We start from the raw sequence: 56338 nt of genomic DNA on the forward strand, positions 1-56338 counted from the left end.
TACCTGCGCTCCGCCTCCATGCCGGGCGCTGCGCGCTTGCCGGACGGGAGGCGCGGGTCAGGACCCGAAGGACGAGCCCACGAACGCGAACAGGAGCGCGAGCAGCGGGAACGCGCCCTGCATGGACGCGGAGCGCAGGTACTTGCGGCCGGTGCCCGCGAGGACGACGGCGGCACCGAGCATGCTCGCGCACGAGAAGACGACGAGCGTCCAGCCGGTCGCACCGTTGCCGGCGAGCACCAGCACGACACCGAGGACCGCGCCGATCGCCAGGAACAGGTTGTAGAAGCCCTGGTTGAAGGCGAGGGAGCGGGTCGCCTGCGCCTCGGCGTCGCTCGAGATGCTGAAGATGCGTCGGACCCGAGGGCTCGTCCACGCGAGGGACTCGAGGAAGAAGATGTACGCGTGCACCAGGCCCGCCAGGACCGCGAAGACACCGGAGATCGCCAGCAGAACCGTCATGAGGACCATCCTCCCAGCAACGGGACGGCCCCGCGGTCACATCTCGTCGGGAACGACCTCGATCAGTAGGCTCTGACCATGAACGAGGCCCGAGGGACGACCGACGACGACGCCGTGGCCGAGCTGCAGAGCATCCGGCAGAGCATCGACAACATCGACGCTGCCGTGATCCACATGCTCGCGGAGCGGTTCAAGTACACGCAGCGGGTCGGGTACCTCAAGGCCGCAGCGGGCATGCCGGCGGCCGACCCCTCGCGCGAGCAGATCCAGGTCGCACGGCTGCGGGCCCTCGCCGCCGAGTCCCACCTCGACCCGGCCTTCGCCGAGAAGTTCCTCAACTTCATCGTGGCGGAGGTCATCCACCACCACGAGCGCATCGCCGTCGGTGAACTGTGAGCCTGCCGCCACTGCACCTGCTGATCGGTTCGTACACGGCGACCGGAGGCGGGAACGCGACCGGCATCTCCATCGTCGACGGTGACGTCGTGTCGACGGTCGCGGTGCTCGACGATCCGTCGTTCCTCGCCGTCGACGATCACCGGGTGTACGCCGTCTCCGAGACGGTCGACGGCGGCGTCCACGCGTTCCGCCGCACGGGCTCCGCTCTCGAGCACCTGTGGGACGCCCCCGCGGGCGGGGATGCACCCTGCCACGTGCGGGTCGACCCCTCGGGAGCGCTCGTCGTCACGAACTACGTCTCCGGGACGGTGACCGCGGTCTCGCTCGAGGCGGCAGAGGCCTACGCCGTCCCCGGCGGGGTCGGGTCCGGCGGAGCTGCTGCTGGCGGCCTCGTGCACGGTGTCGGCGGGCAGGGCGCCGGAGTGTCCGCCGCCTTGCCCGACGCGGCACTCGCGACCGAGGTACTGCCCGACGCGACCGGCCCGGACGAGGAGCGCCAGGAGGGCCCGCACGCCCACCAGTCCATCGCCACACCGGACGGCACCGTGCTGGTCGCCGACCTGGGCGGCGACGCCCTGCACGAGTTCCGGATCAGCGCCGATGCCGGCTCGGTGTCGATCGAGCCGCTCCGCGTGCACCACGTCACCCCGGGTGCCGGACCGCGGCACATGGCCTGGGTCTCCGGCTCGGTCTCCGGTTCGGTCGGCGGCGACCTGGTCGTCGCCGGGGAGCTCGACGGACGGGTGTACCGCCTCCGCCGTGACGAGTCCGGGGCGTTCCGGGAGGTCTGCGCCACCCCGGTGTTCGACGGACCCGGTGTCCCGTCGCTCCTCAGTCACATCGAGGTCGACGAGCGCGGCCTGGTCACCGTCGCCGTCCGCGGCCGCGACCAGATCGTGGTGCTCGACACGGCCGACGACGGGCTCCGGGTCGTCGGGGCAGCGTCGGCCGGGGGAGCCTGGCCCCGCCACTTCGCCCGGGTGCCCGGGTACCTGCTCGTCGCGAACCAGAACTCGGACGCGATCGCGGTGCTGCCGCTCGGGGACGACGGCGTGCCGGGGGAGGCCGTCGGGCAGATCGCCGTCGGCAGCCCGACGTGCGTCATCCCGTTGGGGTAGCGCGTCCGGGGGCTGTCGGCGCTGTGGTTGCCAGTGCTGCAGTTGTGAGCCCTGCAGCTGTCAGCCCTGGGGCCGTCAGCCCTGGGGGACCGGCAGGTCGATGACGTTCTCGAACGGCCGCCCCTCGGCCAGCGCCGCGACCTGGCGTCGGATCAGATCGAGCGACCGCGGGACACTGAGGTCCGTGTTGCCGCCGACGTGCGGCGTGAGCACGGTGTTCGGCGTCGTCCAGAGGGCGTGGTCGGCGGGCAGGGGTTCCGGGTCGGTGACGTCGAGCGCCGCCGAGATCCGGCCCGAGCGGAGTTCCGCGACCAGTGCGTCGGTGTCGACGACCTTGCCACGCGCGACGTTCACCACGAGGGCGCGGTCCGGCAGCGCCGCGAGGAGGTCCGCGTCCACCAGCCCCTCGGTCTCGTCGGTGAGCGGCGCGATGAGCACGAGCACGTCCGTGGTGCGCGCGAGCTCCGGCAGCTCGCCGAACGCGTGCACTTGCCGGCCGTCCTGCTGCCGCGCGGTCCGGGCGACGACGGTGACCCGGGTGCGGAACGCCTCGAACCGGCTCGCGATCGCGGACCCGATGGCGCCGTAGCCGACGACGGTGACGCGGCGATCGGCGAGCGAACGGGTCTCCCTCGAGTCCCACCGCTGCTCGGCGCGGTCGAACTGGAACTCGGCGATCTCACGGAGCGAGGTCAGCGCCAACCCGACGGCGAGCTCGGCCGTCTCGTCGTCGTGGATCCCGCGCCCGTTCGCCAGATGAGCGTGACCAGGCACGTGCGGGGTCGCCCACTCGTACCCGGCGCTCGGCAGCTGCAGCAGCTCGAGGTTCGGCAGGTCGTGCACGAACTGCCACCGGTGCCGCCCGCCGAAGTAGAACGGCAGGAAGGCGATGGCGACCTCGTCGGCCCGGTCGTACGGAGCCTCGACGTCCCAGACGTCCAACTCGATGCCGTCCGGGACCGGGCCGAAGCCGTCGACCAGTTCCTGGAAGGGCAGCGTGACGATCGGCACCGGGTCAGGAGTCCGTGCGCGGCGAGAAGGACCCGTGGTCGTCGAGCGGCCCGCGACCGACGTAGCCCTCGGTGACGTTCTCCTGGATGACGGCACCGAAGTGCGTCGGCAGGGTCGCGCCGTGGGCGCCACGGAGCTCGTCGATCGTCGCCTCGAACGCACCCTGGACCTCGAGCGAGCCCGACGCGGCGTCGGTCACACCGATGCGCAGCACCGGGTAGCCCCGGCCCGTGCAGAGGCCCTGGAAGCGGACGTCGTCCTCGCGTCGGACGGTCACGATGACGCGGCCGGTCGACTCGGAGAACAGCGCGGTCGCGGTGTCGACGCCGTCGCGGGACTCGAGCTCGTCCAGCACGACACGGGCACCGAGGCCGAAGCGGAGCACCGACTCGGCGAGGGTCTGGCCGAGGCCGCCGTCCGCCAGGTCGTGTGCGCTCGTCAGCAGCTGCTCGTCGGCCGCGGCGGCGATGAGCTCCGCCAGGGCCTTCTCGCGCGCCAGGTCGACCCGCGGCGGACGTCCACCGAGGTGGTCGTGCACGGTGCCGGCCCAGGCCGAACCGTCGAGCTCGAGGCTCGTGGTGCCGAGCAGGTAGATGTTGTGGCCGTCGTCCTGCCACCCCGAGGGGATGCGCTTGGCGACGTCGTCGATCACGCCGAGCACACCGACGACGGGCGTCGGGTGGATCGGGGTGTCACCGGTCTGGTTGTAGAACGAGACGTTGCCGCCGGTCACCGGGATGCCGAGCTCCATGCAGCCGTCCGCCAGGCCCTCGACGGCCTCGGAGAACTGCCACATGACCTCGGGGTTCTCCGGCGAGCCGAAGTTCAGGCAGTCGGTGACCGCCGCGGGGACGGCGCCGGTGACGGCGACGTTCCGGTACGCCTCGGCCAGCGCCAGGCGGGCGCCCTGCTTCGGGTCGAGCTGGCAGTAGCGGCCGTTGGCGTCCGTGGCGATCGCGACACCGAGGCCGGTCTCCTCGTCGACGCGGATCATGCCGCCGTCGTCGGGGAAGGACAGCGCGGTGTTGCCGAGGACGTACGTGTCGTACTGGTTCGTGACCCAGCGCTTGTCGGAGAGGTTCGGCGACCCGAGCAGCTGCAGGAACTGCGCCTTGAGGGCGGGGCCGGTCTCTGGACGGTCGAGCGACTCGGCGCCGTCGGCCTGGAGCGCGTCGATCCAGGTCGGGTACTTGACCGGACGGTCGTACACCGGGCCGTCGACCGCGACCGTGCGCGGGTCGACGTTGACGATCTCCTGGCCCTGCCAGTCGATGACGAGACGACCGGTGCCGGTGACCTCGCCCAGCACGCTGGTCTCGACCTCCCACTTGCCGACGACCTCGAGGAAGGCGTCGAGCTTGTCGGGGCGGACGACCGCCATCATCCGCTCCTGACTCTCCGACATGAGGATCTCCTCTGCCGTGAGCGACGGGTCGCGCAGCAGGACGTCGTCGAGGGAGATGTGCATCCCGCCGTCACCGTTGCTCGCGAGCTCGCTCGTCGCGCAGGAGATGCCCGCGGCGCCGAGGTCCTGGATGCCCTCGACGAGCTCCTTCTGGAAGAGCTCGAGGCAGCACTCGATGAGGACCTTCTCGGCGAACGGGTCGCCCACCTGGACCGCCGGACGCTTGGTCGGGCCGCCCTCGGTGAAGGTGTCGGACGCCAGGATCGATGCGCCGCCGATGCCGTCGCCACCGGTGCGGGCACCGAAGAGCACGACCTTGTTGCCCGCGCCGGACGCGTTCGCCAGGTGCAGGTCCTCGTGCCGCAGCACACCGACCGCCAGGGCGTTGACCAGCGGGTTGCCCTGGTACACCGGGTCGAAGTAGGTCTCGCCGCCGATGTTCGGCAGGCCAAGGCAGTTGCCGTAGAACGAGATGCCGCCGACGACCCCGTGCACCACGCGTGCGGTGTCCTCGTGGTCGATCGCGCCGAAGCGGAGCTGGTCCATCACCGCGACCGGACGGGCACCCATCGAGATGATGTCGCGCACGATGCCGCCGACACCCGTGGCCGCGCCCTGGTACGGCTCGACGTAGGAGGGGTGGTTGTGCGACTCGACCTTGAAGGTCACCGCCCAGCCGTCACCGACGTCGACGACACCGGCGTTCTCGCCCATGCCGACCATCAGGTTCTTGGTCATCTCCGGCGTGACCTTCTTGCCGAACTGCCGGAGGTAGTTCTTGCTCGACTTGTAGGAGCAGTGCTCGGACCACATGACGGAGTACATGGCGAGCTCGCCCGAGGTGGGGCGGCGACCGAGGATCTCGCGGATCTTCGCGTACTCGTCGGCCTTCAGCCCGAGTGCCGCGTAGGGCTGTTCCTTGTCGGGCGTCTCGGCGGCGTCCTGGACGGTGTCGGGCTTCGGGCGGACGGGCGTGGTCACGGTGTTGTCGTTCCCTGTCACTGGAGTCGCGGGCGCTGGAGTCGCGGTCACTTGACGAGCGCGCGCTCGATCACGGAGGTGAAGAAGGTCAGGCCGTCCGTGCCGGAGGCCATGGCCGCGCGGGTGTCCGGGCCGAACCCGGGCTCCGTCGCGTGCTCGGGGTGCGGCATCAGGCCGACGACGTTGCCGCGCTCGTTCGAGACACCGGCGATGTCGTCGATCGACCCGTTCGGGTTGACGCCGACGTAGCGGAACACGACCTGGCCGTTGTCCTCGATGCGTTTGATCTCGTCCGCGTCGGCGACGAACCGGCCGTCGGCGTTCTTCAGCGGGATGGTGATCTCCTGCTGCGCGTCGAACCCGGAGGTCCAGGCGGTGTCGGCGTTCTCGACGCGGAGCACCTGGTCGCGGCGGATGAACTGCTGGTGGGCGTTCCGGGTGTGCGCACCGGGGACCAGTCGGGCCTCGGCGAGCATCTGGAAGCCGTTGCAGATGCCGAGCACGGGCATGCCCTTGCCGGCGACGTCGATGACCTCGGCCATGATCGGGGCCTTCGCCGCGATCGCGCCCGCACGGAGGTAGTCGCCGTACGAGAACCCGCCCGGCAGGACGATCGCGTCGACACCCTGGAGGTCGTGGTCACCGTGCCAGAGCGCGACCGGCTCGGCTCCGGCGAGGCGCACGGCGCGCTGGGCGTCGCGGTCGTCGAGCGAGCCGGGGAAGGTGATGACCCCGATGCGCATCGCGGTCACTCGACGACACTCACGGAGACGACGTCCTCGATGACTGCGTTCGAGAAGACGTCGACCGCGATCTCACGGACTTCGGCGAGCTTCGCGTCGTCGACGGGGCCGTCGACCGACACCTCGAATCGCTTGCCGATGCGGACGTTGGTCAGGTCGTTCTTGCCGAGGCGGGCGAGGGCGTTGCCCACCGCCTTGCCCTGGGGGTCGAGGATCTCGGCCTTCGGCATGACCTCGACGACGATCGTTGGCACGTGTTCACTCCAGCACAGGGGTCGGGTGGGGATGTCACCAGTCTAGGTGGCCCGCGGGGGCAGCCGGAGCGGTTGTGGACGGACGATCGGAGACGTACTATTCGATGTCGAACAATCGGGATCGAACACCCGTCGCTCTCGAACACCCCCGCTCTCGAACACCGGAGACCACGTGACCGACCTGACGCCACTGGCGTTCGCGGCACTCGGCCTGCTCGCCGAGGCGCCGATGCACCCCTACGAGATGTTCCAGACGATGCTGCAGCGTCGCGAGGACCGGAACGTCAAGGTGCGTCCCGGGACGCTGTACCACCAGGTCGGCCGCCTCGCGGACCTCGGGTACGCCGAGGTCGTCGGCACCGACCGCGCGGGCAACCGGCCCGAACGGACCACCTACTCGATCACCGACGCCGGGCGCGCGGCGCTCGAGGAGGGCCTCCGACGCATGGTCGCCGAACCGGCCGACGAGTACCCGCAGTTCGGACTGGCGGTGTCCCACATGGACAACCTGCCCGTCGAGGACGTGGTCAGTGCGCTCCGCGCTCGCATCCACGCGCTGGACGCCCGACGCGACGGGTACGACGAGACCGCCACGGGCCTCCAGGCCAAGGGCCTCGCCGAGCGCTACTGGCTCGACGTGTCGTACGTCCGTGCGATGCTCACCGCGCAACTCGAGTGGCTCACCGCCATCGCTGACCGCGTGGAGCGCGGCGACATCCCCTGGGACGGTCCGGCCGTCCCCGCAGAACCCACACAGAACAGCAAGGACACCACTCGATGACATCCGCATCAACCGCCGCCGACCTGGAGCACGGCAAGAAGCCGTGGCCAGCGCTCTGGGCGCTCGTCGTCGGCTTCTTCATGATCCTCGTCGACTCGACGATCGTCTCGGTCGCGACGCCGACCATCGCGAAGGCGCTCGACGCCGACATCAACGCCGTCATCTGGGTGACCAGCGCCTACCTGCTGGCGTACGCCGTGCCGCTGCTCATCACCGGCCGTCTCGGTGACCGCTTCGGGCCGAAGGTGCTCTACCAGGTCGGGCTCGTCGTATTCACGCTCGCCAGCCTCTGGTGCGGTCTCGCCGGCTCGATCGAGATGCTGATCCTCGCCCGCGTGGTGCAGGGCCTCGGCGCCGCGATGATGACCCCGCAGACGATGTCCGTCATCACCCGCATCTTCCCGCCGCAGAACCGTGGCGCAGCCATGGGCCTCTGGGGTGCGGTCGCCGGTGTGGCCTCGCTCGTCGGCCCGATCGTCGGCGGGCTGCTCGTCGACGGCTTCGGCTGGGAGTGGATCTTCTTCGTCAACGTCCCCGTCGGCATCGTCGCGTTCGTCCTCGCACAGAAGTTCGTCCCGTCCTTCGAGCGCCACGGACACCGCTTCGACTACCTGGGCATCGTGCTGTCCGCAGTCGGGCTGTTCCTGCTCGTCTTCGGCATCCAGGAGGGCGAGACCTACGACTGGGGCACCATCACCGGCCCGATCTCGGTCTGGTCGCTGATCATCGCCGGCATCGTCGTGCTCGCCGCGTTCGTCGTCTGGCAGGGCGTGCAGAAGGGCGAGCCGCTGTTGCCGCTCGGCCTGTTCAAGGACCGCAACTTCACCCTGGCGAACATCGCGATCACCGCGGTCGGCGTCGCGATCTCGTCCTTCGCGCTGCCGATCATGCTGTGGGCGCAGGACGTCCTGCGCTTCTCGCCGACGCAGGCGGCGCTGCTCCTCGTGCCGCAGGCGGTCATCTCGGCCGGCCTCGCGCCGGTCGTCGGCAAGAAGCTCAACGTCTGGAACCCGCGCTGGGTGGCGTCCTTCGGGCTCGCCTGCTTCTCCGGCGGGCTGTTCTGGTTCGGCGCGTTGATCGCCGCGAACGCCGACTGGGGCTGGGTGCTCCTGCCGAGCGCGCTGCTCGGCCTGGCCAACGCCTGCATGTGGGGACCGCTGTCGGTCTCCGCCACGCGCAACCTGCCGCCGCGTCTGGCCGGTGCCGGCTCGGGCGTCTACAACACCACCCGTCAGATCGGTGCCGTGCTCGGTTCCGCCGGCATCGCCGCCCTGATGGAGGCCCGGATCACCGCCGAGTTCCCGCAGCAGTCCGGTGGTTCCGGCGCTGGTGTCGCGCAGACCGGGTCGCTGCCCGGGTTCCTGCTCGAGCCGTTCTCGCGAGCCATGGGGCAGTCGCTCGTCCTGCCGGCCGTCGTGCTCATCGCGGCGATCGTCGCGGCCCTGTTCCTGGCGAAGCCGAAGCAGACCGTCGCCTGGAAGCAGACCGGCTCGGTCGCCACGCAGCCCGACGGGTCCGCCGACGCGGCGCAGCCCGGCGCGGCGCAGGCCGGCGGCGAGCGGGAGCACGTCGGTGCCCACGCCTCGGCCGCCGCACCCGCGACCGCCGCTGACGAGCTCGCCGCCGGGCAGCACCCGGGCAAGCACGTCGGGGCGTAGCCCGGCGTCCCGCACCACCGGAGCCCCGGTCCCTCCCACGAGGGGCCGGGGCTCCTTCGTTTCCGGGTGTCCCGGTCGGTCGGCCAGCGTGGTCGCCGAGCGGGCGGAAGTGCACCGCTGGCGTCCGCCGCACCAGGGTCTTCCGCCCGCTCGCGGGGTGCGCGGCCCGTGAGCCGGCGCCGAGGCGGGCGCAGGGCGGCGAGCGGGCGGAAACGCGCCTCCCGGGTCGCCCGCGCCGGAGGATTCCGCCCGTTCGCCGCGTCGCGCGCACTTCCCGGTCAGCCGAGAGGCCCGCCCCGCGTCGAGCGGGCGGTTCCGCGCACTTGTGCTCGCGACACTCGGAGATTCCGCCCGCTCGCGGGTCGGGGCGGCGACGGGACGGGCGGACGTCGGTGAGCGGGCGGAAGCGCGTCTCCGGACCGGGCGGGGCCGAGGCATTCCGCCCGCTCGCGGGTCGGGGCGGCGGCGGGACGGACGCACGTCGGTGAGTGGGCGGAAGCGCGTCTCCGGACCGCGCAGGGCGCTGGTGTTCCGCCCGCTCGCCGGCGGGGGCGGCAGCCGAGCGGGCGCGCTTCGGCGAGCGGGCGGATCCGCGCTCCGCGCGGTCGTCGGGCCGGGGGATTCCGCCCGCTCGCGCGCAGCGGACGCCCGGCGCGGATCGAACGGTCAGATCTGCGCGGCTCGGAGCGCTCAGACCCTGGTGTTCCGCCCGCTCGCGCCAGGCGGCCGAACCTCGCCGACCCAACCGACCCGACCCGACCTCCCGCCGACCCGACCCGCCGACCCGACCAGACCCGCGCCCCGCGCCCCTCAGGCCCGGCCGCGAGCCGCGCGCCCTCAGGACCGTCGCTGCAGGTGCTCCCGTGTCAGCGCGTCCATCTGCTCGTCCGTCAAGTCGTCGACCTCGCGGGCCTCGCGGCGGTCGGAGCGTTGCCACCGGATGAAGAGGGCGATGAGCACGGGGACGTCCGCCACCTCGGCGATGAACCACAGCAGGTCGCCCGCCAGGTGCTGGTCCCGCAGCGGCGACGGCGCCCAGGGCACGTGCAACGCCACGCTCCCGGCTCCGTCCAGCACGTGGTCGCTGACCCGCATCACGACCGCCGGCACCGCGTCGAGCACGAGCTCCACGAACGCCAGCAGGAACTCTGCGGTGGCGAAGGCGGAGGAGCGGAGCACCCCGACCTCGGACAGCGGCGCGAGCAACCCGAAGCCGAGGACGGGTACGAGGACGGTGATCCCCTCGCTGCTGACCAGGGACTGGCGGAGCACGGCCGCCAGCGGAGTGAGCATCACGCAGAACAGCGCGAGGGCCACCAGTGGCGAGACGATCGCGTTGCCGAGGAGCCGCGCCGGACGTGAGCGCAGGACGGCGTCGGCGGTCTCGGCGAGGCGGGTCGGGCCTCCCGTCCGCAGCAACGCGAATGGGCCGGACAGCGCGGCGAACGTGGGGACCGCGAAGAAGAGGACGGCGATCCGCAGGACGAAGGCCCACCGCAGCTGCCGGTCGTACTCGCCGACGATCCCGAACTGCACGACCGCGAACAGGGCCAGCGCGGCGACGAACGCCAGGGTCCGCCACCAGGGCCAACGGACGCCCCGTCGCCGGGCCACGACGAGTCCGGCGCCGTACGCGACGGCGGCGACGACGAGGAGCACCACCGCCAGGGGGTCGACGTGCCAGGTGTTCCAGAACTCGGAGGGTGACGGCGTGGTGTGCCTCCCGGTGGTCGCGCTGCGGGAGTCATCTTCCTCCGGCCGGGAGGCCCGACCCGGCTCCGCCAGATGAGGATCCCTACATGGTCCGCACGCCTCGCGCCGCGACGGTCTTGCTCAGCAGCCACGTCCCGACCGGGATCGCGACCGCGCCGAGGAGCGCGAGTGGGAACGAGAGGTGCAGCTGCATGACGGCGAACGCCGGGCCGATCGTGCAGAGTGCCGCGACCGCGAGGACCGGCCAGGCGGGGCGGTCGGCGCCGGGCACGAGGCGGGGGAGTGGACGGTCGAAGCGCCGCACGGCCCGGGCGATGCCGAGAGTGGCGGCGAGCAGGACGACCACCGCGATCACCCGCGTGGCCCACCAGGTGCGCGAACCCGGGTCCGGGAACGGCAGCCCGACGAGCAGCCCGACGCCGTTGAGCAGGATGAAGAGCGGCAGGTGCCACAGGTAGATCGTCATGCCGTCGCGGCCGAGCAGGAACACGACGGCCTGTGCGGGTCGGCTGTGCATCAGCCGCGTCAGGGGAGCGTGCACGAGCTGCACCAGGCAGGCCTGACCGACGGCGAGCAGGGCCAGCGGCAGCATCGGCGGGTTGAGGTCCTGCAGCATGTCCGGAGACCAGAGCCCGACCGAGGTGATCGGCACGAGGACCGCGTAGGCGGCGACCGCGACACCCGCCAGAAGGAGCTTCGAGCGCCGGGCGAACCAGCCGTCCGCCCAGAGGAACCCGAGCTGCTGGGCGAAGAGCCACACCGGGCCGAGGTTGAGCAGGCCGATCTCGGCGACTCCGCTGGCGAGCCGGACCGCGTCGACCACCGTGGCCAGCAGGAGCAGGACCGCCAGCGTGCGCCACGGGGCGGTGGCATGCAGCCGAGCCATCAGCGGCACGCAGCACTGCGTGATGCCGTACGCGGCGAGGAACCAGAGCGGCGACCCGATCCCGAACGCCAACTCACTCAGCAGGTCCGCGGGCGTGCCGAGGACGGTCGCGATGCCGAGCCCGACCGCGAGCACCGCGAACAGCGGCACCGCCGGACGGTAGAGCCGCACGAGCCGGGTCGCGACCCAGTCCCGGGCGCCGCCACCCCGGGCAACGGTGCTGCGCCAGCCGACGGCGCTCGCGAAGCCGCCGACGACGAAGAAGAGGGGCATGACCTGGCCGATCCAGGTCGCCGCCACGTACCAGGGCAGTTCCTGCAGCGGGCTCGTCACCCGGAGGCCCGAGGAGTCGGAGCCGACGCCGACCATCGTGACGTGCACGATGACGACCAGGACGACACAGGCCGTCCGGATGAGGTCGACGACCAGGTCTCGCTGCGCGATGGTCCCCCGGGCGTCCTGAGCGGTGTTCGCCGACGCGTCGGCCTGCTGCATGGACATGGCTGGACGCTACCGGTCGTTCCACCCCTCCCAGGTCGGGTCCAGCCGATCGCGACAGGATCGTGACACATTGCATTCCGGGAGGGGCATGTGTCGCCCGGTGGACCGCTCCCGCCGTGTACAGTAAGCGTTGTCTTGAATCCTGCAAGAGAAGGGCTCCGCATGGTCGACGACACCGAACTCCTCCGTGGAGCCGGCCTCCGCGTCACCGCGCCGCGCCTCGCCGCCCTCCGGGCGATCGAGACGCACCCGCACACCACCGCTGACGACCTGGTCACGGCGCTCGCCGCCGAACTCCCGACGACCAGTCACCAGGCGGTCTACGGCGTCCTCGCCGCACTGACCGGCGCCGGACTCGTCCGTCGCATCGAGCCGGCCGGCAGCCCCGCCCGCTACGAACGGCGGACCGGCGACAACCACCACCACATCGTCTGCACCATGTGCGGCGCGATCGGTGACGTGGACTGCGCGGTCGGCCACGCGCCGTGCCTGACGCCGTCCGAGACCCACGGCTTCGCCGTCACCACCGCAGAGGTCACCTACTGGGGCATCTGCGCGCAGTGTGCGGCAGCCGAGCAGAGCGGTGTCGAGACCGACGCCGTCGCTGCGAACCGACCCGAGCCATCCTGACCGAACCTACGTTCCACCTGAGGAGGAACCGTGTCCGACCAGAACACGCCCACCACCACGACCAACAGCGGGGCCCCGGTCTCCAGCGATCAGCACTCCATGGGAGTGGGGGCCGACGGCCCCATCGCGCTGCACGACCATTACCTGGTCGAGAAGCTCGCCCAGTTCAACCGGGAGCGCGTCCCGGAGCGCGTCGTGCACGCCAAGGGCGGCGGGGCGTTCGGTACCTTCACCGTCACCAACGACGTCTCGCAGTACACGCGGGCCGCGTTCCTCCAGCCCGGCCAGACGACCGAGATGCTCGCCCGCTTCTCGAGCGTCGCCGGTGAGCAGGGCTCGCCCGACACCTGGCGTGACCCCCGCGGCTTCGCGCTGAAGTTCTACACGAGCGAGGGCAACTACGACCTCGTCGGCAACAACACCCCCGTGTTCTTCATCCGCGACGGCATCAAGTTCCCCGACTTCATCCGCTCGCAGAAGCGCCTGCCGGGCAGCCACCTCCGGAACCACGACATGCAGTGGGACTTCTGGACCCTCTCGCCTGAGTCGGCCCACCAGGTCACGTGGCTCATGGGTGACCGCGGCCTGCCGTCGTCGTGGCGCCACATGGACGGCTTCGGGTCGCACACCTACCAGTGGATCAACGCCGAGGGCGAGCGCTTCTGGGTGAAGTACCACTTCCTGACCGAGCAGGGCCACGCGACCCTGACGCAGGAGGACGCCGACCGCATCGCCGGCGAGGACGCGGACTTCCACATCCGCGACCTGTACGAGGCCATCGAGCGTGGGGACAACCCGCGCTGGACCCTCAAGGTGCAGGTCATGCCGTACGAGGACGCCGCGAGCTACCGCTTCAACCCGTTCGACCTGACGAAGGTGTGGCCGCACGCGGACTACCCGCTCATCGAGGTCGGCACGATGGAGCTCAACCGCAACCCGGAGAACTACTTCGCACAGATCGAGCAGGCGACCTTCGCCCCCTCGAACTTCGTGCCCGGCATCGCGGCGAGCCCCGACAAGATGCTCCTCGCGCGCATCTTCAGCTACGCGGATGCCCACCGCTACCGCGTCGGCACGAACCACGCGCAGCTGCCCGTCAACGCCCCGAAGAACGAGGTGCACTCGTACTCGAAGGACGGCGCCATGCGCTTCGACTTCCAGAAGTCCGAAGTCCCGGTGTACGCACCGAACTCGCTCGGCGGTGCCCACGCCGACCCGAACGCGACCGACGACGCCCCGGGCTGGGAGTCCGACGGAGCGCTACAGCGTTCCGCGGCGACCCTGCACCCCGAGGACGACGACTTCGGCCAGGCGGGCACGCTCTACCGTGAGGTCCTCGACGACGCCGCACGTGCGCGTCTCGTCGGCAACATCGCGGGGCACGTCTCCAAGGTGACGCGTGACGACCTCCGTGAGCGGGTCTTCGCCTACTGGACGAGCGTCGACCCCGATCTCGGTGCGCGCGTGCGCGCAGCCGTGGTGCCGAGCGCGCCCGGCTCGAACGAGGACCCGGAGAAGGTCGCCGTCGAGGCGTAGCAGCCAGGACACAGACGGGAGGCGCGGTGCGAGTCGAACTCGCACCGCGCCTCCCGTCTGTGTTCGGCGGTTCGCCTGGTGCGCGTGCGCGGCGCGCCGACCGGTCGAGACGCCCCGCTCAGTTCCGCCGAGTGGTCAGGAATCGTCGATCCGGGAGGCCCGGTGCGACCGTTCCTGGCCGCTCGGCGACCGCGGTCGGGTGCGTCGGCCCGACTGTGTTCAGACCTGCTGGCCGTTGAGGAGGATCGGACCCTCCGGCCAGTCCTCGAGGCGGGCGGTCACCGGACGGACCATCCAGCCGCCCTGCTCGGTCTCGACGACCCCGGCACCGTCTGCGGTGAAGGCGCTGAAGGTGCCCACCGCCTCGGGGAACTCGTGCCAGCCCATGTGGTCGTAGAAGGGGATCCGGTCCTCGCCCGCACCGAGGAACCCGTACGGCACGCGGAGCCCGTCGAGCACGTCGTGGACACGTTCCATCAATTCGCGACCCACCCCGGAGCCCTGCAGGCGTGGTGAGACACCGACCAGGCCGGTGTCCCCGACCAGAACGTCCTCGCCGCCGACCGTGACGAACATCCGGCGGATGCCGACGTGGGCCAGGACGACGCCGTCCTCGGTCCGACCGAGCACCCGGCGCTCGGGCTGCATGCCCGCCCAGCTCCGACCGCCGACGTACCAGTGCGACCAGCTCGGGAAGGCCTGCGCCAGCATCGCCGCGATCGCCTCGTGGTCGGTGAGCGACAGCGCGCTCTCCTCGACCACCTCCCACCGGATGTCTTCGCTCATCCGACCATCCTGCCCGGGAACCGCCGAGCGTGCCGACGAAGTCGGTATTCCGGATACCGACAACTGGCATTCCGGAGTCGGGTAGTCCTACCGTGGCGCCGTCCACGAGAGAGCTCGTGGCGAGGGAAGGAACTTGGATGATCACGAAGTTGGTCCTCGGCGCAGCAGTCGTCGGCACGCTCCTCAGCGGCACCCTGGCGCTCGACGCCGCGACCGCACCCCGGGCAGAGGCGGCGACGTGCTACGGCTCGGTGAGCATCTGGAAGGGCAAGAACAACACCTGTTCGTCGGCCCGGCATTGGGATGCGATCAAGAATGCCAAGTCGAAGTACGGAGCGTGGGTGACGCGGGGCAGGTACTCCACCCAGAACGCCTGCTGGGCGAACGTCGTCTCGTACGGGATGACGGCGAAGTAGATGCGTCGTCGAGAGCACGGCCGCGTTGCGACGGCCATCGCGTGCGCGGCCGTGGTCTCGCTCGGCCTCCCGGGTTGTGCCCGGACCGAGGATCCGCGCGTGACCACTGCTTCCGCCGTTGCCTCGCTGACTGCTGGTGGGCCGTGGGCGGACGAGTTCCGCGAAGCACTTCGGCAGGGGGTCTCGCCGTACGAAGCGGCGATCCTCAGTGACGGCGAGGTCACGGCGGCGGAGCTCGAGGACGCGCATCACCACGTTCGGCAGTGCCTGCGCGAGTCCGGCCTGGACATCGAGTACGACCCGGACGGCGGCTTCGAGCTCTCGTCCCGTGACGGCAAGTACCCGGATGACTTCTTCAAGCGGTCGGATCCGGTCCTCCGCGCGTGCGAGGAGCGGTACGACGAACACGTGACGATGCTCTTCGAGGAGACTCGTCGGAACCCGGAGAAGCAGGACGAGGCAGAGATCGCCGTTGCGTGTCTGCGAAGAGTCGGCCTGGTCGGGAAGGACTACACCGAGCGGAAGTGGCGAGCCGAGGGCGACACCGGAGTCTTCTCGTTCGACGAGTACGACAAGCGTGCGCAGCAGTGCCAGCTCGATCCGCTCGGGCTCTGGCGGGAACCGTGACGCCGCGGTCGTGCGCCCTGGTGGCGATGTGCGCCCTGATTCTGAGCGGCTGTGCCCAGGCTCCTCTGGACTGCGGCGAGCCGACTCCGGGGCGGATGGATCCCTCGAGGTTCGCGGCCGCAGGGCCGTGGGCGGAGGAGTTCGCTGATGCTGCGGTGAGCCCGTACCAGATCGGCATGCTCGCCGACGGTGTGATCACAGCCGATGAACGCGCAGACGCCCGAGCGCGGACGAAGGTGTGCATGCGGGAGCACGGATACCGGTATGAGGAACACCGCGACGGCGCGGCGGACATCGATCCGTTGCACGGTCAGAGGGAGGGCATCGAACAGGTGATGTCGTACCTGCGGGGCTGCTCGCGGAGGTTCGACCACGACATCTCGAGGCTGTTCGACGCGATCCGACGGAACCCGGAGCACCGGGGTGAGGCTGCGCTCCAGGTGGCGTGTCTGCGACGCGCAGGAGTCGTCGGCCGGGACTACACCGAGCAGCGCTGGCGGACCGAGCGCGAGGACGACGACTACTCCTTCGTGGAGTGGTCACCGGAGGCGACGCAGTGTCGGCTCGACCCGCTCGGCCTGTTGCAGGAGGGGTGAGCGGGCGGCGCAGTAGCGCCGCGTGCGGGTGGCGTGACCGCCGCAGAGCTCACCGACTTGTAGCAGCCCATTGACATTGACAATGTCACATTTCAGTTGACCTGACGACAAGAGTCTAATACGTTGCACTCTACCGCGAGGTGCTTGCGGAGTGGAGGGAGAAACAAATGCTCACGAAGTTGATGGTCGCAGTTGCGATCACCGGGACCATTCTCGGTATCGGCGTCGCAATCGAGACAGCGACGGCAACTGAAGCCGAAGCAGCTGCGTGCTGGGGGCAGAACACCCAGACGAGGGGGAAGAACTACACGGGTTGCGGAATGGCCCATCACTTCAATCGCATCAACAACAAAGACCTCAAGTACGGTAACAACGCCAAAGCAAACACCTGGTCGTACGAACCGGTTTGCTATGCGCACGTGACGCAGTACGGGATGGTCCGGGTCTGAGGTGGTACTCAGGAGGCCCGGTCGCGGCATTGCGATCATGGTGTTGTCGATGCTCCTCATGAGTGGATGTGCCCATGACCCAGCGTCGGCACCGTCAACTCCGCAGCGCCTTCCGGCCGCCGGTCCCTGGGCGCAGGAATTCGGAGAATCTCTTGCACTCGCCAGCGACTACGAGACTCAGATTCTGCGAGACGGTGAGATCTCCGCAGCAGAGCTCGCGGACGCGCAGGCCCGAGACCGCGCCTGCATGCGTGATGCTGGCTACGACCTGCAGGTGGCCGATGACGGAACTTCGAGCCTCAGTAGGATCGACGGAGCCGATCTTCCTGAGATGGACGTCGTCGAAGCCGTGAGGCGGCGATGCTCTCACCAATTCGACAGGAGCATCACCTATCTGTTCAACGAGGTGCGGCGGAACCCGGAGAAGCAGGACGAAGCGAAGATCACCGTCGCGTGTCTGCAGAAGTCCGGGCTCGTCGGGAAGGACTACACCGAGCGGAAGTGGCGGTCGGAGAACGACACCGGCATGTTCTCGTTCGACGACTACGACCCTGCTGCCGTGCAGTGTCGGCTCGACCCGCTCAGCCTCTGGCGGCAGGGATGAGCGGGCGACGCAGCGCAGCCGTGTCCGGCTCACTCATCGGCCTCGGCAGCCTGCTCGTCGCGGCCGCCGCCGCGGTCGGTGCGGTCGTGGCGCTCCCGACCGACCCACCCGCGGCACTGCGGACGGCGTCTCCGGTCCAGACCGTGGCGGTCACCGAGCGGACGGACGCCGACGAGCACCAGGTGCAACTCGCGCTCGACCCCGGTGCGCCCCGATCGGTGGTGACGAGCCGGACCGGCATCGTCACGTCCTCGTCGTGTTCGACGGGCGGGGTTCTTCGCAGCGGCACGGAGATCGCCCGGGTCGACGACGTGCCGGTCATCGCGTTCGCGAGCAGGACGCCGCTGTTCCGGGACCTCACGCGCGACGACCGGGGAGAGGACGTCCGCGGTCTCCAACAGGAACTCGCCCGACTCGGCTCGACGATCGCGGTCGACGGCATCGTCGGACCGGGGACGCTCCGGGCGACGAGGTCGTTCCTCCTGTCCCACGACGTCCCCCGGGCGGCGGTACCGGACGACACGATCGAGCGCTCGGCGTTCGCCTGGATCCCGGCGGCCGAGGCGACGGTCCGGACGTGCACCGCCGTGGTCGGGGCGCCGGTCGACGCCGACGGCACACTCGTCGAACTGCCCGCGGAGCTGCGGAGTGCCCGGATCGAGCAGCTCCCGTCGGAGGCCGTGGCTGGCGCACGCGAGATCGCCGTCGGGCAGTTGCGCACGGCCGTCGACGACAACGGTGTGGTGACGGACCCGGACGCACTGACGCAGATCGGTGCCCTGCCGGAGTACGCCGCCACCGTTGCTTCTGCGGACGGCGTGCCGACGCTGCCGGCGTCGTGGGTGCTCGCCGAGCCGCTCGAGGTCCGCGTCGTGCCCCCGAGTGCGCTCTGGGACGTTCGGGACCACCATGCGTGCGTCCAGCCGGTGCCCGGCGATCCGGTCCGGGTCGAGGTGGTCGGCTCGGAGCTCGGGCAGTCGTTCATCCGCGTCGACCCGGGCGGGACCGCCGACCCCGGGACCGCCGACCCCACGACGGCCGAACCCGCGACCGCCGAACCCGCGACCGCCGGCCCCGCGACGGCCGTCCCGACACCGCTCGATCGCGTCCGCGTTGTCCCGGACACCGGTCGGTCATGCCGGTGAGCCTCCGCGGAGTCGGGCACCGGTGGCCGAACGGGACCGGGCTGTTCCACGACGTCGACCGGACCTTCGACGACGGCACGGTGACGGCGCTCATCGGCCCGAGCGGCTCCGGCAAGTCGACCCTGCTCGCGATCCTCGCGCGGATGACCACCCCGACGTCCGGACGCGTGGAGCTACCCGACGACGCGGCCGTGCTCTGGGTGTTCCAGAACCCCCACGGTGTTGCTCGGCGCACGGCCCTCGACCACGTGACCCTGCCGCTGCTCGCTCACGGGATGCGCCGGCGGGCAGCGGAGCAGCGGGCACGGACGATCCTCGAGCGCTTCGGCCTGGCGCCCCGAGCGACAGCGCGTTTCCGTGAGCTGTCCGGCGGCGAGGCGCAACGGCTGATGCTCGCCCGGGGTGTGGCCGCGGCGCCGACCCTGATGCTCGTCGACGAACCGACCGCCCAGCTCGACCGGACGACCGCGGCAGAGGTCAACGGCGTGATCGCCGAACTCGCAGCCGCCGGCACGACCGTCGTCGTCGCGACGCACGACGACGCCACACGGTCTGCATGCGGCGAGGTCCTGGACCTCGGTGCGTTCCGGTGAGTCCTCGCACCGTCCCCGCGAGGACCCGGCACCCCATGCGCGTGACCGAGGTACTGCGCGAGGCCTGGCGCGACCTGGCGACCGGCGCGGGCTCCGCGGTGGCGTGCGCGGTCGTGCTCGCGGTGTTGATCGGCGGTGTCGTCGGCCTCCGGACCCAGACCGTCGCCGGGGACGTCCGTGCTGCCGCCCAGTGGGTGGTGTCCGGGGCGGCGACGCAGGTGTTCACTGCGGCGGGACGGATCGACGGTCGCGCGTGCGCGGCGCTCGCGGACGAGCCGGACGTCCTGGCGGCCGGGGCGCTCCGCCGGCTCGACGACGGCATGGTGGTCGCAGCGCTCCCGGGGACCTCGATCCCGACCTACGAGGTGACGAGCGGGGCGACCTCGCTCTTCAGCGTCACCGGGACGACCGGCGGTCCGGGTGTCGTCGTCGCGCCCGAGGTGGCCGACGAGCTGGGCGTCCATCCGGGCGAGCAGATCATGACGCCGGACGGGCCGGTCCCCGTCGCGGGCGTCTACTCGTACCCGGACGACGGCCGGGACCCCGACCTGGCGTACGCGGTCCTGGCGCCGACCGCTGTCGACGACGCACCCTTCGACGCCTGCTGGGCGACGATCTGGCCGGAGGACGAGACAGCCCTCGCGAGCGTGCGGCGGACGCTGCTGCCGGCGACCGGTTCCGAGGAGGGCGAGCGGTCGACCCTCGGCCAGCTCAACCCGCGGTCCGGAACGGCGTTCGCCCCGAGCGAGCTCCCGACGCCGGGCGTACTCGAGGGAGCCGCACTCGGACTCGGACTGGTCGTCGGGGGCGCGGCGGTCCTCCGTCGGCGCCTGTCGATCGCCTCCGACCGGCACGTCGGCGTCAGCACGGCAGCGCAGGCACTCGGCATCGCGGTCCAGCACCTCGCGTGGGGTGTGGTCGGAACCGCCCTGGCGCTCGCCGTGTCCGTCGTACTGGTGCGGGGCCTCCCGGTCGCTGACAGGCTGCCGATCGTCGCGGGTGGCGTGGTCCTCTGCGGGCTCGGGCTCGTCGGTGCGGTCGCGGGCGGCGCGGCCGCGGTCCCCCTCATCCGGGAGCGAGCGTTGCACCGCTACTTCCGCACCCGCTGATGCGAGCACCCCGCAGACGGCGGCACTGCACCGCACCGCAGCTCACCTCAGCTCGCCGCAGCAAGGCTGCACGGCCGGGAGGCGCGGCGCACGCCCGCCACGTCACCCGCGCCCGGCTGTGGTCACCTCGATGCGGTTGGCCCACGGGTCCTCGAACGCGACCGTCCGCCCGTCGTCCGCGGTCTGCACCCCGGCGTCCCGCATCCGCGCGGTCAGTGCGCCCAGGTCGTCGGCGGCGGGGACCTCGATCCGGACGAGCCCGAGTCCGAGCGCCTGCTGCCGCCGGCCCGCCCCTCGGGAGTTCCACGTGTTCATCGCCATGTGGTGGTGGTACCCGCCGGCGCTGACGAACAGCGCCTGGCTGCCCATCGCCGCGGTGGTCGCGAAACCGAGGGTGTCGACGTAGAACGCCTTCGCCGAGGCCACGTCGCCGACCGACAGGTGCACGTGGCCGACGCGGCCGGGCCGGGTGTCGGCGTGCTCGAGCGCCTCGGCGGTGAGGTGCTCCTGCAGGAACGCGTTCGGGTCGATGTACACGGTGTCCATGTCGATCGAGCCGTGCGTCCACGACCACTCGGTGCGGTCGCGGTCCCAGTACAGCTCGACGCCGTTGCCCTCGGGGTCCGTGAAGTAGAAGGCGTTGCTGACGAGGTGGTCGGCGCTGCCGGTGAATGACTGCGGGTACCGCGTGGCGACGGAGTACAGGGCGGCGGCGAGGTCCGCTCGGTCGTCGAACACCACGGCCGTGTGGAACAGTCCGGCCTGCCCGGGACTCGCCTGCCGGAGTGCGGGCTCGTGCTCGAGCACGACGACCGGCACGGCGAGCGCGCCGCCAGCTGGCACACTGCCGCCACCCGGTACGGGCCGCCCGAGCACGACCCGCGCCCCCTCCTGCACGAGCACCGTCAGCCGCACGCCGTCCCGGTAGAAGGCCGTCATGGCGTCGAGGTCGGCGACCCGGAGCGTCACGGCGCCCATCCCGGTGTCCGCGGCGAGGAGGTCCTGCGAGTTCATCCCTCCAGTCTGCGCCCCGTTCGGTGACACGTCAACGACTCCGGGTCGGTGCCCCCGGCACAGCGCCTGTCACTTCGCGCTGAACCCACCGTCCGTCTTGAGCAGCTGCCCGTTCACCCATCCGCCGTCCGGCCCACACAGGAACCCGACGAGCGCCGCGGTGTCGGTGGGCATCGACGGCCGTCCGAGCGGAGTCTGGTCGACCGCGGCCTGCCGGATCTCGTCCGTCATCCACCCCGTGTCGTTCGGCCCCGGGTTGATGGTGTTCGCACTCACCCGCACGTCCCCGAGCTCGATCGCAGCCCCCACGATCAACCGGTCGAGCGCGCCCTTGCTCGTGCCGTAGGGCAGGTTGAACCCGACGTGGTCACTCGTCAGCGCGATCACCCGACGCCGATCGAGCGGCGCGTCGGCCCCCTCGCGGAGTCGCCGCGCGTACGCCTGCACGATGAGGAACGGCGCGCGGACGTTCACGGCCAGGTGCTTGTCGAACGACTCGACGGTGGTCGTCGCGAAGTCCGAGTCCACCGACTCGCAGTGCGACATCACGACGGCCGTCACCGGCACGCCCGCTTCGGCCTCGGCGCGGCCGACGAGTGCGGCCGCCTGCTCCGGGTCGGCCAGGTCGACCGGGAGGCGCGTCACGGCAGCTCCCGTCGCCACACACTCCGCGACGACCGCGTCCACGCCGTCCGGGTCGGCGCCCCCGTGCACCCGCTCGTCGTACGGCCCCCACCAGCTGATCGCGAGGTCCCACCCGTCGGAGGCCAGACGCGTCGCGATCGCGGCTCCGATCCCGGCTCGTCGGCCGACCCCGGTCACCAGGGCGAGTGGTCTGCGGTTCGTCATCCGGGCCTCCATCCCGACCGTGCGGCGGTGCGCGGTCCTGACCACCTTGGCATCGCATCCGGTTGCTCGTCAGCCGGACCGGGCCGGGACGGGCCAAGATGGACCGATGCCCCCTGAACGCCGAGGTCGCCGCCCGCGACCCCAGGACCTGCCGGTCGAGCACGTCCGCGACCGCATGTCGTCGTACATCTACGGCAACATCACCGTCCTCGCCGTCGCGATCGCCGTCTCGCCGGAGCAGATCCAGCACGGCTCCGCGGTCCTGACGGTGCTCGCGACCGCGGTCCTGACGTACCTGGCGCACGTGCTCGCGCACCTGGTGGCGCATTCCATCGGCGCCACCGGTGACGAGGACGCCCGTCGCGAGACCGTCGCCGTCATCACGCGGAACGCGAACCCGATCGCGACCTCCGGTCTGATCCCGGCCGTGCTCTACGCGGCCGCGTGGCTCGGGTGGCCACCGGCGGAGTGGGCGCAGATCGCGGCGGTCGTCATCCTGGTCGCGCGCATCGGCCTGGTCGGGGTGTTCCTCCAGCGGTTCAGCGGCAAGCAGCCGTCGTTCCTGGGCCTGTGGGGCGGGATCGTGCTCGCCGCGGTCGCGCTCGCGATCTCACTCGTGAAGGTCGTGGCGACACATTGAGCAGTGACACACCGATCGAAGGCGCAGCCGACGAGCGTCGCAGGTCGACCAGGCGGTTCCTCCGCGACCTGGTGATCATCGTGGTGGCGGCCCTGCTCGCGTCGTTCCTGGTGAAGGCGTACCTGGTCCGCTCGTTCTACATCCCGTCGGAGTCGATGGAGAACACGCTCCTGGTCGGCGACCGGGTGCTGGTGAACGAACTCGTGCCCGGGGTGATGCCACTGGAGCGCGGTGACGTCGTGGTCTTCCGCGACCCGAACGCGTGGCTCAGCCCGGGACAGGGTGAGGACCTCATCAAGCGGGTGATCGGCCTGCCGGGGGACCGGGTGGAGTGCTGTGACGCACAGGGCCGGCTGTCCGTGAACGGGCACGCCGTCGACGAGCCGTACGTGCGGCTGCCGGAGGACGTGAAACGGGTGTCGGGCGAGGACTTCTCGATCACAGTGCCGGAGGGGCGGATCTGGGTGATGGGCGACAACCGCTACAACTCGGCGGACTCACGGATCCACGGCAACGTCCCGATGGACGACGTGGTCGGACGCGCCTTCGTCATCACCTGGCCGGCGGACCGGTGGTCGGTGCTGTCGCGCTACGGCGCGGAGTGGGACGCGGTCCCCGACCCGCACTGACCGTCGGGGCGCGAGCGGCGGGGCGAGACGCCCCGGAAGGCGCGAGACGCCGCCAGATCCGGCGGCGTCTCAGCACTTCGGCGGCGTCTCAGCAGTTGAGGGGGCCGTCTGGCGGAGACGCCGGCGTCCGGACGGGAGGCTCAGCAACCGACGGTCGTCAGCGTCACCTTCGCGACCCGGTCGGCTCGGACCTCTGCGCGCTGCGGGCAGAGGTCGCCCGCCCGGACGGTGACCTCGCCGAGGGGCACGCCCGCGAAGTCCGCGGTGTCGCCCGGGTAGACCTGCTGGTGCGACGAGGGCTCGCCGTTCGGCAGGAACACCTTCACCTGGTACGGGTGGTCGGCGGCGTTCTTCGACACCGTGACGGACACCTGCCCGGTGGGGTTCTCCGCGCCGCAGCCGGTGAGGGCCAGGGTCGCGCCACAGACCAGGGCGAGGGCGGGGGCGACACGGCGGAACACGGATCCAGGCTACGCGGGACGCCCGGGTGGCCCGTCCACTGGGGGCATGCGTTCTGGGAACAGCACGCGGGCGGTGTCCGGTATCCGCGTTACCGTGGAGGCATGAGCATCGAGCACGTGGAGCAGCAGGCGGATCAGGCCCTCGCTCCCGAGACCGCTCGTCGTGCTGCCCTCCTGGCTGCCCTGGACGTCGTGCAGGGCGGGCCCGAGGAGCGCTTCGAACGCATCACCCGGATCGCCCGAGAGGCCTTCGGCGTCGCCGGGTCCTTCCTCAACCTGGCGGGCGACGACCTGCTCTTCCACAAGTCGCAGCAGTCGGACGCCGTGTTCCCCGGGTCGACGCCGCTCCAGGACACCTTCTGCGGTCGGACCCTGCACCAGGACGGTCCCGTCGTCGTGGCGGACGCCCGCGACGACCTGCGGTTCTCGGACCTGCCGATGGTGAACGACGACCCGAACGTCCGCTTCTACGCCGGGGTGCCGCTGCACGTCGGTGCCGACGCCACCAAGGTCGGCACCCTCTGCCTCATCGACCCGGAGCCGCGGACACTCACCGCCGACGACGTCGTCCTGCTGCAGGAACTCGCCGTCTGGGCGGAGCGGGAACTCGCGACCGGCCTGGACGACGACCGGCTCCGTACCGTGCTGTCCGGCCTGCAGCCGCGGACCGTCGACCTGCCCGGGTGGACCATCGGGGGCACGTCCATCCCGCACGGCATCGTGTCCGGTGACTTCCACGAGTGGCGCGTCGCCGGGGACACCGTCGACGTGACGGTCGCGGACGTGATGGGCAAGGGCATGGCGGCCGGACTCCTCGCCGCCGGCATGCGCGGGGCGCTGCTCGCCCGGACCAACGAGGTCCCCGCGACCGCGGTCGCAGCGCTCGAGGAGCAGGTGTCGCCCGACCTCAGCGCGGCCGAGGCGTTCGCCACGCTGTTCCACGGCCGACTCGACACCACCACCGGCAGGCTCGACTTCGTCGACGCCGGGCACGGCCTCGTGCTGCACCTGCACGCCGACGGCACCGAGACCGTCCTGCGCTCCGTCGACCTGCCGATCGGCCTGCACCCCGTCGGGATCGACCGTGCCGTCGGGGAACTCGTCCTGGAACCCGGTGACTCCCTCTTGCTGGTCAGCGACGGGGCACTCGAACTGTGGGACTCGACCCTGGCCTCGCTGTCCCGACTCGGGGCGCTCTACCGGAAGTCGCCGGACCTCGGCACGTTCCTGGCCGGCGTCCGTGGGCGCGCGATCGAGCACGACCCGGGTGACGACCTGACCGTCGTCGTGGTCTCCCGCGACGCCTGACCCGCGCCAGACGCCGGGCAGGCGGCCCCGAGGTCCCGCGGCCCCGATGTCTCGCGGTGCCGAGGCCCCGCGGCCGTCAGGCCCCGAGGCGCTCGATCAGCTCCCGGTAGCGCGCAGCCGTCCGCTGGACGACCTCGTCCGGCAGCACCGGCGGCGTGCCCGTGCGGTCCCAGTGCGCGCTGAGCCAGTCGCGCACGATCTGCTTGTCGAAGGAGTCGGTGCGGTTGCCGGACTCGTACGCGGCGGCGTCCCAGTAGCGGCTGGAGTCGCTGGTCAGGACCTCGTCCGCGATGCGGATGAGGCCGTCGGCATCGCGGCCGAACTCGAACTTCGTGTCCGCGATGACGACCCCGCGCTGCAGGGCGATCGCCGCCGCGTCGGAGTACACCGCGAGCGACAGGTCCCGGAGGGCGGCGGCGTCGGCCGGCCCGACCAGTTCCTCAGTGCGCTCGAAGGAGATGTTCTCGTCGTGCTCGCCCTGCGGCGCCTTGTACGCCGGGGTGTAGATCGGTTCGGGCAGGCGGTCCCCGTTCGACAGGCCGGCGGGCAGTTCGACACCGCAGACGCTGCCGGACTCCTGGTACTCGGCCCAGCCGCTGCCCACCAGGTACCCGCGGACCACGCACTCGATCGGGAACATCCGGAGGGGCATGACGTGCATGGAGCGGGCTTCGACGTCGGCGGGCACCGGGGTCGTGGTCCCGCTCGGCGTGAGCAGGTGGTTCGGGACGTCGCGCAGCTGGCCGAACCAGAAGCGGGACAGCCGCGTCAGCAGTTCGCCCTTGCCGGGGATCGGCGGTTCGAGTGCGAAGTCGTACGCGCTGACCCGGTCCGAGGCCAGCAGCAGCAGCTCGGTGGCTCCGGCGACGTCGGCGGTGTCGGCCGGGACGTAGAGTTCGCGGACCTTGCCGGACGAGACGTGACGCCAGCCCTCGACGACGGGTGCGGTGCTCATCGGACGACCTTCGTGGCGATGTCAGTGCGGAACTGGCCGCCGGGCAGGGTGATGTCGTGCAGCCCCGCGTACGCGCGGTCGCGGGCCTGCGCGAAGTCTGACCCGGTCGCGACGACGCTCAGGACGCGTCCGCCGGTGGCGACGAGGTCCCCGTCGAGGGTTCCGGTCGCCGCGTGCAGGACCGCGACACCGTCGCGGGCGTTCGCGTCGTCGACCCCGGTGATGACCCGACCGGTGACCGGGTTCTCCGGGTAGCCCTCGCTCGCCAGGACGACGGTGACCGCTACCTGGTCGCGGAACTCCGGCCGCGGGGTGCTGTCGAGCTGCCCGGTCGCCGCTGCCAGCAGCAGGCCGCTCAGCGGGGTCGCCAGGCGGGGGAGGACGACCTGGGTCTCCGGGTCGCCGAACCGGGCGTTGAACTCGATGACGCGGACACCCTGCTCGGTCACGATGAGCCCGCAGTAGAGCAGCCCGACGAACGGCGTGCCCTCGTGCTCGAGCCGGCGGACGGTCGGCAGTGCGACGAGCTCGGAGACCTCGTCCACGAAGGCCTGCTCGGAGCCCCAGCGCTCGTCGAGCCACGGCAGCGGCGAGTACGCGCCCATGCCACCGGTGTTCGGTCCCAGGTCGCCGTCGCCCAGGCGCTTGTAGTCCTGTGCAGGAGAGAGCGGCCGGACGTCGTGCCCGTCGCTGAGGAAGAACAGCGACACCTCTTCGCCGTCGAGGAACTCCTCCACCACGACGTGACCGTGCTGCAACCAGTAGGTCGCGTGGTCGAGCGCCGCCTGCCGGTCCTCGGTCACCAGGACGCCCTTGCCGGCTGCCAGCCCGTCGGCCTTCACGACGTACGGGGCTCCGAGGTCGTCGAGCGCCGCCGCGGCTTCGGCCACCGTGCCGGCGTACACGGGGCGCCCGGTCGGGACCCCGGCCTCGGCCATGATCCGCTTGGCGAACGCCTTCGAGCCCTCGAGCTGCGCGGCGGCCTTGCCCGGACCGAAGACCGGGATGCCACGGGTGCGCAGCGGGTCGGCGACACCGGCGATGAGCGGGGCCTCGGGGCCCACGACGACCAGGTCGACGTCGTTCTCGAACGCGTACTCCGCGACGAGGGCGCCGTTCGACGGGTCGAGCGACACCGTCTCGACGTCGGCGGTGATGCCGGCGTTGCCGGGTGCGGCGGTGATGACGTGGCCGCCGTCCGGGGACGCGGCGTTCTCCGCCAGGAGGGCCGTGATGATCGCGTGCTCGCGGGCACCGGAACCGAGGACGAGGATTCGCACCCGATCACCCTACCGAGCCCGACTCGCCGCCCGCAGTGCACCGGCTAGCCTGTGGAGATGCCGCCGAGGACGATCGAAGACGCCGTCGGCCGGGCTGCCCTGGACGCCGTGACCGCCGGTGCGACGGACCGCACCTCGGTCGCGACCGCCGTCCGCTGGACCCTGCAGCGCCTGGCCGAGGACGTGCCCGGCAACAGCGTCGAGGTCCGGGTCCCGCCGTTCGCCGCCGTGCAGGCCGTGCCCGGCCCCCGACACACCCGTGGCACGCCGCCGAACGTCGTCGAGACCGACCCGACGACCTGGCTCGCGCTCGCCACCGGTCGGCTGCGCTGGGACGACCCGGACACCGCGCGCCGCGTCAGTGCCTCCGGGTCACGGGCGGACCTCGCCGCGTTCCTCCCGGTCCGCCTGCCCTGACGGTTCCGCCGCCCGCGCCCTCCGGACCAGCAGCAGCACGAGCGCCCCGGCGGCCAGCGTCACCGCGACCGTCGGCGGCAGGACGAACGCCTCGCGGACGACGACCGTCCCGACGCCACCGCCGCGGCCGAGGCCCGACCCCGCGGTGACCAGCGCGACCAGCAGGACGGCGGCGAGGGCGACGACGGGGGTGATGCGGGCCTCCCGTCCGGTGTGGTCCGGTGCGACCACCGCGGGGTCCGGCCGGGAGGCCCGCCACACCCCCGCCACGTCGCCGGCGGTCCGCGCGTGGCGCGTCCACTGCCGCAGCAGCACGAGGACCAGGAGCAGGCCGCCCGCACTCGAGGCGTCCTGGACGAGGGAGTACACCGGGTGGCCGCCGACCTCCGACCGGAGCGCCGACACGTGCAGGACGACCCAGCCGTGCGGGTGCGAGAGGGCGTCCCAGACGATGTGCGTCACGCTCCCGAGCACGCAGGCGACCACGACGAGCGGGACCCGCGACGGCGGGACCCGCTCGGGCCGGTCCCAGCCGGGTAGCTGCGCGCAGTACCGGGACGGCAGGACCGGGGTCCACGCGGGCCGGACGAGGTACCACCACGCGGCGAGCACGACCAGCGACACCACGAGGTCGATCGTGACGACACCGAGCCACGAGTGCGTGAAGCCGTACGGCGGCAGCGCGGGCACGAAGAGCACGGCGTCGGGGGCCATCGAGCCGACCGCGACCGCCGCGACGGGCAGGGCGGAGCGGCGGAACGGCAGCGCGACGACCGCGTGGCTGATGGTGAACGGCACCCGTCGAGCCTGGCGGGCAGCGGGACGCGAGCACATCAGCCGGAAGGCGGAGACACGGGCCGCGTCTGGCCGGTACCGGCGAGAATTAGGTAGGTCCTACCGATGTGGACCGTGCACCTGCTTCTCTAGCCTTGCTGAAGCCGCCGGGATTCGGACCCGACCCGAACGGGTCCGAACCCGGCGACGTACGCAACGCTACGCGAAACCAGGCGCACTGTGTCAACGAGGACGGCGAGTCGTGCTGCAACCCGCAACTTCTTGCGGTCGATCCGTCGCGCCCGGACGCGGGCGGCATCCTCCGGACGGTGACGGTGACGGTGACGGCGACCGCGTCGGGGCCTGTCGCCCCGGTACGCCGCCGACCGGGCGAAACGCCGCCGACCGCGCGAGACCCCGCAGGATCAGGAGGCGTCTCACGCACACCGGGGTGTCTCGCGAACACGGGGGCGTCTCGCGCACACGCGCACGTCCCGTGGCGGACAGCCGTCGGCTCAGACCATCTCGGCGAGCTCGGACCGCGCACGCAGGTCCCACTTCGAGAACACCCGCGACATGTGGGCGTCGATCGTCCGTACCGACAGTCCGAGGTGCTCCGCGATCCGTCGGTTCGAGAACCCCTGCGCCGCGAGCTGGGCGACCTCGTACTCGCGCTTCGTCAGCGGCTGCGTCCGTCGACCGGCCGTCACCGCCATCCCGCACGCGGCGAGGTCCGCCTGGGCGCTGGCGATCCACCCGCGGTCGCCCGAGCGCAGCGCGTCGGCGTACTGGGTGATCGCGTTCGCGAGGGGTCCGTCGACGCGGCCCGCGGCGTCCTGCAGGCGGTCGAGCGACGCCGTGGTGTCCCGACCGGCCGCGATGTCCATCACGTAGTGCAGGGCCTGGCCGTAGAGGACGTGCGTCCAGGCGCCCGAGGCTGTGCCACGGGCGATGAGCTCGTCGGCGCGGTACAGCCCGGCCGGGTTGCCGAGCAGCGCCTCGGACCAGGCGATCGTCATCTCGATCTGGGCGCCGAGGATCCGCATGGCCCGCAGGGGAGTGGTCCGCGCCCGCTCGACGGACTCGGCGGCGGCGTCGGTCATGCCCGCGTACGCCTGCGACATCGCCAGGCGCGACCAGGCATAGGCGGCGAACCCGCCCGGGTCGTCGACCGCGTACCGCTCGCAGGCGGCCGTGAACGCGGTGACCGCGTCGGACCACCGGCGCTGTCCGAGGGCCTGGTTGCCGATGCCGAACAGCTCCAGGGTGAAGTCGTACTTGAGGAACGGGTCCGACCGGCTGACCGGCACCTGGGTCACCATCTCGGCGATGTCGCCGCGCCAGACCTGCACCTGGTGCATGACCGAGACGATCTCGCCGACGCTCCACGGCGAGTCCTCGAGGTGCACCGCGGCCGTGGCGAGACTCGCCTGCGCCAGCCGCAGGGCGTCGTCGAGTCGCCCGCCGGTGCCCAGGGCGGCCACGGCGCACGCCGCGATCGGCAGGAAGGACCGCGGGATCGTGGGCGCGTGCAGGACGCCGGTGCGCTCGATCTCCTCGCGGACCTCGGCGAAGTCGCCTCCCCAGCCCAGGTGCGACAGGCGCAGGACGCGCAGTTGTTCGACGGTCTCCGGGTCCACGAACTGCATCGCGACCTCGGTCAGCGCCACGGCCGCGGCGGTGTCGTCGTCGTGGAACTGCCGGAGGTTCGCGAGGGTCTCGCACGCCTCGACCACGGCGACGTCGTCGACCGCCACCCCGGAGGTCACCAGACCCCAGGCCGCTTCGGCGTCGAGCCGGCCGGCCTCGCGCCCGCTGCTGTACCCGTGGGCCAGGGACCGCAGGCAGTGGGTCCGCACCCGGTCGGTCGGGGTGAGGCCGGCGTCGGGGCCCGCGCTGAGGGCCGCGGTCGTCAGGGCGATGGCGCTCTCGTGCTCCTGCAGGCCACCGGCGACCCGGGCGGCGTCGAGCAGTTGGTCCACCGGCGGCACGATGCCACACTCCAGCGCCCAGAGGGTCGAGCGGAGCCGGGCTGCCGGCGGCGCTCCCTCGGGACGGTCGGTGCGGAACGCGTTCGCCCGGGCGAACAGGGCGGTGCGTCGGGCCACGGGCACCAGGGCGCGGACGACCTCACCGACCAGCGGGTGCGAGGACCGTGCGACCGGACTGCCGGTGTCGGTCGAGTCGATCCGGACGAAGCCGAGCCCCACCGTGCGGTCAAGGTCGCGCCCGTCCGCCAGGGCGATCAGCCGGGACAGCGGGATCGGTTCGGCCAGGGCGACGATCTCCACGACGTCACGCAGGTCTCCCGGCAGTGCCCCGAGCTCGGTGCTGTACATGTCGGCCAGGCTCAGCGACGCCGTCACCCGGCCGCGCCAGTACCAGCTGAGGGCGGTGTGCTCCAGCGCGCCGGAGGACAGTCCGGCCCGGACGACCTCGCGCAGGTACAGCGGGTTGCCCTGCGTCGCGCGGTGCACCTGCTCCACCGATGCCGGTTCGAGCGGGGCCCCGAGGGCGGACTCGACGAGGGACGAGGTCTCGGCCAGGTCGAGCGGTTCCAGGTCGATGCGCTCGAGCAGGTCGTCCTGCCACAGCGCACGCAGGGGTTCGGCGAGTGCGGTGAAGTCCCGGCAGGTCAGGACGAGCCGCGCGTGTTGGTCACGGACGAGCCAGGCGACGTAGCGGGCCGAGAGCGTGTCGAGCAGGTCGGCGTCGTCGACCCGCAGGAGCAGGTCCCGGCCCTCCGCCTCGGCCGCGTCACGCAGGCGTGCCTCGGCGGGGACGGGTTCGGTCAGGTCGTCGCCCAGGACGTCCCCGAAACGGTCGGACACCGCGCCGAAGGGCATCGACGACCCGGAGGCGACCGCGGTGATCGGCACGACGAGCGGGTCCGCGTCACGCTCCTGCGCGGCGACCCGGTCGGTGACCCGGGCCGCGACGGTGGTCTTGCCGAGCCCGGCGGTCCCGACCAGGGCGACGCTCCAGCGGTGTTCCCCGACGACGGCGACGGCCCGGTCCTCTTCGTGCCGGGTCATCACGGGCCAGGACAGGCGGGCGGGGACGGTCGTCGGACGGCGGTCGCTCGACGCGGTCCCGTCGATCATCGCGCACCTCCGTCCTCGATACTGCTCGGTAGTGGACCATCATCTCGCGTCCAGCGGACGAACTGCCGGGCGTGGCTCCTCCCAAGGTGGGGGACAATGGGGACGTGAGCAACACCGATCGACCCGATGAGCGCCCGGTGCCGGCGCCCAACGCGGTGACCAGCCCGGACCAGGTCACCATCCGGCGCGCCCCCCGCTTCAGCGTCTTCATCCTCGGCGGGGCCGTCCTCGGCTTCTTGGTGACGGTGGTCGTCGTCGCGCTCACGATGAGCATCGACCGGGGGAACCAGCAGGAGACCACCGGCTTCGCGGGGCTCGTCGGCTACTTCAGCCTGTACGGCATCTCGATCGGCATGCTCGTCGGCGCCGTCATCGCCGTCGTGCTCGACCAGGTCTCGTCCCGCCGTGCAGCCCGGCTGACGGCCGAGCGCGTGGCGGTCGACCCGGCACCCGAGACCGTCGACGGCGAGCTCGAGGAGCACGACGCCCCGGACGTCCCGACCGCGACCGATCCGGCCCCCGACGACCAGGCACAGCCGGAGCGCTGAGGCTGCGGTCGCAGACGCGACCCGAGAACGGACTGGAGGCCCGTCACCAGGTGGTGACGGGCCTCCAGTCCGTTCCGTGCGGACGTCCGCAGCGGCGTCAGCTGAGCTGGTTCGCCTCGACCCAGGCGAGGTACTCCGGCGACACCGAGCCGGTCACGTACTCGCCGGTGAAGCAGCTCATTTCGAGGTCCGTGACGTCGGAGCCCTCGATGATCGCGTCGCGCATGTCGCCGATCTCCTGGTAGATCAGGTGATCGCTGCCCAGGACGCGGTTGATCTCGGGGATCTTCCGGTCGTGGGCGATGAGCTCGGCGCGGGTCGGCATGTTGATGCCGTACACGTGCGGGAACCGGACAGGCGGCGCGGCGCTCGTGAAGGTGACCTCGTTCGCACCGGCGGCCCGCGCCATCTCGACGATCTCGCGGCTCGTCGTGCCGCGCACGATGGAGTCGTCGACGATCAGGATGTTCTTGCCCTTGAACTCGGACGACATCGCGTTGAGCTTCTGACGGACCGATCGCTTGCGCTCCGCCTGCCCCGGCATGATGAACGTCCGGCCGACGTAGCGGTTCTTGTAGAAGCCCTCGCGGTACTCGATGCCGAGCTTCTGCGCGACCTGCATCGCTGCGGGCCGGCTGGAGTCCGGGATCGGCATCACGACGTCGATGTCACCGGTCGGGGCGTACTGCTCGATCGTGTCCGCCAGGCGGTTGCCCAGGCGCAGACGGGCGTCGTAGACGGAGATGCCGTTCATCACCGAGTCGGGACGGGCCAGGTAGACGTACTCGAACGAGCACGGGACCAGGCGCGGGTCCTTCGCACACTGCCGGGCGTGCATCGTGCCGTCCATCTCGATGAAGACGGCCTCGCCCGGGGCGACGTCCCGGACGATGTCGTAGCCGCCGGACTCCAGCACCAGGGACTCGGACGCGACGACCCACTCGCTCTTGCCGGCGTCGTCGAACCTGTGGCCGAGGATGAGCGGCCGGATGCCGTACGGGTCGCGGAACGCCAGCAGGCCGTGACCCGCGATCGTCGCGATCGTGGCGTACGACCCCTCGACCCGCTCGTGCACGCGCTCGACCGCGTCGAACACCTGCCCGGGGTCCAGGTGGGTGCCGCGGACCTGGCCCTGCAGCTCGTGCGCCAGCACGTTCACGAGCAGTTCGGTGTCCGAGGTCGTGTTGAGGTGCCGACGGTCGATGTCGAACAGCTCGCGGGTGAGTTCCCGCGTGTTCGTCAGGTTGCCGTTGTGCACGAGGACGATGCCGTACGGCGCGTTCACGTAGAACGGCTGGGCCTCTTCCTCGTTCGCGGCGGCTCCGCGTGTGGCGTACCGGACGTGGCCGAGGCCCATCGTCCCGAGGAGTGCACGCATGTCACGGGTGCGGAACCCCTCGCGCACGTGACCGCGGGTCTTGTGCATGTGGTGCACGTGACCGTCGACCGTGGCGATGCCCGTGGAGTCCTGTCCCCGGTGTTGCAGCAGGAGCAGTGCGTCGTAGATGGATTGGTTTGCTGGCCCCTGATTGACGAGGCCGACGATGCCGCACATGCGCGGAGTGCTCCAGACCGTAGGATCGGGTGGTACCGAACAAGTCTGCCATGCCCCGCGGAGGACGACGTATGCCCAACCCCTACGCCGAGGCCGGCGTCGACACCGCTGCCGGTGACCTGGCCGTCGAGCTCATGAAGTCCGCCGTGTCGGCGACGCACAACGCGTCCGTCCTGGGCGGGGTCGGCGGCTTCGCCGGTCTGTACGACGTCTCGTTCCTCAAGGACTACGAGCGGCCGCTCCTCGCCACCTCCACCGACGGCGTCGGCACGAAGGTCGCGATCGCGCAGGCGATCGACAAGCACGACACGATCGGGCTGGACCTCGTCGGCATGGTCGTCGACGACATCGTCGTGGTCGGCGCGACGCCGCTGTTCATGACGGACTACATCGCCTGCGGCCGGGTCGTCCCGAACCGCATCGCCGACATCGTCGCGGGCATCGCCCGCGGCTGCGCGGCCACCGGCACCGCCCTCGTCGGCGGCGAGACCGCGGAACACCCGGGTCTGCTCGGACCGGACGACTACGACGTCGCCGGTGCCGCGGTCGGCGCGGTCGAAGCCGGCTCGCAGCTCGGCGCGCACCTGGTGCAGGACGGCGACGTCGTCATCGCCATCGAGTCCTCGGGGCTGCACTCCAACGGCTACTCGCTCGTGCGGCACATCCTGGGCCAGCGGGGCATCGGCTACACCGACACGCTGCCGGAGCTCGGCGGCCTGGTCGGCGAGGCCCTGCTCGAGCCCACCCGCCTCTACACGACCCCGCTCCTCGAGCTGATCGACGGGCACCCGGGCGACGTGCACTCGCTGTCGCACGTCACCGGTGGCGGCATCGCGGCGAACCTGGCGCGCGTGCTGCCCGTCGGTTCGTGGGTCGAGGTCGAGCGTTCCACCTGGCAGCCGCTCCCGGTGTTCCGCGTGCTCGCGGACCTGGCCGGCACGGCGATCGAGGACACCGAGGGCACCTGGAACCTGGGCATCGGCATGTTCGCGGTCGTCTCGGCGGCGTCGGTCGACGGGATCACCGCGACGCTCCGGTCTGCCGGGCTGCCCGCGTGGGCGGTCGGTACGGTGTCGATCGGCACGCGCGACCTGACCGGGTTCGAGCAGGGTGCGAAGGGCGTCGACGGCGGGGCCGTGCGGCTCGTCGGGTCCTACGCCAGCTGAGGCATGCGGGTCGCCGAGCGGCGCCCGGCTGGCCGGCGCCCTGCGGTCCGACACTGCCCGGCTGTCCGGCGCCCTGCGGTCCGACACTGCCCGGCTGTCCGGCGCCGCGTCGGTCGCACCGGCCGCGATTCGGCCGAGGTTCGTCCGCACTCGAGGTCGCACGACGTGCCGTCCGCACGACGCCGAGGTCGCACGATGTGCCGCCTCGGGACCGCCGGCGCGGCAGTTCGTGCGACCTCGGCGCCGCCCCGCCCTCGGCGGCGCCCGGCGCCGCCCCGCCCTCGGCGGCGCGCCGACAACGAGGAACGCCGCGCTGCCCGGAGGCGCGCGGCGTCGTCGACCGAGAGGTCAGGCGGACTTGTTCGTGTCCGTCTGGTTCTCGAGGTCACCTTCGTCGCCGAACTCGTCGGCCCACCGGTCGACGTAGTCGGGCTCGTCCGACTGCTGTGCGACGGAGAGTTCGCGTTCGAGAGCACCGTAGTTGGTGTCCGGGCTGAAGTACTTCAGCTCCCGGGCGACCTTGGTGTGCTTCGCCTTCTGACGGCCGCGCCCCATGCGTGACCCCCTCTGTGTCGGCTCATGTCCGGTCTCGGCGGGCGTCGAGTGCGCACCCGGGAAGAACAGACGGTTCGTGGTTTGAAATCTGTCGGCCACTTTACCATGTACCCCGTTGCCGACTTCGCCCGGCGCGTCCCGAGCACAGCAGAATCGAGGGTGATGATCCGCGCAGCAGAACGAGTCCGCGTCGTCGTGATCGGTGCTGGTCAGGCCGGACTCTCGGTCGCCTGGCACCTGCAGCGTGCGGGACTGGTCGCGGGCCGCGACCTGGTGGTCCTGGACCGCGCTCCGGGGACGGGAGGCGCGTGGCAGTTCCGGTGGGACGCCCTGCGGCTCGGCATCGCCCACCGCGTGCACGACCTGCCCGGCATGCACGAGATGGGTCTCCGCTTCGACGACGCGGACCAGACGCGGCCGGCCCGGGAGGTCGTCGCCGAGTACTACCGCCGCTTCGAGGAGCACCACGACCTCCGGGTGCGCCGGCCGCTCGCCGTCACGGCGGTCCGCCACGACGACGGAGGCGCCGCCCTGGTGGTCGAGACCCGTGACGAACAGGGCGTTCCGGGGGTGGTCCGGGCCGAGGTGGTCGTCAACGCCTCCGGCACGTGGGGCACCCCGTTCGTGCCGTGGGTCCCCGGCCGCGACCGGTTCCGCGGCCGACAGCTCGACACGACGGGCTACCGCGACGCGTCGGACTTCGCCGGGCAGGACGTCGTGGTCGTCGGCGGCGGGACAAGTGCGATCGGGTTCCTGCTCGAGCTCGACGGCGTCGCCCGGTCGGCGCGGTGGTTCACACGCCGGCCGGTCGTCTGGTCGGAGGACCCGGCCCTGGCGGTCGGCGCGGCCGTGGCGGCGGTCGAGGACCAGGACCGCGCTGCCCGGGCCGGCCGGACACTGCCGAGCATCGTCAGCGGGACGGGGCTGCCGGTGTCACCGCGGATCCGGCGCGGGATCACCAGGGGGTTGCTCGAAGCTGAGCCGATGTTCACGAGGCTCGACGTGGACGGCGTCCGGACGGCCTCCGGCGAGCACGTCCACGCCGACGCGGTGATCTGGGCGACCGGGTTCCGCGCCGACCTGCGGCACCTCGCGCCGCTGCACCTCCGGACCGAGGCGGGCGGGGTCGTCGTCGAGGACGGTCGGTCCGACGCCGAGCCGCGGCTGTTCCTCGCCGGGTACGGCCCACAGGCGTCGACGATCGGGGCGAACCGCGCCGGCCGTCGTATCGCCCGCCAGGTCCTGGCGATCCTGGCCGACGACGACGACGACGACGACGACGCCGGTCCGGCTCGGCGACGCGTCGGAGGCTGACCTCCGCTGGTCGGTTCACCACACTCGGCCCCGACGACCAGGCCTCGACCGGCCCCCGCGGCCCGCGGCGACTGCCAGCCGTCCGTCCGTGGGATGCACGACGGCGGTCCGCAGAACTGCGGACCGCCGTACAGCAACGACTGTTGTCAGGAAGAAGCGCCGCGTCCGGTCTTCTCCTGTAGGCGCTCGATGTGCTCCGACGCCTCGGCCTTGGTGAGGTCGGCCGACAGCTCCTCGCCGGCTTCACGGGCGAGGGTGTCGAGGTAGCTGCGCTGCGGGCCGGTCATCGGCTCGTCGCCGGTGACCCACTGCTCGGGGTCCTTGCTCGCGGTGGTCGAGGGGTCCGGGCGTTCTCCGCCGAGGGTCTCCGGCTGGTTCTGGTCTGCATCACTCATGCCCCGGACCGTACGCCGCACCCCCGACCAACGGCGCAGCACCACGTCCCCCGCAGGCCGTGAGCGGACAACGGGCACCGGACGACTCAGACGGGCGTCGCCGTGTACCGGACCAGATCGCCGCCGACGTCGCTCGCCGCGACCGGGACGACCCGCCCGTCCCGCTCGATCCAGAGCGTGTTCGCGGGCTCGTCGAGTCGGTCGACCCGGTGCAGCGACCCGGTGAGCAGGACCGACGCCGTGACCCGCACCCGTCCGGACGCCGGACGTGGCGGCAGGCCGGGGACGTCGTCGGCGTACACCGGGTACTCGCCCGGGGACAGCACGGGGGTGACGGGCGTCGTCACGATCTCCACCCCGGACGCTCCGGTCGACGTGTCGGTCACGCCGGACGACACGACGACGAGCCGGACCACCTGGTCCATCGGCAGCGGCACGTCGGCCTTCGGCGCGTCAGCAGGACCGGCCAGTGCGCGGAACGCGGGCCGACCGTCGGCGGCGAGGTGCGCCTCCCGGCCGTCGATGCGGACGCGACCGCGTCCCCGTGAGTCGGCGTAGACGCCCGGCTCGAGCCCGGACCGTCGGGCTTCCAGGAGGCTCACCACGACCCGGTCGGGTCGGTACCAGTCGCGGAGCGTGGCCGGGTCGACCCAGCCGATGCTCGCGACCCCGCGGGCGAGCTCAGCGGAGTCGTCTGCGGCACGCTCGTCGAGGGCGCCGAGGGGGTGCTCACCGCGCACGGCGACGAGTCCGTCGTAGCGGCCGTCCGGCGACACGGGAGGCTCGTGGTCGAGCACCTCGACGCGCTTCGAGACCTTGCCGCCGTGTCCGTCGAAGGTCGCGAAGGTGCGCAGGGCCTCGGGAGCGGTCGTCATGGGGTCACATCGTACGACCGGGCACCGTCACGCATCGTCATCGTGCGGACGGGGGACCGGCGGCGCGGCGGCGACCAGGGACCGGACCTCGCCGGTGCACAGCGCGGGGTCGACGCCGTCGGCGGGGCCGGCCGGGCGGGTGGCGCGGCGGGAGGCCGGTGACGGCTGGTGCGCGAGCCGCTGCGGCTCCAGGCTGTTGCGCTGGGCGGAGCGGACCAGGCGGTCCTCCTCGGCCTCCGAGCGGAAGACGCCGTGCGGGGATCGCCGCAGTGGCGGCCGGACGGGCTCGCCGCGTCGGTCCTGACCGGGGAAGGGCCGGGAGCGCTTGCCGTACAGCAGCTCCGACGAGTCCAGCAGCCACGGGACCAGCGCGACGGTGACGCCATGCATGAGCAGCAGCTTGCGGCGGATGCGACGACCGCGGTGGTTGTGCAGCATCCCTTCCCACCAGTGGCCGACGATGAACAGCGGCGTGTAGACGGTGACGACCTCTGAGCCGTGCTCGAGCCGGTGCGCCTTGATGTACTTGATCAGCGGCATCGAGATGTCGCGGTACGGACTCGGCACCATGACCAGCGGGACCTCGATGCCGTGCTCGGCCCACTGCTCGCGCAGCCGGGCTGCCTCGGCGTCGTCGATCGCGACGTGCACCGCTTCGAGTCCGGCGTGCTTCGCGGCGATGGCGTAGTCGAGGGCCTTGAGGACCGGCTTCTGCAGCTTGTTGACGAGCACGATCGCGTGGTCGCCCGTGGCGCCGAACTCGGTCTCGACGTCGGCCTCGATCTCGTGTGAGACGTCCCGGTAGTAGCGGTTCACGCCGAGCATCAGCACGAACAGCACGGGCATGATCACGAAGACCAGCCAGGCGCCGTGCGTGAACTTCGTGATCGTGACGATGACGAGCACCACGAAGGTGAAGGTCGCACCGATCGAGTTGATGGTCAGGCTCCGGAGCACCTGCCCGCGGTTCACCGGCTCATCGGCGGTGCCGGCACGGTCGGCGCGGAGCAAGGTCACCCAGTGCTTCACCATGCCGCTCTGCCCGAGCGTGAACGACACGAAGACGCCGATGATGTAGAGCTGGATCAGGCTCGTGACGTTCGCCCGGTAGACGATGAGCAGCGCGGCCGCGACGAGCGCGAGGACGATGACGCCGTTCGAGTAGATCAGGCGGTCACCGCGGGTCGACAGGGCCTTCGGGGCGTACGAGTCCCGGGCCAGGATCGAGCCGAGCAGCGGGAAGCCGTTGAACGCCGTGTTCGCCGCGAGCAGCAGCACCGCCGCGGTCGTCGCCTGGATGACGAAGAACAGCACCGAGTTGTTGCCGAACGTCGCGGCCGCGATCTGTGCGATCAGAGAGCGCTGCGGGGTGGTCGCACAGTCCGCGAAGCCCTGCAGGTCGCAGGCGCTCTCGGCGTAGTGCACGCGCGAGACCAGCGCGAGCGTGATGAGTCCGATGAACAGGACGATCGCGATGCCGCCCATGAGCACGAGGGTCTGCTGGGCGTTCTTGATCTTCGGGCGGCGGAACGCCTGCACGCCGTTCGCGATCGCCTCGACCCCTGTCAGCGCCGAACAGCCGGACGCGAAGGCGCGGAGGAGCAGCAGGATGAACGCGGCCTGTGTGGTGTGCTCGACGTTCTGCACCGTGTACGCGGCGGACTCGGCGACGGGGGCGTTCCCGGCGGCGACCCGGATCAGCCCGGTGACGACCATCACGAAGACGCTCGCCACGAACAGGTAGGTGGGGACGGCGAAGGCCTTGCTCGACTCGCGGACGCCGCGGAGGTTCGCGGCCGCCAGCAGCACGACGAACAGGATCGCGAGTTCGACGCGGAACTCGTTGAGCATCGGCAGCGCGGAGATGATGTTGTCCACACCCGAGGCCACCGACACCGCGACGGTCATCACGTAGTCGACGAGCAGGGCGCTCGCGACGACGAGGCCGGCGCGCTCGCCGAGGTTCCGGTGTGCGACCTCGTAGTCGCCGCCGCCGGAGGGGTAGGCCTTGATGAGCTGCCGGTAGGACGCGACGACGACGACGAGCAGCAGGACGACGAGCGCCGCCACCCACGGGGCGAACGTCAGGAACGCCATGCCGCCGAGCAGCAGGATCATCAGGAGTTCCTGGGGCGCGTACGCCACGGAGGAGAGCGGGTCGCTGGCGAAGATGGGGAGCGCCAGGTGCTTCGGCAGCAGCTGCCCCTCGAGTTTCTCGGAGGGGAGCGGGTCGCCGATCAGTCGGGCTTTCAACGACCGGGTCTCGTTGGTCACGAGCGACGAACTTACTCAATCGGTGGGCGAACGCAACACCGGAGGGCCGAACGGTATTCCGCCGTGATCGAACGCGACGCCGGGAACCCCTCAGATCCGCGACGTTGCGCGGATCTGAGGGGTTCCAGGGGCCGAGTCTGAAGGAACGGACAGGATGGGCGTCCGCTGGGCGCGGGCCGACCGGGAGGCTCGGATCGCGCCCGCCTCGTCCCGCACCGGTCAGAGCGACTTGCGCAGCGCCTCCAGGCCGTCGCGCAGCTTCTGCACCGCAGCGTCGTCGAGGGTGCCGCGTGCGGCGCGACGACGGAGGTCAGCGCGGAGCTGCTGCCGGAACACGGCGACGGCCATCTCGGCGTCCCGGAGCGACCGGACACCCGCTGCCGGCACGGCGGTCGGCTCAGGACCGGCTGCGCCACCGGAGCCAGCGGGTTCCGCGGCGGCCGCCAGGTCCGCACGGAGCGACTTCATCGCGGCGCCGACCGATGCGCGGACGCCGTCGGCCAGGGACTTGACGCTGTCGGTGACGCCGTTCTCGAGCTGCGCAACCTCGTCCGCGCGGGCGTCGAGCTCTGCGCGGCCGGCATCGGTGATGGCGTAGACGGTCTTGCGACCGTCGGAGGTTCCGGTGATCAAGCCGTCCTCCTCCAGCTTCGCCAGGCGTGGGTAGACGGTTCCGGCGCTCGGGACGTAGGTGCCGCCGAAGCGGTCGCCGAGCGCGGTGATGACCTCGTACCCGTGCATCGGGTGGTCGGCCAGCAGGACCAGCAGGTAGAGGCGCAGGTGGCCGTGCGCGAAGACGGGGCTCATGCGACGGGCCCGCCCTGCTCGTCGAAGGACGGAGCTGCCGGAGCTGCCGGAGCCGTCGGAGTCGTCGGCTCGGGCGGCCCGTCGGGGGCGGTCGGCGCGGTCGGCGCGTCCGACGCGGCGGGTGCGTGGCCGTGCACGATCGCCACGTCACCGGAGACCGAGTTGATGCGGATGTCGACGTAGGAGCCGGCGAGCTCGCCGTCGGTCCGCGTGTACGAGCCGCGGGTGCCGCGGATCTCGGCGTCGTCGAACTGCAGCCGGCCGGTCGCGGTGTTGATCGTGCTCGTGTACGGCGTGCCGTGCTCGAGACGGACGTCGACCGACCCGGACACCGTGTTCACCTTCACCTGGTCGGGGGAGCCGTGCAGGTCGAGGACGACCGCCGAGGACACCCCGTCCGCGGTGAAGCGGTTGATCTCGCCGGTGGCGACGACGTCGCCCGACACGGTGCGGAGCGCCACGGCGCCGACCTGGTCGCGGAGCGTGGTCGTGCCGGAGACGGCGTTGACGACGACGTCACCGATCACGCCGTCGACGACGACGTCCCCGGAGACGCTGTTCAGGGTGGCACCGCGCTCGGTACCGGAGAGCAGGACGCCGGCCGAGACCACGCCGATGTTCACCGTCACGTCCCGGGGGACCAGGATGCTGACGTCGGCACGGGCGCCACCGCCACGGAAGGACTTGAGGAACCCGAGGACGTCGTCCCAGCGCATCTGCGGGTGGTCGACGGTGAGGGTGTCGCCCTCGATCTCGACCTTGATGGGCTTGCCGGAGACCTGGTGGATCTCCACGCGGGCGGTGGGCTCGTCGTGCGTGACGACGTCCACCTGTCCGCCGACCAGACCGATCCGCAATGCGCGGACGATCCCGGTGTCGATGACCTTCGGCTCGTCGATGAGCCACTTCTCCTGTGCCATGACGTCTCCCTGTCCAGACGCGATGTGTCGCGTCTTCTGCGACACGATACATCGCGTCTGGACAGTGCGGCCAGGGTCAGCCCCGGATGCTCGGCGCAGGGTCAGGAACCGGCGGGCCGGGGGCGGGGCGTGCCTCCCGGGTGGGGCTCCACGGGAACCGACGGAAATGGCGCATCAACGGCTGGACCATCGGACCGATGGCGAACGCGGCGACGACGGTGCCGACGCCGACGTCCCCGCCGAGCAGCCAGCCGATGACGACGACCGTGACCTCGACGCTCGTCCGCGCGACCCACAGCGGCCAGCCGAGCCGCTCGTGCAGGCCGACCATCAGGCCGTCGCGCGGACCGGTGCCGAACCCCGCGCCGATGTAGCACGCGGTCGCGACGGCCAGGAGGGCGAGACTCGCGACGAACAGCAGGACGCGGCCGAGCAGGTCGCCCGGCTCGGGGACCAGCCAGAGCACCAGGTCGGCGGCCGGACCGACGCACAGGACGTTGAGCAGCGTGCCGATCCGCGGTCGCTGGCGGAGGGGGATCCAGAACAGCAGGATCACGAAGCTCGAGGTCACCGTGACGACGCCGAACGACCACGGCAGGACGTTCTCGAGCCCCTGGGTGAGGACCGTCCACGACGAGACGCCGACGACGGCACGGACCTGCAGCGCCACCGAGGCGCCGTAGAGGAAGAGGCCGACGGCGAGTTGCACGAAGCGCAGGGTCAGGGCGGTGGAACGGGGCATGGCTCGATGCTCGCGCAGATTGGCCTGCTGTGCGAGAGCCAATCGGGCTAGCGTGGACCCATGACACCCGTCCTGCTCAGCGCCCGCTCCGTCGCCCAGCTGCTCCGCCACTGGCGGTCCGGGTCCGATGCCGCCGCCTACGAGGCGCTCGCCGACGCCGTCCGGGTCCTCGTCATCGACGGACGCATCCCGCACGGGGCCCGTCTGCCCGCCGAACGCGGTCTCGCTGCCGCCCTCGGCGTCTCCCGCACCACCGTCGCGAACGCCTACGCGCGTCTCCGCGAGGACGGGTACCTCACCTCGCTCCGCGGCTCCGGGAGCATCATCCGCCTGCCGCTCGAAGGGCGTCCGGATCCGGAGCACCTGGCCGGCACCGTCCCCGCGGACCTGCTCGACCTCCGGAAGGCCGCCCTCCGGAGCGCGCCGGGCGTCGCCGACGCCGTCGAACGGGCGATGCGGCACCTCCCGGCTGCACTCGCCGGGATCGGGTACGACACCGTCGGCGACGCCGGTCTCCGGGCCGCGATCGCCGACCGGTACACCGCACGCGGACTGCCGACCACAGCGTCCGAGGTGATCGTCACCATCGGCGCGCAGCACGCGATCGCCCTGCTCGCGCGGGTGCTGGTCCGCCGCGGTGACCCCGTGCTGGTCGAGTCGCCGACGTACCCGCACGCCCACGAGGCGCTCCGCGAGGCCGGCGGCCGACTCGTCCCGGTCCCCGTCGACGTCCGCGGCGGCTGGGACGAGGCGGTGCTCGACGCCACGATCCGTCGCTCGGCCCCGACGGTCGCCTACGTCATGCCGGAACTGCACAACCCCACGGGTGCGACGATGACCGCCTCGACGCGCCGCGTGTTGCTCGAGGCCGCGGCGGCGGTCGGCACGGTCGTCGTCGCCGACGAGACGATGGGGGAGCTCCGCATCGACGGCGTGCCGTCGCGACCCCTCGCCGCCGACGCACCCGGACAGGTCGTCATGGTCGGTTCCGCCGCCAAGGTCTTCTGGGGTGGACTGCGGATCGGGTGGGTGCGCGCCGCACCGGACCTGCTGCAGCGGCTGCTGCTGGCCCGACCGACCGGTGACCTCGGCACGCCGGTCCTCGACCAGCTCGTCGCGCGCGAGCTGGTCCCGCAGACCGCGGCCGTCCTGGAGGCACGACGGCACGTCCTCCGCGACGGTCGCGACGGACTCGTGGCCGCGCTCCGGGCACGACTGCCGGAGTGGGACGTGCCGTCCCCGGCGGGCGGGTTGACGCTGTGGGTCGGGCTCGGACGGCCGGTGTCGAGTGCGCTCGTGCTCGCCGCGCGGTCGGAGGGGGTGGTGCTGGCCTCCGGCGGGGTGTTCGGCCCGGACGGCGGGTACGAGCGGTCCCTGCGGGTGCCGTTCACCGTGTCCGGCGCGGACCGGGAGCGGCTGGTCGAGGCGTTGGCGCGGTCCTGGGAGCGGGTCGGCGGGGCGGCGGTGGAGACGAGGGGGTCGGCGGCGGCCGTGGTGTGAGCCGCTTCCGCTCCGCCACCGCTCGTTCCGTCCCGCTTCTCACTCTCGCGGGGGATGCGGGTGGCCCTCCCGGGTGACGCGGTGGCCGGTGCCGGCACGGCAGCATCGGGACCATGAACAGCACCCTGTCCTCCTCGTCCGCCGCACTGCCGGGTACGTCGTCCGGCTCCGCCGCCGGCGTGCCGCCGCTCGCCCGGGTCACGATGGCGCTGACGGGGGCGGTCCTGGCCGGGGTCGCGACGAGCTTCGGACAGGCGGTGCCCGGACTCGGCACGGTGTCGAACTCGGCCGGCCCGTGGTTCGTCGTCGCGGCGCTGCTGGTGCTCGCGGCGGGGGTCGGCCGCGGCGCCGGTGCCGGTGCTCGGGCTCGGGGTCGTCGCTCGTCGGTGGCGCTGGCGATGGCGCTCGGGGTCGTGCTGCTCGAGCTCATGCACGTCGGGTACTGGGCGGCCACGAACCTGCGCGGCTACGTCGACACGTTGTCGATCACGAACTTCTGGGTCGTGATGGCGGTGCCGGCCGGGCTCCTGGCGGGCGCGGTCGCCGTCGCGGCGCGGTCGTCCGACGGCCGCTGGCGCGGGGCTGCGGCCGGGGCCACCGCCGCCGTCCTCATCGGCGAGGGGGTCCGCGGCTTGCTGCAGGTGGCGGCGACCACCGGCTCGGCGACGTGGATCGTGCAGATCGTGGTCGGGATCGCCGTGGTCGTGGTGGGGATGGCGCTGGCCCGGACGCCGGTCGGCCGGGTGGTCGCCCTCGGGGTCGGGATCATCGGGTCGGTCGCCGTCGCCGCGGTGTACGTGGGCATCGGCTGGGCCTGATCCGGTCCGCAGTGCCGGGCGCACTGCTCCGGCGCTCCCTCCGCGAAACTGCACGTTCGTCCACAGAGTGCACTGCCGGGGCGCGCGCGGACGCCACGGCTGCGAGGATCGAGACGTGCACCTCCTCTCCGTCTTCAGTCTCCGGAACCGCGCCCTCATCGCCCTCGTGACGATCGTGGTCGCCGTCTTCGGTGGCGTCGCCCTGTCGAGCCTGAAGCAGGAACTCATCCCGAGTGTCGAGTTCCCGCAGGTCGCCATCGTCAGCGCCTACCCCGGGGCCACGCCAGAGGTGGTGTCCAACGACGTCTCGACCAAGATCGAACAGGCCATCCAGGTCGTCCCGGACCTCGAGTCGACGAGCGCGACCTCGTCCACCGGGCAGAGCGTCGTGTCGGCCTCGTTCCAGTACGGCTCGAACCTGGCCAGCGCCGAGGACAAGATCCAGACCGCGGTGAACGCCCTGTCGCTGCCCGACTCCGTGCAGACGCAGATCGTCACCGGGTCCTTCGACGACCTGCCGGTGCTGCAGGTCGCGGTCTCGGCGTCCGGCAACCAGGAGCAGCTCGTCGACCGGCTGCAGGCCTCGGCGATCCCCGACCTCGAGAAGCTCGACGGCGTGCGGCAGGCCGACGTCTTCGGCAACCCGGGCCGCCGCGTCGTCATCACCCCGGACCAGGACGAGCTCGCAGCCCGCGGACTCAGCCAGACGGCGATCTCGGACGCGCTCGACGACAACGGCACGCTGATCCCCGGCGGCACGTTGACCGAGGACGGTTCGACGCTGTCCGTGCAGACCGGTGAGCGGATCGCTTCGCTCGAGGACATCCGTGACCTGCCGCTGACGAGCTCGTCGTCGGGGTCTGGTTCCTCGGCCTCCGGCGGCACGACCTCCGATGGCACGGCGTCCGCCTCTGCCGGCGCCACGTCCGGTGCGGGCGCGGCTGCCACCGGTGCGACGGGCGCCGGTGCGACCGCTCCGGGCACCGGTGCGGACGCGACCGGCGGGACCACGACGACGGCTCCGACCGACGGCACGGCGACCGGCGGCACGACCACCGCGGCGACACCCACGGACACGACGCTCGGCGACGTGGCGACCGTCGCCATCAAGGAGTCCCCGCGCACCTCGATCAGCCGTGTGGACGGCGAGCAGGCCCTGACGATCTCGATCACGAAGACGCAGGAGGCCAACACCGTCGACGTCTCGAAGACCGTGCGCGACGCGCTGCCCGGCATCGAGAAGAAGATCGAGGGCGACCCGCGCTTCACCGTCGTCTTCGACCAGGCGCCCTACATCCAGCAGTCGATCGACTCCCTCGCCGAAGAGGGCCTGCTCGGCCTCGGCTTCGCGGTCATCGTCATCCTGGTGTTCCTGCTCTCGTGGCGCTCCACCCTGGTCACCGCGATCTCGATCCCGACCTCGGTGCTCCTCGCCGCGATCGGCATGCGCGCCGCGGGGTACACGCTCAACATCATCACGTTGGCCGCCCTGACGATCGCGATCGGCCGCGTGGTCGACGACTCCATCGTCGTCATCGAGAACATCAAGCGGCACATGGTGCCCGGCGTCGACCGCGGCCGTGCGGTGCTCGACGCCGTGCGCGAGGTCGCCGGGGCCGTCACCGCCTCCACCCTCACCACCGTCGCGGTGTTCCTGCCGGTGGCGTTCGTCGCGGAACTCGTCGGCGAGCTCTTCCGGCCGTTCGCCGTGACGGTCACGCTGGCGCTCATCGCCTCGCTGCTCGTGTCGCTGACGATCGTGCCGGTGCTCGCGTACTGGTGGCTCCGACCCGCCAAGGCGAAGCAGGGAGCGGGGACGGCCACGGCCGGGTCGGAGGACGCCGGCCCGGTTGCCACCGACCTCGACACCATCCGTCCGGGCTCCGGAGGGACGCTCGCCTCGGCGGACGACCTGCACGACGCCGGCACCTCGGACCGCCTGCGCCGTGTGTACCTGCCGGTGCTCAGCTGGGCGGTCCGCAAACCGGTCGTCGTCGTGCTGCTCGCCGTGGTCGTCCTCGGTGGCACGGTCGCCTCGCTGCCGTTCGTCACGACGAACTACCTCGGCGACTCCGGGCAGAACACGTTCACCGTGACCCAGGACCTCAAGGCCGGCTCGAGCCTCGCCGTCCAGTCCGACTCCGCGCGCAAGGTGGAGCGGGCGCTGCAGGACGTCGACGGCGTCGAGACCGTCCAGACCACCATCGGCACGAGCGGGCAGTCGATCCAGGCGGCCTTCGGTGGTGGCGGCACGGCCTCGGTCCAGTACGCCGTCACGACCGACGCGGAAGCCGACCAGACGACGATCCAGGCCGATGCGCGGAAGTCGCTCAAGGGGATCGACGACGTCGGCGAGATCACCATCGCGTCCTCGGGCGGCGGCTTCGGCGGCAGCAGTGACATCGAGGTCGACGTCACCGCGCCGACCCAGTCGCAGCTCGAGACGGCGTCGCAGAAGGTCCTCACGACCATGCAGTCGGTCGAGAACACGACGGCCGCGACGAGCAACCTGTCGGCAGCGGAACCGTTCCTGGCAGTCCGCGTCGACCGGGCGAAGGCCGCGTCCCTGGGGCTCACCGAGACCCAGGTCGGCGGGCTCGTCGCCGCGGCGGTCTCACCGCGGGACACCGGCAGCATCGAGATCGACGACGCGACGCTCGACGTCTACATCGCCGACGCCGAGCCGCCGACCACGATCGCCGCTCTCCGCGACCTCGAGGTCCCGACGAGCACCGGCACGGCCAAGCTGACGGACGTCGCGACGGTCGAGGAGTCCGACGGCCCGACCACCGTCACCACGACGAACGCGGCCCGCACGGCCACGATCACCGTGACGCCGGACGCGTCGAACCTCGGTGCCGCCGTGCAGTCGGTCACCACGGCCGTCGACGAGCTCGACCTGCCCCGCGGTGCGACCGCGTCGATCGGTGGTGTCGCCGCCAGCCAGTCGTCCGCGTTCTCGCAGCTCGGCCTGGCGCTCGTCGTCGCCGTGCTGATCGTCTACGTGATCATGGTCGCGACGTTCCGCAGCCTGCTGCAGCCGCTGATGCTCCTGGTGTCGGTGCCGTTCGCCTTCACCGGTGCACTGCTGCTGCAGATCATCTCCGGCGTGCCGCTCGGAGTCGCGTCGCTGATCGGTCTGCTGATGCTCATCGGCATCGTCGTGACGAACGCCATCGTGCTCATCGACCTCGTCAACCAGTACCGCAGACGAGGACTCCGGGTCCGTGACGCCCTGCTCGAGGGCGCGACCCGTCGTCTCCGGCCGATCCTCATGACGGCGACCGCGACGATCTTCGCGCTGCTGCCGATGGCGATCGGGCTGACGGGGAAGTCGGGCTTCATCTCGCAGCCGCTCGCCCTCGTCGTCATCGGCGGGCTGGTGTCGTCCACGCTGCTGACGCTCGTGGTGCTGCCCGCGCTGTACGCCCTGGTCGAGGGTGCGCGCGAGCGTCGGGCCGAGCGGAAGGCTGCGGGGCTGCCGCGGAAGAAGTGGTTCCGGTCGCTCTTCCGCCGGAACCGGACGCAGTCCTAGCCGCGCGCCGGTCGGGAGCTCAGCGCTCGCTGGGCTCCCGGTCGGCCGGGCGGAACCACGACACGAGCGCACAGGTCAGGGTGACGAGGAAGACGAGCGCCCCGAGCTGCGCGACGACGGACGGCTGCCCGACCGCGGCCCCGTAGCCGCCGAACGACACCGCGACCAGGAACGACAGTCCGAGCAGCAGCTCCACGGAGGTCCGGACACCGGTCAGGGGAGCGGCGAACGGACGCGGGGCGCGGTGGACCGGCGTCTGGGCGGAGGGCGTGGAGGTCACCTCGGAAGTCTGGCGAGCCGTCCGGTCCGACGGCAGTCCCGCTCCGGGTGCCACCCGCCCGGGGGAGTCAGCGCAGGCCGGCGCGGAGGAAGTTCGTCACGCGTCGGCTCATCGCCTGGTCGAGCTGCGCGATCGAGTGCGCCGACCCCTGCACCGCCACGAACCGCACCGAGACCCCGTGCGACCGCAGCGTCGACGCGAACCGCTGCGACTCCCACAGCGGGATGAACTCGTCCGTCGAGTGCCCGATGAAGAACGGCGCCGTCGCCTTCGTCACGTGGTACTCCGGTGAGGCCCGCTCGGCCGCCGGGCAGGCTCGGTAGGACGTACAGCCGAGGTAGAGCAGCTGCTTCCGTTGGAACGCCGCGGCGACCCCGTCCGGTCCGGTCGAGCGGGCCGTCAGGTCGGTCGGGCCGCTGAGGTCGACGACCGCCCGGATGCGGTAGCCCTCGGCGTACGCGCTGGACTCGTGGTCCTGCACGGCGAGCATCGCGGCGAGGTTCCCGCCGGCGCTGCCGCCGAACACCCCGACGCGTCCGGGGTCGACGTCGTACGTCCGCAGCGTGGTCTCGCGGAACACGAAGTCGAGTGCCCGGCGGACGTCGTCGAGTCCGGCGGGGAAGGGGTCCGTCGGTGCCAGGCGGTAGTCCACGTTGAAGGTCACGAAGCCCTCGGAGGCCAGGTACTGGCACACCGAGCGGTACGCGGCGGTCGCCTTGTCACCGTGTGACCAGCTGCCGCCGTGGATCATCATCACCGCCGGACGTGTGCCGACGTCGACACGGTCCGGGGCCTCCGTCGGCGGAGCGGTCGGTGTCGCCGTCGGAGTGGCGGTGCTCTCCGGTGGGCTGTCGGCGGGCAGGCAGACGTCGAGTTGCTGGAGCGGGTCCTGCCCGTAGGGGACGTCCTGCACGACGTCGATGCCGTGGTACCGCAACGACAGGGGGTAGATGACCGGACCCGCGGTGACCGTCGAGTTCCGGTCGCCCGTGCCGTCCGCACTGCAGGACGCGGCGGCGCCGACGACCGCGACCGCGGCGACGAGCGCGAGCAGGAGACGACGGCCGGACTTCATCGCGAGCCACGGTACAGGGGCCGGCCGGGGGTGCCAGGATGGTGGTCACACCCGCAGGAGGATCCCGTGAGCCGTCAGAAGTCCTGGAACGCCGATCCGGAACCGCTCCTCCGCGTCGGTCCCGGATTCCGACTCGACACCGTCGACCCCGACGGCACACCGGGCTTCCCCGGCCGCAAGATCGACGGGCTCGAGGCGTTGGCCGCCGGCGCCTCCCGGCTCACGGCCCTGCAGGAGCGGCTCTGGGCAGCGGCAACGGCTGGCGACCAGCGGCGCGTGCTGCTCGTCCTGCAGGCGATGGACACCGCGGGCAAGGGCGGCATCGTCTCGCACGTCGTCGGCGCGGTCGACCCGAACGGCGTGCACTACGCGGGCTTCGGGGCCCCGACGGCCGAGGAGCGCGAGCACGACTTCCTCTGGCGCATCGAACGACAGCTGCCGAACGCCGGACAGCTCGGGGTGTTCGACCGCTCCCACTACGAGGACGTCCTCATCCAGCGCGTCCGCGGGCTGGCGGAACCGGCCGAGATCGAGCGTCGGTACGGGGCGATCGTGGACTTCGAGTCCCGCCTGGCCGAGCAGGGCACCACGATCGTCAAGGTCATGCTGCACATCTCGAAGGACGAGCAGCGTGAGCGTCTCGGCGAACGCCTGGACCGGCCGGACAAGCACTGGAAGTTCAACCCGGGCGACATCGACGAGCGTCTGCGCTGGGACGACTACCAGCAGGCGTACCAGGTCGTCTTCGACCGGACGTCGACCGAGCAGGCGCCCTGGTACGTCGTCCCGGCGAACCGAAAGTGGTACGCCCGTCTCGCCGTGCAGCAGCTCCTGCTCCGCGCCCTGGAGGACATGCACCTCTCGTGGCCCGCCGCCGACTTCGACGTCGCCGAGCAGCGACAGCGGCTCGCCGAGTCCTGACCGCTCGTCCGGTCGTCCGCTCGGTGGGCCGGCACCGGCCGGGAGGCCCGGGGCTGGCTTCCCGAGGCCGGTTCGCGTAGACTCCCTCGGTCGGCCTTCGACACCGTGGCTCGCGAGCCGCGGACGTGTTTGGGTGTTGTGTAGTTCGAGGGCTGGAATCACGTCGATCGACGACGGGATGAACCCCCTCTCCACGAACCGCCCCCGCCGATGTCGCTGCCGGGCCGCGTGGTACGTCTGCACCCCGGAAAGAACACATGGCCCCGTACGACAAGGGCGCGAACTCCCGCGCCGACCGCTCCGACCGCGCTCGTCACCCGAACGGCACCCCTGCGGCTCGCAGTGCCAAGCACCGCGGCTTCCGAGCCCCCGAGCCCACCGCCCCGCGCCAGAAGCAGCGCTGGGACGCCGAAGAGCGTCGCTCCCGTCCCTCGTCGGGCGAGCGCCCGAACTGGGAGCCGCGTGACAGCCGCGGCAGCCGTCCGGCGTGGGAACCCCGCGGTGCGGGCCGTCCCGCACGCGGCGACGACCGTGCCCCGCGTTCGTTCGACCGCAACGACCGCGCCCCTCGTCGTGACGACAACGACCGTGCGCCGCGTCGCTTCGACCGTGACGACCGCGCGCCGCGCAGCTTCGACCGCAATGACCGTGCCCCTCGTCGTGACGACAACGACCGTGCGCCGCGTCGTTTCGACCGTGACGAGCGCGCGCCGCGTTCGTTCGACCGCAACGATCGCGCCCCTCGTCGTGACGACAACGACCGTGCGCCGCGTCGTTTCGACCGTGACGAGCGCGCGCCGCGTTCGTTCGACCGCAACGATCGCGCCCCTCGTCGTGACGACAACGACCGTGCGCCGCGTCGTTTCGACCGTGACGAGCGCGCACCGCGTTCGTTCGACCGCAACGACCGTGCCCCTCGTCGTGACGACAACGACCGTGCCCCGCGTCGCTTCAACCGTGACGAGCGCGCACCGCGTTCGTTCGACCGCAACGACCGCGCCCCTCGTCGTGAGGACGACCGTGCGCCGCGCCGTTTCGACCGCGACGACCGCGCGCCGCGCAGCTTCGACCGCAACGACCGCAACGACCGCCCGACCGAGCGCACCCCGTTCGTCCCGGCGGACGACGTCAAGCTCGAGAAGCTCCAGGCCGAGGCGACCGTCGCCGCCGACGTCGACGGCGTGAGCTTCGGTGACCTCGGCATCGGTGGCAACATCTCCCGTGCGCTCGCCGAACTCGGCGCGTCCAGCCCGTTCCCGATCCAGGCGGCGACGATCCCCGACGTGCTCGCCGGCAAGGACGTCCTCGGCCGCGGTCGCACGGGCTCCGGCAAGACCATCGCGTTCGGCGCCCCGCTCGTCGAGAAGCTCATGGAGAACGGCGGCGGCATGAAGCGGAAGATGGGCCGCGCTCCGCGTGCGCTCATCCTCGCGCCGACCCGCGAACTCGCCCTGCAGATCGACCGCACGGTGCAGCCGATCGCCCGCTCGGTGGGCCTCTTCACGACGCAGATCTACGGCGGCGTCCCGTACGGCCGTCAGGAGGGTGCTCTCGAGCGCGGCGTCGACATCATCGTCGGCACCCCGGGTCGTGTGCAGGACCTCCTGAACAAGGGGAAGCTCGACCTCAGCGAGGTCGTCATCTCCGTCCTCGACGAGGCCGACCACATGTGCGACCTCGGGTTCCTCGAGCCGGTGCAGGAGATCCTCCGCGCCACGGCCGAGGTCACCCCGCAGGGCAACCGCGCGCAGAAGCTGCTGTTCAGCGCGACGCTCGACACCCAGGTCGCCGCGCTCGTCGAGCAGTTCCTGCACGAGCCGAGCGTGCACGAGGTCGCGGGTGAGGACCAGGCGTCCTCGACCATCGACCACCGCGTGCTCGTGGTCGAGCAGCGCGACAAGGACCGCGTCCTCGAGGAGCTCGTCGCCGGCGAGGGCAAGACCATCGTCTTCGCCCGCACCCGCGCCTACGCCGAGCGTCTCGCCGAGCAGTTCGAGGACGCCGGCATCCGCGCGACCTCACTGCACGGTGACCTCAACCAGTCGCGCCGCACGCGCAACCTGTCGCTGCTCACCAGCGGCCGGGTGAACGTGCTCGTCGCCACGGACGTCGCGGCGCGCGGCATCCACGTCGACGACATCTCGCTCGTCGTGCAGGCCGATGCGCCGGACGACTACAAGGCGTACATGCACCGCTCCGGTCGCACCGGTCGTGCCGGCAAGGAGGGCACGGTCGTCACGATCGTCCCGCGCAGCCGCCGCCGGAAGATCGAGGGCATCCTCGAGCACGCCGAGATCCAGGCGGACCTCGTCGAGAGCGGTCCCGGCGACCGCATCCTCGCGGAGCTCGCCGCGCGCTGAGCTCGTGAGACGCCGGCGTCTCTGCGAGACACCGGCGAACTCGTGAGACGCCGCCGGGAACGGCGGCGTCTCGACCACGACGCGGCGTCTGGAACGACCACTCCACGGACGGGAGGCACGGTACCTGCTGGTACGGGCCTCCCGTCCGTCGTGTCAGCGGTTGAAGAACAGCACGCCGCGAGCGTAGCCCGCCTGGCCGGCGTGCTGGACGCAGTCGTCGAGGATGCTGACCAGGCGCACGCCGACGGTCACCGGCGGGTCCCAGGCCTCGTCCACGACGGTCTCGAAGTCCTCGGGCGACAGGGTGTGCAGGTAGGCGACGGTGCGCTCGTGCACCGCGCCGAGGTACCCCGTCAGGAGCTCGGCCGACGCGCGGACACGGCCGACGTCGTCACGGGACATGCCGTACCCGAGCGCCTCGGCGGGGAACGGCAGGCCGAAGCGCTCGACCCAGCCGTCGGCCGTCCAGACCTGTTCGGTGCCGGCGAGGGCGGCGATCTGCGAGTCCTGACCACGGGCGATGTGCCAGGCGAGCCAGGCGAGCGTGTTGGCACCGGCGGCCGGGCGGGAGGCGAGCTGGTCCTCCGACAGGCCGTCGACGGCACGTCCGACGGTCTCGGGTACGCGGGAGAACGCTTCGACGAGGAGTTCGGCGGGAGTGGTCATGTGTCCGACCGTACGCCGCACCTCGGTCAGAGGCTGGCGGCTCGGGAGTGGCGGGCGAGGGCTTCGCCGAGGAGCGTGAACTGGGTGGCGAGGCGGGCGCGGTCAGCGGGGGCGACGACCTCCCGGGCTGCCGCCGAGTAGACGCCGCTGATCTGCTGCGCGACCGCGGCGCCGGACGGGGTGAGGCGGAGCAGCAGGCTGCGGCGGTCGTCCGGGTTCGGCCCGCGGCGGATGTGCCCGTGCCGTTCGAGCCGGTCGATCAGCGAGGTCATCGCGCCCGTGGACAGTTCCAGGTGCTCGCCGGCCTGCTTCGGGGTGACGCCGGTGCCGGTGGCGGCCAGGAACAGCACGAAGCGGGTGTCGGTCGCGTTGAGTCCGCGCGCGGCGCTCTCGCGGGCGAGCACACGGGCGTGGTGCATCTGGAACGAGCGGAACGCGACCATGAGGTCGGCGAGGTCGTCCTCGGCTGGGGCGACGGAGCCGGCGGCGAGGGCGACCGTCCGGGTCGGCTGCACGTCCGGGCTCACCGGCACCGACAGTGCACCGGAGCGCGGGTCGGGCAACGCGTCGGGCAGGACGTCGGGCAGCAGGTCGGGCACGGTGGGGAGGGCCGCTCGGGAATCCGGCATGCGGGGGTGTCGCTCTTCTCGCCAGGGACCGCGGTGGACGGTCGACGGGCGACTCGGGACAGTCGCCGTGGTCATCATGCTGCGCCTTCGTGCCTGTGCGTTCCACCCCCAACAGGAGGGGGCGCCCCGGCGATGTCCCCGGCGGCCGTTACCGTGGCTCGCATGCGGATCCTGCACACGGGCGACTGGCACCTCGGACGCACGCTGCTCGGGGCGGACCTGCTCGAGCACCAGGCGGCGTTCCTCGACCACCTCGTGCAGGTGGTCCGCGAGCGCGCGGTCGACCTCGTCGTGGTCGCCGGCGACGTCTACGACCGGGCCATCCCGCCGGTGGAGGCGGTCCGGATGCTCTCGCGCGTGCTCGAACGCCTGTCCGAGACGGCGACGGTCGTCGTGACGCCCGGCAACCACGACTCCGCCGTCCGACTCGGGTTCGGCGCCGGCGTGATGAGCGACCGCGTGCGGATCCTCGCCGAGCCGTCCCGACTGGCGGAACCGGTGCTGGTGGACGCCGCCGACGGGGGTGGCCCGGTCGCCGTGTACGGCCTGCCCTACCTGCAGCCCGACATGGTCCGCTACGCGCTCGCCCCGGTGCCGGACGAGCCACTCGCCCGCTCGCACCAGGCGGTCGTCGGGGCCGCGACGGACCTGGTCCGAGCCGACCTCGCCGGTCGCCCGGGCACGCGTTCGGTCGTCGTCGCGCACGCCTTCGTCGGTGGTGCCCTGGCCAGCGACAGCGAGCAGGACATCCGGGTCGGCGGGGTCGACCGGGTCGCCGAGTCCACCTTCGACGGCATCGACTACGTCGCCCTCGGACACCTGCACGGCCCACAGCGGGTCGGGGTGGGCGACCGCATCCGGTACGCGGGCTCACCGCTGGCGTTCTCGTTCGGCGAGCGGAACCACACCAAGTCCGTGACCCTCGTCGAGCTGGCAGCGGACGGGTCCGTGACGGTGGAACTCCTGCCGACCCCGGTGCCCCGACGGCTCGTGGACGTCCGCGGCAGCATCGGGCAGATCGAGTCCGGGGCCTTCGCCGAACACGTCGACGCCTGGGTCCGGGTCGCCGTCACCGACACCGTGCACCCCGAGCGGTTGTACGCCCGCGTCAAGGACCGCTTCCCGCACGCGCTCGCGATCACGCACGAGCCCGCGGACGCCCCGGAGCGCTCGGCTGCGCGGGCGGTCAGTGCGACGAGCGACCCGGTGGAGGTCGCAGCCGACTTCGTCACCTACGCGACGGGTGGTGCGCTGGACGAGGTCGAGCTCGCGATCCTCCGCAACGCGTACGAGTCCGCGGCCGCCGCGCTCGCCGAGCAGGGGGCGCGCTGATGTACCTGCACCGCCTGGAACTCCGCGCTGTCGGTCCCTACCCGGACCTGGTGTCGATCGACTTCGCGTCCCTCGCCGCCTCGGGGGTGTTCCTGCTCGAGGGGCCGACGGGTTCCGGCAAGTCGACCATCATCGACGCCGTCGTCTACGCCCTCTACGGCGGGCTCGCCGGCAGCGACGCCAGCACCGACCGCCTGCACAGCCAGCACGCCGACCCCAGGGTGGAGCCCTTCGTCG

Annotated in this window: 55 protein-coding genes (1 of these 55 cut by a window edge); 28 read left to right on the forward strand and 27 right to left on the reverse strand. The window is 71.7% G+C overall.

Annotated features, from left to right (window positions below; all coding sequences use genetic code 11):
* Positions 1–57: 57 nt before the first annotated feature.
* Positions 58–462, reverse strand: coding sequence for a DUF1304 domain-containing protein (locus tag DEJ33_RS11960; RefSeq protein WP_258366485.1), 405 nt, complete (start codon positions 460–462; stop codon positions 58–60).
* A gap of 78 nt (positions 463–540) precedes the next feature.
* Here DEJ33_RS11960 and DEJ33_RS11965 point away from each other — a divergent pair, with 78 nt between their 5' ends.
* A complete protein-coding gene (locus DEJ33_RS11965; protein WP_110904041.1) occupies positions 541–858 on the forward strand; it encodes a chorismate mutase in 318 nt (105 codons plus the stop codon).
* Positions 855–1979 (forward strand): beta-propeller fold lactonase family protein, encoded by a 1125-nt coding sequence (locus tag DEJ33_RS11970; protein WP_111195103.1) that lies wholly within the window; start codon positions 855–857, stop codon positions 1977–1979. The genes DEJ33_RS11965 and DEJ33_RS11970 overlap by 4 nt, the downstream gene beginning before the upstream one ends.
* Positions 1980–2054: 75 nt before the next feature.
* Here DEJ33_RS11970 and DEJ33_RS11975 read toward each other — a convergent pair whose 3' ends face one another.
* From DEJ33_RS11975 to purS, 4 genes are read right to left on the reverse strand one after another with little or no spacing between them, the layout of a single operon-like run.
* The gene (locus DEJ33_RS11975; RefSeq protein WP_111195104.1) at positions 2055–2990 is read right to left on the reverse strand and encodes a 2-hydroxyacid dehydrogenase; all 936 of its coding nucleotides are present in this window, start codon (positions 2988–2990) and stop codon (positions 2055–2057) included.
* Positions 2991–2994: 4 nt separating this feature from the next.
* Positions 2995–5376: a phosphoribosylformylglycinamidine synthase subunit PurL gene (purL, locus tag DEJ33_RS11980; RefSeq protein ID WP_258374643.1), complete on the reverse strand. Its 2382-nt coding sequence runs from the start codon at positions 5374–5376 to the stop codon at positions 2995–2997.
* Positions 5377–5423: 47 nt separating this feature from the next.
* On the reverse strand, positions 5424–6119 hold the full coding sequence (purQ, locus tag DEJ33_RS11985; RefSeq protein ID WP_111074887.1) for a phosphoribosylformylglycinamidine synthase subunit PurQ: 696 nt from the start codon (positions 6117–6119) through the stop codon (positions 5424–5426).
* Between the two features lie 5 nt (positions 6120–6124).
* Positions 6125–6373 (reverse strand): phosphoribosylformylglycinamidine synthase subunit PurS, encoded by a 249-nt coding sequence (gene purS, locus DEJ33_RS11990; protein WP_110823495.1) that lies wholly within the window; start codon positions 6371–6373, stop codon positions 6125–6127.
* A 172-nt stretch (positions 6374–6545) separates the two neighbouring features.
* On the opposite strand from purS, the gene DEJ33_RS11995 reads away from it, so the two are divergent.
* Positions 6546–7154, forward strand: a complete 609-nt coding sequence (locus tag DEJ33_RS11995) for a PadR family transcriptional regulator (protein WP_258374644.1) — start codon at positions 6546–6548, stop codon at positions 7152–7154.
* 23 nt (positions 7155–7177) lie between these two features.
* Entirely contained in the window at positions 7178–8812 is a 1635-nt protein-coding gene (locus DEJ33_RS12000; protein ID WP_375334715.1) for a DHA2 family efflux MFS transporter permease subunit, read from the forward strand.
* A gap of 837 nt (positions 8813–9649) precedes the next feature.
* Here DEJ33_RS12000 and DEJ33_RS12005 read toward each other — a convergent pair.
* Positions 9650–10474 (reverse strand): cytochrome c oxidase assembly protein, encoded by an 825-nt coding sequence (locus tag DEJ33_RS12005; protein WP_258374844.1) that lies wholly within the window; start codon positions 10472–10474, stop codon positions 9650–9652.
* 133 nt (positions 10475–10607) lie between these two features.
* Positions 10608–11912, reverse strand: a complete 1305-nt coding sequence (locus DEJ33_RS12010; RefSeq protein WP_111079330.1) for an acyltransferase — start codon at positions 11910–11912, stop codon at positions 10608–10610.
* A 162-nt stretch (positions 11913–12074) separates the two neighbouring features.
* Between DEJ33_RS12010 and DEJ33_RS12015 the strand changes: the two genes are divergently transcribed.
* Both DEJ33_RS12015 and DEJ33_RS12020 read left to right on the forward strand, forming a co-directional pair.
* Complete coding sequence (locus tag DEJ33_RS12015) at positions 12075–12542, forward strand: Fur family transcriptional regulator (RefSeq protein WP_110904045.1); 468 nt, start codon at positions 12075–12077, stop codon at positions 12540–12542.
* Positions 12543–12572: 30 nt separating this feature from the next.
* Positions 12573–14078: a catalase gene (locus DEJ33_RS12020; protein ID WP_111079331.1), complete on the forward strand. Its 1506-nt coding sequence runs from the start codon at positions 12573–12575 to the stop codon at positions 14076–14078.
* 219 nt (positions 14079–14297) lie between these two features.
* On the opposite strand, the gene DEJ33_RS12025 is transcribed toward DEJ33_RS12020, so the two are convergent.
* On the reverse strand, positions 14298–14864 hold the full coding sequence (locus DEJ33_RS12025; protein WP_111195105.1) for a GNAT family N-acetyltransferase: 567 nt from the start codon (positions 14862–14864) through the stop codon (positions 14298–14300).
* A gap of 137 nt (positions 14865–15001) precedes the next feature.
* Between DEJ33_RS12025 and DEJ33_RS12030 the strand changes: the two genes are divergently transcribed.
* The 8 genes from DEJ33_RS12030 (at position 15002) to DEJ33_RS12065 (ending at position 20403) form a co-directional block, all read left to right on the forward strand.
* The gene (locus DEJ33_RS12030) at positions 15002–15280 is read left to right on the forward strand and encodes a hypothetical protein (protein ID WP_111195106.1); all 279 of its coding nucleotides are present in this window, start codon (positions 15002–15004) and stop codon (positions 15278–15280) included.
* A 99-nt stretch (positions 15281–15379) separates the two neighbouring features.
* Positions 15380–15907, forward strand: a complete 528-nt coding sequence (locus tag DEJ33_RS12035) for a hypothetical protein (RefSeq protein ID WP_146242607.1) — start codon at positions 15380–15382, stop codon at positions 15905–15907.
* A 176-nt stretch (positions 15908–16083) separates the two neighbouring features.
* The gene (locus DEJ33_RS12040; RefSeq protein ID WP_146242608.1) at positions 16084–16503 is read left to right on the forward strand and encodes a hypothetical protein; all 420 of its coding nucleotides are present in this window, start codon (positions 16084–16086) and stop codon (positions 16501–16503) included.
* A 167-nt stretch (positions 16504–16670) separates the two neighbouring features.
* Positions 16671–16952, forward strand: a complete 282-nt coding sequence (locus tag DEJ33_RS12045) for a hypothetical protein (RefSeq protein WP_146242609.1) — start codon at positions 16671–16673, stop codon at positions 16950–16952.
* Positions 16953–17001: 49 nt separating this feature from the next.
* A complete protein-coding gene (locus DEJ33_RS16935; RefSeq protein WP_146242610.1) occupies positions 17002–17556 on the forward strand; it encodes a hypothetical protein in 555 nt (184 codons plus the stop codon).
* Entirely contained in the window at positions 17553–18701 is a 1149-nt protein-coding gene (locus DEJ33_RS12055) for a peptidoglycan-binding protein (protein ID WP_111195110.1), read from the forward strand. Before DEJ33_RS16935 ends, DEJ33_RS12055 begins: the two co-directional genes overlap by 4 nt.
* Complete coding sequence (locus DEJ33_RS12060; protein WP_111079339.1) at positions 18692–19294, forward strand: ABC transporter ATP-binding protein; 603 nt, start codon at positions 18692–18694, stop codon at positions 19292–19294. The genes DEJ33_RS12055 and DEJ33_RS12060 overlap by 10 nt, the downstream gene beginning before the upstream one ends.
* A 35-nt stretch (positions 19295–19329) precedes the next feature.
* Positions 19330–20403 (forward strand): hypothetical protein, encoded by a 1074-nt coding sequence (locus tag DEJ33_RS12065; protein WP_111195111.1) that lies wholly within the window; start codon positions 19330–19332, stop codon positions 20401–20403.
* A 102-nt stretch (positions 20404–20505) separates the two neighbouring features.
* Here DEJ33_RS12065 and DEJ33_RS12070 read toward each other — a convergent pair whose 3' ends face one another.
* Both DEJ33_RS12070 and DEJ33_RS12075 read right to left on the reverse strand, forming a co-directional pair.
* Entirely contained in the window at positions 20506–21417 is a 912-nt protein-coding gene (locus DEJ33_RS12070) for a VOC family protein (protein WP_111079341.1), read from the reverse strand.
* A gap of 69 nt (positions 21418–21486) precedes the next feature.
* Positions 21487–22266 (reverse strand): SDR family oxidoreductase, encoded by a 780-nt coding sequence (locus DEJ33_RS12075; RefSeq protein WP_111195158.1) that lies wholly within the window; start codon positions 22264–22266, stop codon positions 21487–21489.
* Between the two features lie 106 nt (positions 22267–22372).
* Here DEJ33_RS12075 and DEJ33_RS12080 point away from each other — a divergent pair, with 106 nt between their 5' ends.
* Positions 22373–22906 (forward strand): hypothetical protein, encoded by a 534-nt coding sequence (locus DEJ33_RS12080; protein WP_111195112.1) that lies wholly within the window; start codon positions 22373–22375, stop codon positions 22904–22906.
* Positions 22903–23535 (forward strand): signal peptidase I, encoded by a 633-nt coding sequence (lepB, locus tag DEJ33_RS12085; RefSeq protein ID WP_258374645.1) that lies wholly within the window; start codon positions 22903–22905, stop codon positions 23533–23535. Before DEJ33_RS12080 ends, lepB begins: the two co-directional genes overlap by 4 nt.
* Before the next feature lie 140 nt (positions 23536–23675).
* Here the strand turns inward: lepB and DEJ33_RS12090 are convergent, their stop codons facing one another.
* Entirely contained in the window at positions 23676–23996 is a 321-nt protein-coding gene (locus tag DEJ33_RS12090; protein WP_111079343.1) for a hypothetical protein, read from the reverse strand.
* A 102-nt stretch (positions 23997–24098) separates the two neighbouring features.
* Here DEJ33_RS12090 and DEJ33_RS12095 point away from each other — a divergent pair, with 102 nt between their 5' ends.
* Positions 24099–25304, forward strand: a complete 1206-nt coding sequence (locus DEJ33_RS12095) for a PP2C family protein-serine/threonine phosphatase (RefSeq protein ID WP_111079344.1) — start codon at positions 24099–24101, stop codon at positions 25302–25304.
* Positions 25305–25380: 76 nt separating this feature from the next.
* Here the strand turns inward: DEJ33_RS12095 and DEJ33_RS12100 are convergent, their stop codons facing one another.
* Together DEJ33_RS12100 and purD are read right to left on the reverse strand one after the other, a co-directional pair.
* Positions 25381–26259 carry a phosphoribosylaminoimidazolesuccinocarboxamide synthase gene (locus DEJ33_RS12100; protein WP_111079345.1) on the reverse strand — a complete coding sequence of 293 codons (879 nt, stop codon included), beginning with the start codon at positions 26257–26259 and terminating at the stop codon, positions 25381–25383.
* Positions 26256–27539 carry a phosphoribosylamine--glycine ligase gene (gene purD / locus DEJ33_RS12105; protein ID WP_111195113.1) on the reverse strand — a complete coding sequence of 428 codons (1284 nt, stop codon included), beginning with the start codon at positions 27537–27539 and terminating at the stop codon, positions 26256–26258. Before purD ends, DEJ33_RS12100 begins: the two co-directional genes overlap by 4 nt.
* Before the next feature lie 57 nt (positions 27540–27596).
* Between purD and DEJ33_RS12110 the strand changes: the two genes are divergently transcribed.
* Entirely contained in the window at positions 27597–27956 is a 360-nt protein-coding gene (locus tag DEJ33_RS12110) for a sterol carrier family protein (protein WP_110904130.1), read from the forward strand.
* Here DEJ33_RS12110 and DEJ33_RS12115 read toward each other — a convergent pair.
* Together DEJ33_RS12115 and DEJ33_RS12120 are read right to left on the reverse strand one after the other, a co-directional pair.
* Positions 27912–28754, reverse strand: coding sequence for a DUF4184 family protein (locus DEJ33_RS12115; RefSeq protein ID WP_181437305.1), 843 nt, complete (start codon positions 28752–28754; stop codon positions 27912–27914). The genes DEJ33_RS12110 and DEJ33_RS12115 overlap by 45 nt on opposite strands.
* A gap of 491 nt (positions 28755–29245) precedes the next feature.
* The gene (locus tag DEJ33_RS12120) at positions 29246–31834 is read right to left on the reverse strand and encodes a LuxR C-terminal-related transcriptional regulator (protein ID WP_111195115.1); all 2589 of its coding nucleotides are present in this window, start codon (positions 31832–31834) and stop codon (positions 29246–29248) included.
* A gap of 104 nt (positions 31835–31938) precedes the next feature.
* On the opposite strand from DEJ33_RS12120, the gene DEJ33_RS12125 reads away from it, so the two are divergent.
* Positions 31939–32382, forward strand: a complete 444-nt coding sequence (locus DEJ33_RS12125; RefSeq protein WP_146242611.1) for a hypothetical protein — start codon at positions 31939–31941, stop codon at positions 32380–32382.
* Positions 32383–32479: 97 nt separating this feature from the next.
* Here the strand turns inward: DEJ33_RS12125 and purF are convergent, their stop codons facing one another.
* Complete coding sequence (gene purF / locus DEJ33_RS12130; protein WP_110904065.1) at positions 32480–33937, reverse strand: amidophosphoribosyltransferase; 1458 nt, start codon at positions 33935–33937, stop codon at positions 32480–32482.
* Positions 33938–34008: 71 nt separating this feature from the next.
* Between purF and purM the strand changes: the two genes are divergently transcribed.
* A complete protein-coding gene (gene purM / locus DEJ33_RS12135) occupies positions 34009–35103 on the forward strand; it encodes a phosphoribosylformylglycinamidine cyclo-ligase (protein ID WP_111079350.1) in 1095 nt (364 codons plus the stop codon).
* A 348-nt stretch (positions 35104–35451) separates the two neighbouring features.
* Here the strand turns inward: purM and DEJ33_RS12140 are convergent, their stop codons facing one another.
* Positions 35452–35658 carry a DUF3073 domain-containing protein gene (locus tag DEJ33_RS12140; RefSeq protein WP_110904067.1) on the reverse strand — a complete coding sequence of 69 codons (207 nt, stop codon included), beginning with the start codon at positions 35656–35658 and terminating at the stop codon, positions 35452–35454.
* 162 nt (positions 35659–35820) lie between these two features.
* On the opposite strand from DEJ33_RS12140, the gene DEJ33_RS12145 reads away from it, so the two are divergent.
* On the forward strand, positions 35821–36972 hold the full coding sequence (locus DEJ33_RS12145; protein WP_111195117.1) for an NAD(P)-binding domain-containing protein: 1152 nt from the start codon (positions 35821–35823) through the stop codon (positions 36970–36972).
* Between the two features lie 146 nt (positions 36973–37118).
* Here DEJ33_RS12145 and DEJ33_RS12150 read toward each other — a convergent pair whose 3' ends face one another.
* The 6 genes from DEJ33_RS12150 to DEJ33_RS12175 all read right to left on the reverse strand — a co-directional run bounded on the left by DEJ33_RS12150 (position 37119) and on the right by DEJ33_RS12175 (position 42985).
* Positions 37119–37367 carry a DUF3072 domain-containing protein gene (locus DEJ33_RS12150; protein WP_111074916.1) on the reverse strand — a complete coding sequence of 83 codons (249 nt, stop codon included), beginning with the start codon at positions 37365–37367 and terminating at the stop codon, positions 37119–37121.
* 86 nt (positions 37368–37453) lie between these two features.
* Positions 37454–38242 carry a hypothetical protein gene (locus tag DEJ33_RS12155; protein ID WP_110904070.1) on the reverse strand — a complete coding sequence of 263 codons (789 nt, stop codon included), beginning with the start codon at positions 38240–38242 and terminating at the stop codon, positions 37454–37456.
* Between the two features lie 27 nt (positions 38243–38269).
* A complete protein-coding gene (locus DEJ33_RS12160) occupies positions 38270–40516 on the reverse strand; it encodes an APC family permease (protein ID WP_258378162.1) in 2247 nt (748 codons plus the stop codon).
* Between the two features lie 219 nt (positions 40517–40735).
* The gene (locus DEJ33_RS12165) at positions 40736–41323 is read right to left on the reverse strand and encodes a PadR family transcriptional regulator (RefSeq protein WP_111079353.1); all 588 of its coding nucleotides are present in this window, start codon (positions 41321–41323) and stop codon (positions 40736–40738) included.
* The gene (locus DEJ33_RS12170) at positions 41320–42243 is read right to left on the reverse strand and encodes a DUF4097 family beta strand repeat-containing protein (protein ID WP_111195118.1); all 924 of its coding nucleotides are present in this window, start codon (positions 42241–42243) and stop codon (positions 41320–41322) included. The genes DEJ33_RS12165 and DEJ33_RS12170 overlap by 4 nt, the downstream gene beginning before the upstream one ends.
* Before the next feature lie 76 nt (positions 42244–42319).
* Positions 42320–42985, reverse strand: a complete 666-nt coding sequence (locus DEJ33_RS12175; RefSeq protein ID WP_111195119.1) for a YitT family protein — start codon at positions 42983–42985, stop codon at positions 42320–42322.
* Positions 42986–43045: 60 nt separating this feature from the next.
* Between DEJ33_RS12175 and DEJ33_RS12180 the strand changes: the two genes are divergently transcribed.
* The 3 genes from DEJ33_RS12180 (at position 43046) to DEJ33_RS12190 (ending at position 48838) form a co-directional block, all read left to right on the forward strand.
* Complete coding sequence (locus tag DEJ33_RS12180) at positions 43046–44485, forward strand: PLP-dependent aminotransferase family protein (protein WP_111195120.1); 1440 nt, start codon at positions 43046–43048, stop codon at positions 44483–44485.
* 113 nt (positions 44486–44598) lie between these two features.
* Positions 44599–45303 carry a DUF6518 family protein gene (locus DEJ33_RS12185; protein WP_111195121.1) on the forward strand — a complete coding sequence of 235 codons (705 nt, stop codon included), beginning with the start codon at positions 44599–44601 and terminating at the stop codon, positions 45301–45303.
* A gap of 115 nt (positions 45304–45418) precedes the next feature.
* Positions 45419–48838 (forward strand): efflux RND transporter permease subunit, encoded by a 3420-nt coding sequence (locus DEJ33_RS12190; protein ID WP_111195122.1) that lies wholly within the window; start codon positions 45419–45421, stop codon positions 48836–48838.
* A 19-nt stretch (positions 48839–48857) separates the two neighbouring features.
* On the opposite strand, the gene DEJ33_RS12195 is transcribed toward DEJ33_RS12190, so the two are convergent.
* Together DEJ33_RS12195 and DEJ33_RS12200 are read right to left on the reverse strand one after the other, a co-directional pair.
* Positions 48858–49118, reverse strand: coding sequence for a hypothetical protein (locus tag DEJ33_RS12195; protein WP_111079040.1), 261 nt, complete (start codon positions 49116–49118; stop codon positions 48858–48860).
* Positions 49119–49185: 67 nt separating this feature from the next.
* Complete coding sequence (locus DEJ33_RS12200; RefSeq protein ID WP_111079041.1) at positions 49186–50193, reverse strand: alpha/beta hydrolase; 1008 nt, start codon at positions 50191–50193, stop codon at positions 49186–49188.
* Between the two features lie 66 nt (positions 50194–50259).
* Between DEJ33_RS12200 and DEJ33_RS12205 the strand changes: the two genes are divergently transcribed.
* Entirely contained in the window at positions 50260–51114 is an 855-nt protein-coding gene (locus DEJ33_RS12205; protein ID WP_111195123.1) for a polyphosphate kinase 2 family protein, read from the forward strand.
* Positions 51115–51371: 257 nt separating this feature from the next.
* The gene (locus DEJ33_RS12210; protein WP_111195124.1) at positions 51372–53474 is read left to right on the forward strand and encodes a DEAD/DEAH box helicase; all 2103 of its coding nucleotides are present in this window, start codon (positions 51372–51374) and stop codon (positions 53472–53474) included.
* Positions 53475–53627: 153 nt separating this feature from the next.
* Here the strand turns inward: DEJ33_RS12210 and DEJ33_RS12215 are convergent, their stop codons facing one another.
* Together DEJ33_RS12215 and DEJ33_RS12220 are read right to left on the reverse strand one after the other, a co-directional pair.
* Entirely contained in the window at positions 53628–54140 is a 513-nt protein-coding gene (locus DEJ33_RS12215) for a DinB family protein (RefSeq protein ID WP_111044752.1), read from the reverse strand.
* 26 nt (positions 54141–54166) lie between these two features.
* Positions 54167–54769: a MarR family winged helix-turn-helix transcriptional regulator gene (locus DEJ33_RS12220; RefSeq protein ID WP_181437306.1), complete on the reverse strand. Its 603-nt coding sequence runs from the start codon at positions 54767–54769 to the stop codon at positions 54167–54169.
* A gap of 162 nt (positions 54770–54931) precedes the next feature.
* On the opposite strand from DEJ33_RS12220, the gene DEJ33_RS12225 reads away from it, so the two are divergent.
* Entirely contained in the window at positions 54932–56101 is a 1170-nt protein-coding gene (locus DEJ33_RS12225) for an exonuclease SbcCD subunit D (RefSeq protein WP_111195126.1), read from the forward strand.
* A protein-coding gene (locus tag DEJ33_RS12230) for an AAA family ATPase (protein WP_111195127.1) crosses the window boundary here: on the forward strand, positions 56101–56338 show its 5' end (the start). 2807 nt of this gene lie beyond the right edge of the window; the window shows 238 of its 3045 coding nt (coding positions 1–238); its start codon is at positions 56101–56103; its stop codon lies off the right edge, out of view. Before DEJ33_RS12225 ends, DEJ33_RS12230 begins: the two co-directional genes overlap by 1 nt.

The sequence above is a fragment of the Curtobacterium sp. MCPF17_047 genome (assembly GCF_003234045.1).
Taxonomy (GTDB): Bacteria; Actinomycetota; Actinomycetes; order Actinomycetales; family Microbacteriaceae; genus Curtobacterium.

Coding starts and splice junctions, on each gene's coding strand:
- DEJ33_RS12220 (WP_181437306.1), bottom strand. CDS start 54,769: ATGCCGGATTCCCGAGCGGCCCTCCCCACCGTGCCCGACCTGCTGCCC.
- DEJ33_RS12180 (WP_111195120.1), top strand. CDS start 43,046: ATGACACCCGTCCTGCTCAGCGCCCGCTCCGTCGCCCAGCTGCTCCGC.
- DEJ33_RS16935 (WP_146242610.1), top strand. CDS start 17,002: ATGCTCCTCATGAGTGGATGTGCCCATGACCCAGCGTCGGCACCGTCA.
- purQ (WP_111074887.1), bottom strand. CDS start 6,119: ATGCGCATCGGGGTCATCACCTTCCCCGGCTCGCTCGACGACCGCGAC.
- DEJ33_RS12010 (WP_111079330.1), bottom strand. CDS start 11,912: ATGTCCATGCAGCAGGCCGACGCGTCGGCGAACACCGCTCAGGACGCC.
- purF (WP_110904065.1), bottom strand. CDS start 33,937: ATGTGCGGCATCGTCGGCCTCGTCAATCAGGGGCCAGCAAACCAATCC.
- DEJ33_RS12015 (WP_110904045.1), top strand. CDS start 12,075: ATGGTCGACGACACCGAACTCCTCCGTGGAGCCGGCCTCCGCGTCACC.
- DEJ33_RS12120 (WP_111195115.1), bottom strand. CDS start 31,834: ATGATCGACGGGACCGCGTCGAGCGACCGCCGTCCGACGACCGTCCCC.
- DEJ33_RS12080 (WP_111195112.1), top strand. CDS start 22,373: ATGCCCCCTGAACGCCGAGGTCGCCGCCCGCGACCCCAGGACCTGCCG.
- DEJ33_RS11965 (WP_110904041.1), top strand. CDS start 541: ATGAACGAGGCCCGAGGGACGACCGACGACGACGCCGTGGCCGAGCTG.
- DEJ33_RS12150 (WP_111074916.1), bottom strand. CDS start 37,367: ATGAGTGATGCAGACCAGAACCAGCCGGAGACCCTCGGCGGAGAACGC.
- DEJ33_RS12175 (WP_111195119.1), bottom strand. CDS start 42,985: ATGCCCCGTTCCACCGCCCTGACCCTGCGCTTCGTGCAACTCGCCGTC.
- DEJ33_RS12025 (WP_111195105.1), bottom strand. CDS start 14,864: ATGAGCGAAGACATCCGGTGGGAGGTGGTCGAGGAGAGCGCGCTGTCG.
- DEJ33_RS12040 (WP_146242608.1), top strand. CDS start 16,084: ATGCTCGCCGACGGTGTGATCACAGCCGATGAACGCGCAGACGCCCGA.
- DEJ33_RS12075 (WP_111195158.1), bottom strand. CDS start 22,266: ATGACGAACCGCAGACCACTCGCCCTGGTGACCGGGGTCGGCCGACGA.
- DEJ33_RS12165 (WP_111079353.1), bottom strand. CDS start 41,323: ATGAGCCCCGTCTTCGCGCACGGCCACCTGCGCCTCTACCTGCTGGTC.
- DEJ33_RS12055 (WP_111195110.1), top strand. CDS start 17,553: ATGAGCGGGCGACGCAGCGCAGCCGTGTCCGGCTCACTCATCGGCCTC.
- DEJ33_RS12200 (WP_111079041.1), bottom strand. CDS start 50,193: ATGAAGTCCGGCCGTCGTCTCCTGCTCGCGCTCGTCGCCGCGGTCGCG.
- DEJ33_RS12110 (WP_110904130.1), top strand. CDS start 27,597: ATGCCGCCGAGGACGATCGAAGACGCCGTCGGCCGGGCTGCCCTGGAC.
- DEJ33_RS12155 (WP_110904070.1), bottom strand. CDS start 38,242: ATGACGACCGCTCCCGAGGCCCTGCGCACCTTCGCGACCTTCGACGGA.
- DEJ33_RS12045 (WP_146242609.1), top strand. CDS start 16,671: ATGCTCACGAAGTTGATGGTCGCAGTTGCGATCACCGGGACCATTCTC.
- DEJ33_RS11960 (WP_258366485.1), bottom strand. CDS start 462: ATGACGGTTCTGCTGGCGATCTCCGGTGTCTTCGCGGTCCTGGCGGGC.
- DEJ33_RS12225 (WP_111195126.1), top strand. CDS start 54,932: ATGCGGATCCTGCACACGGGCGACTGGCACCTCGGACGCACGCTGCTC.
- DEJ33_RS12060 (WP_111079339.1), top strand. CDS start 18,692: ATGCCGGTGAGCCTCCGCGGAGTCGGGCACCGGTGGCCGAACGGGACC.
- DEJ33_RS12140 (WP_110904067.1), bottom strand. CDS start 35,658: ATGGGGCGCGGCCGTCAGAAGGCGAAGCACACCAAGGTCGCCCGGGAG.
- DEJ33_RS12070 (WP_111079341.1), bottom strand. CDS start 21,417: ATGAACTCGCAGGACCTCCTCGCCGCGGACACCGGGATGGGCGCCGTG.
- DEJ33_RS12215 (WP_111044752.1), bottom strand. CDS start 54,140: ATGACCACTCCCGCCGAACTCCTCGTCGAAGCGTTCTCCCGCGTACCC.
- purM (WP_111079350.1), top strand. CDS start 34,009: ATGCCCAACCCCTACGCCGAGGCCGGCGTCGACACCGCTGCCGGTGAC.
- DEJ33_RS12100 (WP_111079345.1), bottom strand. CDS start 26,259: ATGAGCACCGCACCCGTCGTCGAGGGCTGGCGTCACGTCTCGTCCGGC.
- DEJ33_RS12065 (WP_111195111.1), top strand. CDS start 19,330: ATGCGCGTGACCGAGGTACTGCGCGAGGCCTGGCGCGACCTGGCGACC.
- DEJ33_RS12185 (WP_111195121.1), top strand. CDS start 44,599: ATGAACAGCACCCTGTCCTCCTCGTCCGCCGCACTGCCGGGTACGTCG.
- DEJ33_RS12145 (WP_111195117.1), top strand. CDS start 35,821: ATGATCCGCGCAGCAGAACGAGTCCGCGTCGTCGTGATCGGTGCTGGT.
- DEJ33_RS12170 (WP_111195118.1), bottom strand. CDS start 42,243: ATGGCACAGGAGAAGTGGCTCATCGACGAGCCGAAGGTCATCGACACC.
- DEJ33_RS12095 (WP_111079344.1), top strand. CDS start 24,099: ATGAGCATCGAGCACGTGGAGCAGCAGGCGGATCAGGCCCTCGCTCCC.
- DEJ33_RS12210 (WP_111195124.1), top strand. CDS start 51,372: ATGGCCCCGTACGACAAGGGCGCGAACTCCCGCGCCGACCGCTCCGAC.
- DEJ33_RS12030 (WP_111195106.1), top strand. CDS start 15,002: ATGATCACGAAGTTGGTCCTCGGCGCAGCAGTCGTCGGCACGCTCCTC.